Consider the following 47,686-nt stretch of genomic DNA (forward strand, 5'->3'; position numbering starts at 1 on the left):
CAGGGGCTGCGCAGCGGCCCCAAGATGTTGGGAGCGCTGCGCACTCCAGCGGGAGCAAGCTCCCTCGCCACACAGGTTGCTCGGCAGCCTGAGCCTTACATGCGTTCGCGCGGGATCAGGCTCTGCAACTGCGACGCCAGGAAGTTCGCATCAAAGCCAAAGGTGTCGGGGTCCTTGAGGCCATTGGTCTTCTTCCACAGCCAGTCGTTCTTGTCCGCCGGCAGCACCAGCGACACGCTGCCGTGGCGGGCGGCCGTCAGGCCCATCACCGACACCGAGATCAGCCCGCCTGCGCCCATCACGTCCGGCACAAACTCGACGCTCTTGCCGGTGATCTGCACCGTGAGCTTCTCGGTCTTGAAGGTCGAGGTCTCCAGCGGCACGCTGGGGCCGCTGGCGACGTAGGCTTCACGGTACACCTCCAGCAAGCCCACCTGCTTGACCGGCTCCAGCCACAGCTCGATCTGGCCGAACAACTCGCCGAGCTTTTGCGTCCAACGGGCGGATTGCACGTCGAATTGCTGCTTCTTGTGCGCTTCGCTGTCGGCGTAATGACGAAGCATCTCGCCCAGTTGTTGTACGTCGTCCATTGCGGATCTCCTCCGGTGAGCCAGGTTGCGAAGGCCGATCATGGCAGATGCAACACCGGCGCGTATGACTAACGCCTCACGCGTCCACCAACCGCCCCGCGTAGACCCGCTCCTTGAACGGTTCCAGGCCGATGCGCTGCACGGTGTCGACAAAGCGCTCTTCACTCTCGCGGTAGCGCACAAAGGTGTGGATCACCCGTGCGATCACATCGGGAATCTCGGCGGCGCTGAACGAGGGGCCGATCACCTTGCCCAGGGCGCTGTGATTGCCCTGGGCGCCGCCCAGGGTGACCTGGAACCACTCGCTGCCATTTTTATCCACGCCGAGGATGCCGATATTGCCGATGTGGTGATGGCCGCAGGCATTGATACAGCCGGAGATGTTCAGGCTGATCTCGCCGAGGTCATGCAGGTAGTCGAGGTTGTCGAAGCGTTGCTGGATCGCCTGGGCGATGGGGATTGATCTGGCGTTGGCCAAGGCGCAGAAGTCGCCGCCCGGGCAGGCGATGATATCGGTCAGCAGGCCGACGTTCGCCGCCCCCAGGCCGTGGACGCAGGCCTGTGTCCACAAGGCATGCAGGTGTTCCTTGGGCACATCTGGCAGGACGATGTTCTGTTCATGGGCGATGCGGATTTCGCCAAAGCCGAAGCGTTCCGACCATTGCGCCACCGCGTCCATTTGCTCGGCCGTGACGTCGCCGGGCGGTGCGCTGATCCCCGGTTTGGTGGACAGCACCACGCTGGTGTAGCCCGGGACTTTGTGCGGCATGACATTGCGGCTGACCCAACGGGCAAACGCGGGGCTTTCCGTCAACGCGGTGCCGTAGGCCAGGCTGGTGCCCGGCAGGTTTGCATAGGTGGGCGGGACAAAAGCCGCGGCCACGCGCGCGTATTCGGCGTCGGTCAATTGCGCCGGGCCGTCGCGCAGGTACTGCCACTCCTCCTCCACCTCGCGGGCAAACGCCTCGATGCCCAGGGCCTTGACCAGGATCTTGATGCGCGCCTTGTATTTGTTGTCCCGTCGGCCATGGCGGTTGTACACCCGCAGTACCGCCTCGACGTAGGACAACAGGTGCTGCCACGGCAACCCTTCGCGGATCTGTACACCCAGGATCGGCGTGCGTCCCAGGCCGCCGCCCACCATCATGCGCAACAGCTTGTTGCCCTGGCGGTCGTGGTAAAGGTACAGGCCGATGTCATGCATCATGATCGCGGCACGGTCGTCACGGGCCGAACAAATGGCGATCTTGAACTTGCGCGGCAGGAACAGGAATTCCGGGTTGATGGTCGACCATTGGCGCAGGATCTCCGCCAGTGGGCGCGGGTCCAGCAACTCGTCGGCCGCTACCCCGGCAAAAGCTTCGGTGGTGATATTGCGCACGCAGTTGCCGGAGGTCTGGATGGCATGCATGTTCACATGGGCCAGGCGTTCGAGGATGTCGGGCACCTGGTGCAATTCGATCCAGTTGAATTGCAGGTTCTGCCGCGTGGTGAAGTGGCCGTAACCCCGGTCGTAATCCCGCGCGATGCTGGCCAGGGTGCGCAGTTGTTCGGCGCTCAGGGTGCCGTAGGGAATCGCCACCCGCAGCATGTAGGCATGCTTTTGCAGGTACAGGCCGTTTTGCAGGCGCAATGGCAGAAACTCCGCGTCGCTCAAGTCCCCCGCGATATAGCGCCGGACCTGGTCACGAAACTGCGCCACGCGCTCGAACACCAGCGCCCGGTCGTATGCGTCGTATTGGTACATAGCACGGCCTCATCAAATGATGGGGGCGACTATGCACCTACGGCGCAGCGCGTTGAAGATTCAGGTGCAGTGTTAAAAAGCGGATCAGATCGCCTGAAAGCCGCGTTTTCAGGCTGAAACAACTGATCCGCAGTAATGAGCTTTTTCTGAGCCTGTTTTGTTTTACCCACCCTTCCTACAGTGCCCGCCACTTGGAACCGTGGGAGGACTGAGCATGAGCACAGCAACAATCGGGCAGGCCTATAACTATAAAGTCGTCCGTCAATTCGTCATTGCCACCATCGTGTGGGGCGTGGTCGGCATGGCCATGGGCGTGTGGATCGCCTCGCAACTGGTTTGGCCCGAGATGAACCTGGACCTGCCCTGGACCACCTTTGGCCGCTTGCGCCCTTTGCACACCAGCCTGGTGATCTTTGGTTTCGCCGGCAGCGCCCAGTTTGCCGCCAGCTATTACGCGGTACAGCGCACCTGCCAGGTGCGGCTGTATTCCGATCGCCTGGCCGCGTTCACGTTTTGGGGTTGGCAGTCGGTGATCGTAATCATGCTGGTCAGCCTGCCGCTGGGCTACACCACCACCAAGGAATATGCGGAAATCGAGTTCTCCGGCGCGGTGTGGATGGCCGTGGTGTGGGTGGCTTACGCGGTGGTGTTCTTCACCACTGTGGTGCAGCGCAAGGCCAGGCATATCTACGTGGGCAACTGGTTTTTTGGCGCGTTCATCCTAGTGATCGCCATGCTGCACGTGGTCAACCACTTGGCGATTCCGGTGGATTGGTTCAAGTCCTACCCGGTGTATGCCGGGGCGACCGATGCAATGGTGCAGTGGTGGTATGGGCATAACGCCGTGGGGTTTTTCCTGACGACGGGCTTTTTGGGGATGATGTACTACTTCGTGCCGAAACAAGTCGGGCGGCCGGTGTATTCCTATCGCTTGTCCATCGTGCACTTCTGGGCGCTGATTACCCTGTATATCTGGGCCGGCCCCCACCATTTGCACTACACCGCGCTGCCGGATTGGGCGCAGTCATTGGGCATGGCGATGTCGCTGATCCTGCTGGCGCCGAGCTGGGGTGGGATGATTAACGGCATGATGACCCTGTCCGGTGGCTGGCATCAGTTGCGTACCGACCCGATCCTGCGCTTTCTGGTGCTGTCTTTGGCGTTCTACGGCATGTCCACCTTTGAAGGGCCGATGATGGCGATCAAGACCGTCAACGCCCTCTCCCACTACACCGACTGGACCATCGGCCACGTCCACGCCGGGGCACTTGGCTGGGTGGCGATGATCACGTTCGGCGCGCTGTACCACATGATCCCCAAGGTGTTCGGTCGCGAGCAGATGCACAGCGTGCCGCTAATCAACCTGCACTTCTGGCTGGCCACCATCGGTACCGTGCTGTACATCGCGTCGATGTGGGTCAACGGCATTACCCAGGGTTTGATGTGGCGGGCGGTGAACGATGACGGCACCCTCACCTACTCGTTCGTCGAGGCGTTGCAGGCCAGCCATCCAGGGTTTGTGGTGCGTTTCGCCGGGGGCGTGTTTTTCCTTACGGGCATGTTGCTGATGGCGTACAACACCTGGCGCACGGTGCGTGCGGCGGATGTGCGCATGGCGCAGCTCGACGCGCGGATTGCCTGATGTGGGGCTGGCTGATGCTGCTGTGCCTGTATGGCGCCGTGGAATATTGCTTGCGCGGGCAATCCGAGAAAAGCCTGGATGAAGCCAGCCTGATCCCTTTCGCCGACGACCCGGACGTGGCGCGGCGGGTGGAACAGGCCACCGGCAAACAGGTCAACGCCGTCGCGCCGGAGCAGGCCAAACCGGGCTGGATCAACCTGGACATGTAAAACTGCTCCGGTGATTTGCTGGGCAACTGCGTATGACTATTCGGCGGCCGATGGGTAAGGTGAAGCGACTTTCCACGTAAGGAGCATCGCATGCGCACCATCGGCCTGATCGGCGGCATGAGCTGGGAATCCAGCGCCGAGTATTACCGCATCATCAACCAGCGCGTACGCGACCAACTCGGCCCGCTGCGCTCGGCGCAACTGTTGATGTACAGCGTGGACTTCGGCCCGGTGGAGCAAGCCCAGCACGCCGGGCGCTGGGACGACACCGCGCTGATCCTCGAAGACGCCGCTCGTCGCCTGCAAGCCGGCGGTGCCGATTGCGTGGTGCTGTGTACCAACACCATGCACTTGGTGGCGCCGCGTATCGAGGCGGCGGTGTCGATTCCGTTCCTGCACATTGCCGATGCCGCAGGGTTGGCGGCGGTTGCCGCAGGTACGTTGACCGTCGGCCTGCTGGGCACGGCGTTCACCATGGAGCAGGACTTTCTCAAATCGCGCCTGGCTGGGCATGGTTTGACCGTGTTGGTGCCTGAGGCTGACGAGCGCCAGGCCGTGCACCGGATCATTTATGAGGAGTTGTGTGTCGGCGTAATCAGCGACGCGTCGCGCCAGGTCTACCAGGGGGTGATCGAGTCCCTGGCCGCACGCGGCGCCCAGGCGATCATCCTGGGTTGTACGGAAATCGGCCTGCTGATTAAACCGGAGCACAGCGACCTGCCGCTGTTGGACACCACCGAGCTGCATGCGCAGGCTGCGGTGGCGTTTGCGTTGCAGGACTAAGCCGATTGGCGCAGGCGCGCCATGCTCACGGTATCGACGAACACGCCGTCGCGCAGGGCAAAATCGCGCATGCGGCCTTCAACCTCGAAGCCGAACTTGCGATACAGCTGCACTGCGGCTTCGTTGTCGGCGTACACCGTCAGTTCGACGCGGCGCAGGTTCATCCAGTTGTCGGCCACGTCCAGCGCGGCCGCCAACAGGCGCGAGCCCACACCCTTGCCCTGCCAGGCCGGCGCCACGCCCATGCCGAACGAGCCGACATGGCTGCGGCGCACACGCAGCAGTTGTTCCAGGCCCAGTTGGCCGATCACCTCGCCGCCATGCACCGCCACCAGTTGCAGGCGCCGCTCGTTGTCCAGCTCCAGTTTATTGCGCCACGCCTGCACCGACTGGAAAGGCATTTGCAGCACCTGTCGGCACACCGCCGGTTCGTTATAGAGCGCGGCGACGCCCTCAAGGTGGGCCTCGGTAAAGCGCTGGATGACGATATGGGGTTCAGGCGTGTGCATGCTGTTTCATCCTTTGAAAGACATGTGGCCGACCAGTGTAGAGGCCACGCGGGCCCGCTGGCTAGGGTGCTGGAACGGTTGACCACAACGACGGCCAATCACCGTAGCCCAAGCCCGTGCAGCGCGGCATCATGTGGAATTCACTGAGCCGGAACGACCTGCCGTCGAATACCCAGACGCCGCCAGCGCCACAATCACCAATCCCACGCTGTTTGTAGAAATAACTGAGGGTGCCGGTGGCTTCGTCATAGCCGACCGAGCCTTGTAGCGCCGCGCCGTCCAGGGGCAGCGGTTCAAGGTCAAGCCGGGTTTCCGTGTAGGGCGCTTGCCGCTGCCGGCTGCTGACGGCGTACTCGCAGTTGTAGGCCGCGCAGTCATAACGCACCACTGTCATTGCCTGCCCAGCGGTGAGGGCGCCAGCGTTGGCCTCCGGTTCACCCTCTTCCGGTGTGACTGCCTTCAAGGCGGCGGCTACCAGCCCGGCTTGTTCTTGCGCGGTCAGCGGCGGCGCGTGAGTGAATTGGCGCAACACCGGTGCCGGCAAACGCGGCGGCACTTCACTGGCCGCGCCCTTGCCCGGTCGGGCGAGCGCGGTGACGTTATCCACCCGCCCCTGCACGGCATCCATCAACAGCAATGACGCACTTAGCCCGCTCAGTGAAACGTGCGCCTGTTCATCGCCTGGCAACTGCAAGCGCTGGCCATTGCGCAGCCGCTGTAACCAGCGCCGTGCCGCCGCCTCGTCGATCACCCCGAAGGACTGCGCTTCGGGGTCATTGCCTTGGTCGTCCAACTCAAGCTGCAAATCGCGCGTCAGCTCCAGCCCTAGAGGCTGACCGTCCAGCTGCAAAGTAGAAAGGTCTACGCCTTCGCCACGGTGATCGAAGCGCAAGCGCAGAAAACCCTCGGGACCCGCTTGGTGCCAGATATGCAGGGTCAGCGAGCTGTAGTCCTCTTCATCCACGCCACTGGGGGCGCTGAGGGCATGGCAATTGCGCAGGTTGTCGCAACCGACAACCCACTGCTTGATTTCACGCAGCAGTGGCACGGTTTCAGCGGGTGGTTGAGCGAGGGCTTGGGTGGCGACGCTGGACAGCAACAGGGCCAGGAATGCGGGGCGCAGCATGGGGACTCTCCGTGTCGAAAAATGGCGCGGATTGTCCCATGTCTGTGGTTCGCGAGGGTAGCCGTTACGGCCGGGCTTGACCGCGTACGCGCGCAGCACGCTTTTCCAGCTGCAGTGCATGACGTTCTGCCTGTTGCTTGAGTGCCTGGCAGTATTCGGGGAGGCAGTGCTGGGCGTCGGGCGTGTCGACTTCATTAGCCAGGCGTCGGGCGGAAGCGGCGGAGACGGGCGTGCCGCGGGGTTTGAGCCGGCCTTTGATGACGGCCGCACGATCATTGACCAGTGTTGGGTGATTGAGTTTGAGAACTTCGACAGTCGCAATGGCCTCGGGGGTCAACCCTTCCACATAGCCGTCGCTAGAGTATCGAAAAAAGCGTTCGACATTGGCTGCCAGCGGAGAAACAAACGGCTGCCGGGCGCAATCGTAGTCATCTTTTTCCACGGCGCCATAACCGCACGCGACCTTGGTTTGGCTGGAGGGGTAGCACGCGACCAGGTTGGTGTAGACGGTGCTTTCAGGCTTGTAGTGTTTTTGTGGAAGGACATGCTCAATGTGGCAACTGAATTGCGTGCCCTGATCCTTTGCCTGGCATTCAGCCGTTGTCGGTAATCGGCGCAGGGTATAGGCACACAAATGAAACTGCTCTTTCAAGAGCGCCTGGCGTACGGGCTCACTTGGGAAACTGCTGCCTTTGCCATAAAAGAGATTTTGCGGTTTGTCGCGATTTTCCCTTCGCCATTCAATCAAGGCCCGTGGCTCGGCCCCCTTTTTGATCGACCTCACGCCTCGCCCTCTTCCAGTGACCTCAAAGAATCGATATTGGCTTGGGCCTCCAAGACATCAGGAATTTTCCCGACCCGCTCGCGCAATTGCACAAGGTTGGCTTGGGCGGATTCAAGATTGTCGTCATCCAGGTCGCGATAGATTTTTCTGAGCTGCTGGCTGACGGCTTGATTTTGGGCATACCCGCCCATCAGCTCCTCAATCACTTCGCCGCTGCGCAGACCCAGTGAGCGTTCTGGATGGCCCAGATACTGACCGTCTTTCAAAAGAATGATGGACTCGGCTGGAAGTTCACCCAGGATCTGTGGGGAATGGGTGGTAATGATGAATTGACAGTTTGGGAAGGTTTTTTCCAGGTTGGCGACGACGGTGCGTTGCCAGCCTGGATGGAGGTGGAGGTCGAGTTCGTCGATCAAAACAACTGATTCCCCCTCAAGCGGATCTGACAAATAACGATTCAGAAGTGTAAGTCGTCGTGCCAAATCCCCAACCATAGCTAACAGACACTTCTCACCATCCGAAAGCTGTAAAACATTCAGCTCGATGTTGCCTTTGAGCACCGTCATTCTTAAAGAGGGCGTGCGGCGTACCCTGACATCCGTAAACCCGGTAAACGCTTCAATTGCCCTGCGTACCGCACTGAGTTCCGGCGCACGATAACCGGGTTGATCTCGGCTGGTCTCATTTTCGAGGTCTTCTTGGTTTCTGAACCAACTGAAAAACTTCTTGAAGTCTGCCCCACCTCTACCCAAGACGCCCTCAAAGCCAGCAGTGACATCACTGTACGCGTGCTCGCGCGCTCGTAAAGGGACTTCCAGCACGGCGCGGTGAACATCGTAATAAACAGCCAAAGGGAAAAAAATTCGGGGCTCAATATCGCCAATTTCATAGCGATCTATGAATACCCCGGCGTTCTCAGTTGCACTATTCAAACGTTTGAGGTCACTGCTGCGGTCTTTGGCGTAGCTACCTGCCTTGCGGTTAAGTGCGATTGTCCAGTCAACCTTGTAGTTGTTGGTTGAGGCAAGATCTACATGCAGACTTGTATATTCGGCTCCGACCCGAATGTCATCTTTAGAAATCGTTCTTGATTTCGAGGGCTGCCCGACCATTCGTGCAGTCAGATATGAGAGCGTAATCGCCAACGCATCCAGAATCGAAGACTTGCCCACCCCATTGACGCCCACCAAAGCGACAGTCTGCTTACCCTCGAAATCGAGCTCCATCTTCTCGATGCCGCGGAAATTGACGAGGGTAAAACGCTTGATCTGCATGATCGGCTTCCAACGTGCCCGGCCAGGTCGGCCAGTCTTCAAAGTAAGCACGGATCATAGTAATTATCGACAGATCTGTCACGGCACTGGCGGTTGCCTCTATCAGCCCCGCGCAGCCACCCGCCACACCCGCGCAATATCCGCCGCTCGCTCGCGCAACAACCCCGGCGCCTCGCTGCACGCCTGCTCCAGGCTCATCGGGCCGGAAGGCAAGGCAAACGCTGCATCCACGCCGTGGGCGTACATCTGTTCGTAGCCATCGCCCAGGGTGCCGGCGATGACGATCACGGGCACGCCGTGTTGCTGGGCGATGCGTGCTACGCCGAATGGCGTCTTGCCGCGCAGGGTCTGGGCATCGAAACGACCTTCGCCGGTGATTACCAGATCGGCGCCTTGTACGGCGGCATCCAGGCCGACCAGTTCGGCGACCACTTCGACGCCGGCGCGAAACTGCGCGCCAAGGAAGGCTTTGGCCGCAAACCCTAGGCCACCAGCCGCGCCGCTGCCGGGTTCGTCGCGTACGTCTTTGCCCAGGGCGCGCGCGCAGTGGTCGGCGAAGTGGCCGAGGGCGGCGTCCAGCTGTTGGACTTGTTCGGGATTCGCGCCTTTTTGCGGACCGAAGATGGCTGAGGCGCCGTGGGGGCCGCAGAGTGGGTTGTTGACGTCGGCGGCGATTTCAAAACGTACGTCGGCCAGGCGTGGGTCCAACCGCTCAAGATTGATCCGGGCCAGGCGCGACAAGGCCAGTCCACCCGGTGGCAACGGCTGGTCCTCAGCATCGAACAACTGCACGCCAAGCGCTTGCATCGCACCGGCGCCGCCGTCGTTGGTGGCACTGCCGCCAATCGCCAGGATGATGCGCTGGGCGCCCAGGTCGAGGGCGGCGCGGATCAGTTGCCCGGTGCCAAACGTGGTGCTGGAACAGGCGTCGCGCTGCCCTGGCGCAACGAGTTGCAGGCCGCTGGCTTCGGCCATCTCGATGATTGCCGTGTGGCTCTCGGCCAACCAGCCCCAATGGGCTTCAACCGTGCCGCCCAACGGACCTTGCACCGTTTGGCTGCGCAACTCGCCGTTGCACGCCGCGAGTACCGACTCAACCGTGCCTTCACCACCGTCCGCCATGGGGCATTGCACCAGCTGCGCAGCAGGCCAGACCTCGGCCAACCCGGCCGCGATGGCTTGGGCGACGCCTTCTGCACTCAGGCTGTCCTTGAACGAGTCGGGGGCGATGATGATTTTCATGGGCTTTCTCCGGTTTTTATAACGCCCATGCTGCCAGTTGGCAGCAGCAATGACGCCGGTCAGATGCACAAGTACGCTTTGGCTTTGTTGTTCATTCCGACAAAGCCTGGGGCAAGAGTTGCACGCCGAGATAGAGAGCGAGCATGCCATCCAGGGTCAGCGGGTCGACGCCGCTGAGTTCGGCGATACGCTCCATGCGATAGCGCAGGCTGTTGCGGTGGATGCCCAGGGCGTCGGCGCAGGCCTGGCTTTGCCCGTCGTGTTCGCACCAGCTGCGCAGGGTCGCCTGCAACTGGCCGTTGCTGTCCTTGGCCAGCACTTTGCGCAGCGGGTTGAGCAACTCGTCCAGGGCATCATCGTTGCGATGGCGCCAGAGCATCACCGGCAGGCGAAAGCGGTTGAGGGTGAGCAGTCGTGAGTGCGGCAGGACATCGCGGCCGTAGGCCAGCAAGTCACCAACCCGTCGGTAGCAACGGCGCAGGCCGGCCAGGCCATCGGCCTGCCCGCCGACGGCGACGCGCAGGATGTTCCAGCCTGCGCCTTCGAGCTTTTCCAGCAACCGCAGGTTGTCCACCTGCGCCGCCGCGGGCCGGCACCAGAGCAGGGAAAACTGCGCCGAGCTGACGCACCAGCTGTCCGGGTAACGCGATGCGAGCCAGGCACTCAAGGCTTCGGCCGATTGGCCCGGGCCCAGCTCAAACAGGTACGGCGTGCGTGCCAGCTGTGGCTTGAGCCCCAGCTGTTGGGCTTCGTCCACCAGGCGCGGGGAGTCGCCGGTTTCGGCCAGGAGCAACGCCAGCAGGTCATCGCAACGTTGGCGCCGCCATTGTTGTTCGGCTTGCTGGTGGCGGTGGCTGACGAGCATTTCCGCCGTCATGCGCACCAGTTCGGCGTAGGTGCGCAGCCCGTCCGGTTCGCCAGTGATGCCCAGCACGCCGATCAGGCGTTGGTCGTGCAGCAGCGGCAGGTTGATGCCCGGTTGCACGCCCTTGAGGTGCTTGGCGGTCTGGCCGTCGATCTCCACCACGCGTCCATTGGCCAGCACCAGTTGCGCGCCTTCGTGGCGGGTGTTGATGCGCTCCGGCTCGCCGCTGCCGAGAATCAGCCCCTGACTGTCCATGACATTGACGTTATAGGGCAGGATCGCCATGGTGCGATCGACAATATCCTGCGCCAAGTCATGATCGAGCTCGAACATGGGGCTAACTTCCTGAAAGGTGGTTGTTCACTGGCACAGCGCAAAGGGTGCTTCGCTGTGCGTGGGCACAAAGACAGTACCCCGTCACGTCGCCGAGACTGTTTGGGCGATCAACGTTACCCTCGCATCGCGAAAAATCATAATAAAGAGAGACTGCCATGTCACAGAGCGCCACTGCCGTACTGGCCACCGATGACGATAAAAACGCCATCTACAAGCGCATCACCCTGCGCCTGATCCCCTTCATCTTTATCTGCTATCTGTTCAACTACCTCGACCGGGTAAACGTTGGCTTTGCCAAGTTGCAGATGCTTGATGCGTTGAAGTTCAGCGAAACCGTGTACGGCCTGGGGGCCGGGATCTTCTTTATCGGCTACGTGCTGTGTGGCGTGCCGAGCAACCTGGCGCTGACCCGGTTTGGCCCGCGGCGCTGGATTGCGCTGATGATGATCGTGTGGGGGACGTTGTCCACGTGCCTGCTGTTCGTCACCACGCCGACGCACTTCTACACCCTGCGCCTGTTTACCGGGGCCGCCGAAGCGGGCTTCTTCCCCGGTGTGGTGCTGTACCTCTCGCAGTGGTTCCCGACGTTCCGCCGTGGGCGGATCATGGCGCTGTTCATGTCGGCGATCCCGGTGTCCGGCTTGCTGGGCAGCCCGTTCTCTGGTTGGATTCTCAACCACTTCGCCGCCGGCCAAGGTGGCCTCGCGGGCTGGCAGTGGATGTTCCTGCTGCAAGGTGTGCCCACCGTCATTCTCGGCGCCCTCGCCTACTTCCTGCTCAGCGACAGCTTCGCCAACGCCAAATGGCTCAAGCCCCACGAGCGTGCCGTGCTGGAAGCCGACCAGGCGACCGACCTGGCCAACAAACCGAAAACCACCACCGACTCCCTCGCCGAAGTGTTCAAGAACCCCGCGATCTGGGCCTTCGGCCTGATCTACTTCTGCATCCAGAGCGGTGTGTACGCGATCAACTTCTGGCTGCCGTCGATCATCAAGAACCTGGGTTTCAGCGATAACCTGGTGATCGGCTGGCTGAGTGCGATCCCGTATCTGCTGGCGGCGGTGTTTATGTTGCTGGTGGGCCGCTCGGCCGACTTGCGCAAGGAGCGGCGCTGGCACTTGGTGGTGCCGATGCTGATGGGCGCCGTGGGCTTGTTGATCGCGGTGAATTTCGCCACCACACCGGCCATTGCCATTCTGGGCCTGACCATCGCGACGATGGGCGCCCTCACCGGCCTGCCGATGTTCTGGCCGGTGCCCACCGCGATGCTCAGCGCAGGCGCGGCGGCCGGTGGGCTGGCGTTAATCAACTCGATGGGGCAGATGGCTGGGTTCCTCAGCCCGTATATCGTCGGGTTTGTGAAAGATGCCACGGGGTCTACGGATTTGGCGTTGTACCTGCTGGCAGCGGTGATTGTGGCGGGCAGTGTGCTCGCCTTGCGGATGACCCGTACCTTGAAGGTATAACGCCGTCCATGTGGGAGCGGGCTTGCTCGCGAAAGCGGTCAATCAGTCAATACATTCGGTGACTGGCACACCGTCTTCGCGAGCAAGCCCGCTCCCACATAAGCCTCCATTCACATGTTGGATCAGTGTTTAGAGCAGGCCGCCGCCGTCGATGTCGATGACCGCGCCGGTCATAAAATCGTTCTCCATGGCCAGCACATACCCCGCCGCCACTTCTTCTGCCCGCCCGACCCGCCCAACCGGCAACGCGCCGCCCGCCTTGGCGAACATCGCCAGACGCTGTTCCTCCGCCAACCCCGCATACGCCGGCGTATCGATCACCCCCGGGCTGATCACATTGACCCGACGCGGCGCCAACTCCTTGGCCAATTGCTTGCCCAGTGCTTCGGTGGCGGCGTTGATACCGACCTTGATGAACTGTCCTGGTACGAGCTTGCGGCCCAGTTGCCCGGAGGTCAGGCTGATACTGCCCTGCGCATCGAGGTAAGGCAGCGCCAGTTGGATCGCCCGCAACGCGCCCCAGAGTTTCACGTTGAAGTTGTCCTGGGCTTCGTCCAGGTCGGTCTCGATCAGGGTTTTTGCGCGCACACTCGGGCCCGAGGTGTAGACCAGATGATCGAAGCGCCCGACGCTGGCGAACAGGCGTTGCAGCGAGGCGGTGTCGGTGACGTCTACCGGCTCGCTGCGCAGGCCGTTTTCCACGCCTGAGACCAAGCGCCGCCCGGCCAATACCACCTGCGCACCACGGGCTGCGGCGGCCTTGGCCACGGCGGCACCAATGCCGCTGCTGCCGCCGATGACGATGACGGTTTTGCCGTTGAGGGAAGAAGTCATGGAGAAATATCCTGGTTGAAAAAGTGAGCGTTCATCTTCCCTGCTTGGCAATCGGCGAAAAATCCCGGTAAAACGACAAGATCTTTAAAGGATATTTACAAGTGAGCTCGATTCTCGACCTTGAAGTCTTCGTACGCACCGCTGATTCGGGCAGCCTGTCGGCCGCCGCCCGTGGGCTTGGCCTCACCCCGGCGGCGGCCAGCATTGCCTTGAAACGCCTGGAAACCCGCTTGGGCATGCGCCTGTTGGCCCGCTCCACGCGCAGCATGCGCCTGACCGAAGAAGGCCGGCGCTACCTCGACAGCGTGCGCGTGGCGTTGGCGGCCTTGGCCGAAGGTGAATTGGCGCTCAAGCAACAAAGCCAGGGCTTGAGCGGCTTGCTGCAACTGGCGGCGCCGTCGGATTTCGGGCGCAATGTGCTGCTGGGCTGGCTGGATGCGTTCAAGGCCGAGCACCCGAATATCCGCCTGCAATTGCTGCTCAACGACAGCAACGCCGACCTGTTCCGCGAAACCGTCGACATCGCCCTGCGCTTTGGCGTGCCCCAGGACTCTAGCCTGGTGGCGCTGCCCATCGCCACCGCGCACTGCCGCGTCGCCTGCGCCAGCCCGGCTTACCTGGCGCGCCACGGTACGCCGCTTGAGCCGATGGACCTGGCCCGGCACAGCGCGCTGCGCTACATGCGCCAGGGCCAGGTGAGCAAGACCTGGCGCTTTCAGCGGGGCACGCAGGTGCAGGAGGTCGAGGTGAGTGGGGATTTCCTCAGCGACGACGGTGAGGTCGTGCGCAGCTGGGCCCTGGCCGGGCACGGCATTGCCTACAAGGCCCGGCTCGATGTGGTCGGCGATATCAGCGCTGGCCGGCTGGTGCCGTTGTTCGAGGACTGGCAGGGGGAACCGGCGCCCTTCAACCTGATGTGCCCCCACCGGCTGCAGGTGTCGGAGCGGGTGAAAGTGCTGCAGCGGTTTTTACAGGAACGCTGCCAGGCTTTGCTGAGTGCATGAAGAAACGCGTGCAGGGCTTGTTCCAGAGCGTTCGAGTCTGGTATTGCATGGCTCACGTTTCACGACCAGGAGGAGTTATCCATGATTTATCGCACGTTGGGCCAGTCCGGGTTGAAAGTCAGCGCCTTGACCCTGGGCACCATGATGTTTGGCGAACAGACCAGCACCGAGGACTCGCTGCGCATCATCGACAAGGCCTGGGACCAGGGCATCAATTTTATCGACACGGCGGACGTCTACACCGGTGGCCGCTCCGAGGAACTGGTGGGCGAAGCCATTGCCCGCCATCGCCAGGATTGGGTGGTGGCGTCCAAAGTCGGCTTTGGCCCGGCGGACGGCCTGCCCAACCGCAGCGGGTTGAGCCGCAAGCGTATTTTCAACGCGTTGGAAGCCAGCCTCAGCCGTCTCGACACCGACTACCTGGACATCTACTACCTGCACCGCGAAGACCACGACACGCCGCTGGACGTCACGGTGTCGGCGATTGGCGACCTGATCCGCCAGGGCAAGATCCGCTATTGGGGGCTGTCCAACTACCGTGGCTGGCGCATCGCCGAGGTGATTCGCGTGGCCGAGCGCCTGGGCGTGGATAAGCCGGTAATCAGCCAGCCGCTGTACAACATCGTCAACCGTCAGGCGGAGGTCGAGCAGATCACGGCGGCGGCGGCCTACGGTTTGGGCGTGGTGCCTTACAGCCCGTTGGCCAGGGGTGTGCTCAGTGGCAAATATGCGCCGGATGTCACGCCTGAGGCCGGCAGCCGCGCGGCACGCCAGGACAAGCGCATCCTCGAAACCGAATGGCGCGTGGAATCACTGCGCATCGCCCAGCAGATCCAGGAATACACCCAAGGGCGCGGCGTGGGGATTGTCGAGTTTGCGATTGCCTGGGTGCTCAACAACGCGGCGGTGAGTTCGGCGATCGTCGGGCCGCGCACCGAGGCGCAGTGGGATGCCTACACCGGTGCGCTGGGCGTGCAGATCACGGCTGAGGATGAAGCCTTCATTGATACGTTGGTCACGCCGGGGCATTCGTCTACACCGGGGTTCAATGATGTCAGCCATTTCGTCTCGGGCCGCACTGCCCGCCCATAACCCAACCCACTGTGGCTAGGGAACTTGTTGTGGCGAGGGAGCTTGCTCCCGCTGGAGTGCGCAGCGCTCCCAAAATCTTGGGGGCCGCTACGCAGCCCAGCGGGAGCAAGCTCCCTCGCCACGACAACCTTGTGCCCGACAGCACGGCGCGAGAAATTTTCCTGAAAAGCGCCCCAAAACAGCGCAACCCTCTCACGCCAAAAGCTCCATAATCCCCACCTCTCTTGTATCAATCGGCTTTCGCGAGGACTGCGTGTCTAAAGGTGTGGTGTTATCGGTTTTGGCCTCGGTGTTGTTTGCCGTGATGTATTACTTCACGTCACTGCTCACGCCCTTGAGCGGCCTGGAGATTTTCGGCTGGCGCATGCTGCTGACCGTGCCGTGCATGACGGTGTTCATGGTTGTCAGCGGCGAATGGCGACGGGTGTGGGAACTGCTGCGGGTGCTGGCGGCCAAGCCGAAGTTGATCGCGGGCGTGTTGGTTTCTTCGGCCCTGCTGGGGGTGCAGTTGTGGTTGTTCATGTGGGCACCGCTCAATGGTCGCAGCCTGGATGTGTCGGTGGGTTACTTCCTGTTGCCGCTGACCATGGTGCTGACCGGGCGCCTGGTCTGGGGTGAGCGACTGTCGCGGCTGCAACAGCTGGCGGTGTTTTTTGCCGGCCTTGGGGTGCTGAACGAGTTGTATCAGGCCGGTGGTTTTTCCTGGGCAACGCTGGTGGTCATCATCGGTTACCCGGTGTATTTCGTGGTGCGCAAATACCTCAAGACCGACCACCTGGGCGGGCTCTGGCTGGACATGGCGCTGATGTTGCCGGTGGCGTGGTGGTTTGTGCAAAGCGGCGAGCAGGGGTTTGCCGTGCTGGATGCGCAGCCCAAGCTGTACGCGTTGATTCCGACGCTGGGGGTTATCAGTGCGTCGGCGCTGGTGAGCTACATCATTGCCAGTCGGTTGCTGGCGTTCAGCTTGTTCGGCTTGCTCAGTTATGTCGAACCGGTGCTGTTGCTGGGGGTGGCACTGTTGTTGGGTGAAGGGATCAAAGCTGGCGAGTGGCTGACCTATATCCCGATCTGGCTGGCGGTGATGGTGTTGGTGTATGAGGGTTTCAAGCATCTGGTGCGTCAGCGCAGGACTTGATGGGCGTTGAAACGGGGTGTCCGTACCCCTTTTAAAGGTTTACGCAGTCACTTTGGTATCGGTGTCAGGGGCAGGTGGGCCATATTTTTCCAGGACGTCTGCGAATGTGTCCAGATTGTCCCTGACAGTACCGTACCGGGGGATCCGGCTTTGGATTTCACCGCCGACCTCTTCAAGCCACTTGTCCATCGCGTCCTTGCTTACGCCAAAAAGCTTGCCCAGTCGGTTGTCATGGTTCAATTGCAGTAACGTGCCTTTGACCGGATTCTTGACGATTTCTTCAATGGAGTGGGCAATGTCTGAAGGCACGCCGAACACTTTCAATGCGGTTGCCAGCCCTTCCCCGGGGTTTCGTAGCTGCCTGATGAACTCGTGAAACATCCCCGCCAGATTATTGGCCCCAACATTGTCCATAGATTGTCCGTGGATCCGGCGGGCCCACTGTTTCAGGGTCATCGGCACGAGTGGAGCATCACTGTTGTTCAGCCCGTTTCGTACAAAATAAAACCTGTTTTTGCCGCTGCTTCCCTGCAGGTTTCCGTACGGGTCGTACTTGTAGGCCACTTCCGTCCCATCCTTCAAATACCCTTTGTAGGTTGGTTGCCCCCTATCGTCGAACGCCTTGAAAGAGGTGTTGCGCAACCCCCTGACGGGCACAGGCGGCTCGGTAATGTCTTTATTCAAGCGGGTGAAAATGTCGCCTTTTTCATAACCGTAGCTTCCGACCACAGCGTTGATATCGTTATCTGCAAACCGAGTCAGCGTTTCCTTGAGCCTGGGTCTGCTCTGCGGCGCGAAATGGGCTGCAAACTTCTCCTGCTTCTCGGGATCATCGGCTTGTTTCTTGACCCAGGCGGTCATCTCTTCACGCGTGTTGAATTCGTGAAAGGATGGCCCTGGTTCCTCGGGTACATACAATAAGAAGTTCGTTTCTTCGGCGCTGGGTGGTACGCGCTTGATTACCGCGATGTCTTTGGCCTGCAAACCGTCCACCGCAAAAGTCGAAACCTGCATGCCAGGCGTGCCTTGAGCGCTGCGCGTCAATGACGCATCGGCCAGTTCTCGCCCTTTGGCACTCAATGTGCCATCCCGAAATTCCGATTGAATAGTGTTCATGAATGTTTTGCGCGCGTTGTTGGCGGCCTGCCAACCCTCGGAAAACACGATATTGCTCTTTGGGCGGATCGGCGCACTGTGTACTTGCGGGCCAAACGAAGAGGTGGGTACAGCGGTGATTGTGTTCATAGCGAAGATCTCTTGTCAGCGGGGCAGGTTGATTCCTGCTGCCCTGCCATCTTTGTGATCCGCAATCTCGCCACCGTTCCATCCCAGAAAGTAGAAAGCCCGGTAGAGGGTGTCCTCTACCGGGCTTATTCATCGTTGAAACGCGTCAGTCAGCCGTCAACACACCACGACGCACCTGGTCACGCTCGATGGACTCGAACAGCGCCTTGAAATTACCCTCGCCAAACCCATCGTCGCCCTTGCGCTGGATGAATTCGAAGAACACCGGGCCCATCAGGGTTTCCGAGAAGATCTGCAACAGCAGGCGCTTGTCACCTTCGATGGACGAACCGTCCAGCAAAATGCCGCGTGCCTGCAGCTGGTCAACCGGCTCGCCATGGTTTGGCAGGCGGCCTTCGAGCATTTCGTAGTAGGTGTCTGGCGGCGCGGTCATGAAGCGCATGCCGATTTTCTTCAGCGCGTCCCAGGTCTTGACCAGGTCTTCGGTGAGGAACGCAACGTGCTGGATGCCCTCGCCGTTGAACTGCATCAGGAACTCTTCGATCTGCCCGGCGCCCTTGGAGGACTCTTCGTTGAGCGGGATGCGGATCATGCCGTCCGGCGCGCTCATGGCCTTGGAGGTCAGGCCGGTGTATTCGCCCTTGATGTCGAAGTAGCGCGCTTCGCGGAAGTTGAACAGTTTTTCGTAGAAGTTGGCCCAGTAGGCCATGCGCCCGCGATAGACGTTGTGGGTCAGGTGATCGATGACCTTGAGGCCGGCGCCTTGCGGGTTGCGGTCCACGCCTTCGATGAACACGAAGTCGATGTCGTAGATCGAGCTGCCTTCGCCGAAACGGTCGATCAGGTACAGCGGCGCGCCGCCGATGCCCTTGATGGCGGGCAGGTTCAGCTCCATCGGCCCGGTTTCGATGTGGATCGGCTGGGCGCCCAGTTCAAGCGCACGGTTGTAGGCTTGCTGCGAGTCCTTGACGCGGAACGCCATGCCGCACACCGACGGGCCGTGTTCAGCGGCAAAGTAGGAGGCGATGCTGTTGGGCTCGTTGTTGAGGATCAGGTTGATCTCGCCCTGGCGGTACAGGTGGACATTCTTGGAGCGGTGGGTCGCGACCTTGGTGAAACCCATGATCTCGAAGATCGGCTCAAGCGTGCCCGGCGTTGGCGACGCGAACTCGATGAATTCAAAGCCCATCAGGCCCATTGGGTTTTCGTATAGATCTGCCATGGTGGCACCTCATCATTCTTGTAATAAACACAGGGTTAATTGCGAGCAAGGATGAGGTCGGAAGGTGGCGCACAGGAAAGGCCTCGCACGCTGCGGGCGAGGAAGTCACCAAAGATGAGGGGGGAGCCCAGTAGCTTCATGGTTGCATCAGTCTCTGACGGCCGAGGCTTGCGTGAGCGCAAGTCCATATTCTTGTATGCGTAAATCGATTCTACACAGCGTAACCGTATTTGTCCGTACTCTTATCAAATCCCCATCGCCCTGGCCTGCGCAAGGGGTTTATTGCACAGGTAGATGCCGAGCAGGATCACCGCACCGCCGCCGAGCATCGGCCAGGTCAACGGCTCACCCAGCAGCAATGCACCGCAGACCACTGCGGTCAGCGGGTTCAGGGCGATAAACACGCCGGCGCGGGTGGCACCGATGCGACGCAGCCCATCGTAATAACCGATATACGCCAGGGCCGAGCCCAGCACCCCGAGGTACAGCAGGCTGAACACCTGGGGCGAATGAATCGCACTGAGCCCCTCCACAGTCAGGCGCCCCGTCGCCAGCGTGGTGACCACCAGCATCGCCGTGCCCAGCAGAATTGACCAGGTCACGGTCTGCAACGGCCCCAGGCTGTGGTTCAGCCCCCGCGAAAACAGCGAGTACACGCCCCACCCCACCACGCAGCCAAAAATCAACAGGTCACCCTGCCAGGCCTGCGCGCCACCTTGCAGCAGCAGCGGGTTGCGGCTGACGATCACAGTCGCGGCGCCCCCCAGGCACAGGGTAATGCCGAGCCACTTGGCCCTGCTGAAACGCTCTTTGAACAACAGCCAGGATGCCAGCCCGATCACGGCGGGGTTCAACGCGACAATCAGCGACGCCCGCGACGCATTGATGGACTGCAAGCCATAGAAAAAACACAGGTTGTAGACATAGATCCCGCAGAAGCCCAGCAACGCCAACCGCAACAGTTGCGCCGGGCTCGGGCACACCAGTGGGATGCGCGCAAACGCCATGAACAACAACAGCGCCAGGCTCGCCGCGACAAAGCGCAGGCTCGCCGCCAGCAGCGGATCGACACTCGCCGCCAGGTAACGACCGGCGACAAAAGTGCCGCCCCAGATCATCGTCACGGCCGCGAGCTTGCAGTAGGTGCGGTGGTCTGCGGACAACTTCATCAATAAATGCTCGGGTGGTGAAAGGACTGGCGTATTCTTCGGCTAATACCCGATCATCGTAAAATGAGTAATTGCTCATGACCCTGACCCAACTTGAAATCTTCTCCCTGGTGGCCGAGCTGCAAGGTTTTACCAGTGCGGCCCACCGCCTGGGTATCGGCCAATCGGCGGTATCCCACGCCATCAAGGCGCTGGAACAGGAATGGGGGGTGGAATTGTTCCGGCGTCACCAGTCCCAGGTCGAACTCAGTGACATCGGCCAGCAACTGTTGCTGCGCGCCCGGGCGATACTCGGCCTGGCCAACACCCTGCAACAGGAGGCCGCCGATGCCCGCGGGATGAAACGCGGCACGTTGCGCATCGGCTCGTTCGGGCCCACCTCGTCCAATCGGTTGCTGCCGCCTGTCCTGGAGCGCTTTCGCCTGGCCTATCCAGGGATCGAGGTGCATATCGATGAGGGCCCGGATCGCCAGGTGATGCAATGGCTGGACGAACGGCGCATCGACGTCGGGTTTGTGGTGCTGGAGCAGGAACGTTTCGACACGTTTGCGTTGTTCGAGGATCAGTTGGTGGCGCTGCTGCCTGCCGATCATGCGCTGGCCGCTCGCCCGGCCATCGCCCTGGAGGCGTTGTGCGACGACCCTTTTATCCTGACCGAGGCCGGCTCGGCGGAACTGGTGGCTCGGGTGTTCAACAACGCACGGCAGGTACCGAAAGTGCGCTTTCGCTGCGCTCAGTTGTTAAGCACCCTTGAAGCGGTGAGCCGGGGCGACGGTGTGAGTCTGGTGGCTGAAGGTTCGTTGCCTGCAGTGGCGGACCCACGCTACGTGTCCCGCCCTCTCGCCCCGGCAATCGCCCGCCCCATCGGGCTAGCGGTATTGGACCGACGCCAGTCATCACCCGCGACCCTGGCGTTTATCCAACTGGCGCAGCGTGTGCATGGCCGCTGCTTGTAATGAAACACTCAGCTCGATGTTTGGTAACTATTCTGACGGCGCCCACTGACCGAACGGCTAGGTAGGGCAAGCTAATTCCGGCCCGGCCAACTATCATCGAATAGAACTGAATTGCCCTCTGGCGTTTTTTCATACTGCAACAGGCCGTACCCCCATGCCCCTGACTCTCAACGGCCCGCGAAACCGCGCCAGTCGCTACCTGATTACATCCCTCAGCGCCGTGTTGCCGATCGCACTGGGCGTGGTGATCCTGTACTGGCAAGCCGAACGCAGCCTCGAACAAAGCACCACGCGAACCGCCCAGGAAGCCGTGCGCCAATTCGACCTGATGCTCGACAACACTGCCCTCGCCGCCCAGGCCCTGCTGCCACTGGCGGGCCAGCCGTGTGACAGTGCCGCACAACTGGCGCTGCGCGAGCAGGTCACACGCCGGCCATTTGTGCGCGCAACGACCTTGTCCTGGCAGAAGAACATCTATTGCAGCTCACTGTTTGGTGATACTTACGCGTCGAAGGTCAACCCGGACGACTACGTGGATGGCCGCCTGTGGCTGATGAATGGCAACCCGGTGACGCCCGATACCGCCTTGCTGGTTTATCGGCTGGTCGAGGGCGATCAAGCGGCGTTTGCCTCGATTGACGGCTACCACTTGACCAACGCCCTGCGCCTGATAAGCCGCTACGCGCAGTTGGTCTTGCAAGTCGGCCCGCACTGGCTGGGGGCCGACGGCAAGGTGCGCGACACCGCCGTGCCGCAGTTTGCCGTGGCCCATCAGCACTTGGCGTCGACGCGCTATGACTACAGCGTGGAAGCCGGTATGCCGGCAGGCGAAGTGTGGCGATATATGGAAGCCCGATACCCGGGTTTTTTCAGCCTGTTGGTGTTCTTCGGCATACTGGCCGGCCTCCTCGCGCATTGGCTGCAAAAGCGTTCTTCGGCACCTACCCACGAACTACAACGGGCATTGGCCGCGAACGAGTTCATTCCCTATTTCCAACCGGTCGTGCGTGGCGACACCCGCGAATGGGCCGGCTGTGAAGTCTTGATGCGCTGGCAACACCCGAAGGAAGGCCTGGTACGCCCGGACCTGTTTATTCCTTTGGCCGAGCATTCCGGCCTGATCGTGCCCATGACCCGCTCGTTGCTGCGCCAGACCGCTGCGCAACTCGCGCCCCATGCCGGGCGCTTCTGCCCGGGGTTCCACATCGGCGTGAACATCACCGCGCGCCATTGCCAGGACTTGGACCTGGTGCAAGATTGCCGTGAGTTTCTTGCCGCCTTCGCGCCTGGCCAGGTCACGTTGGTGCTGGAGTTGACCGAGCGCGAATTGATTACGCCGACCGATACCACCCGCCGCTTGTTCGATGCCCTGCACCAGTTGGGGGTGATGATCGCCATTGATGACTTCGGCACCGGCCATTCAAGCTTGGGTTACTTGCGCAACTTCAATGTCGATTACTTGAAAATCGATCAAAGCTTTGTCGCCATGATCGGTGTTGATGCACTCTCGCGGCATATTCTGGACAGCATCATAGAATTGTCCGGCAAGCTCGACCTGGGCATAGTCGCAGAAGGCGTGGAAACAGTGGAGCAATGCGAGTACCTGGCAGCACAAGGCGTGGATTTCCTACAGGGCTATCTGTTCGGCCGGCCGTTACCCTGCAATGAGTTCACTGCATCCCTGGCGAGCCATTGAATAGCCACGGACTAACATCATGAAATAGTCTTATTTAGACAAAGACGTTATTTACTCCCAGCGGATTAACTACTACAATTTTTTCTGCCGGTGCAAAACACGCAGAAAGGTCTCTTTTTTTGAGCCCCCTTAAAGCTTTTGGCTTATAGCTTTGCCTGCAGTTGATATCAGCCAACTACATAATTGGAGTACAGATTTTGTCCAGACTCGCCGAATTTCGTGCAGCAGAAAAAGCCCTTCAAGAGCAGCTGGCCCAGCTGGAAACCTTGAAGAATGATGCCGGCCTGAAGAAAGAAATCGAATTTGAAGAAAAGCTTCAAGCGCTGATGAAGACCTACGGCAAAAGCCTGCGTGACATCATCTCCATCCTTGATCCCAACCCAGGCAAGGCCGGTGCAGCTGTTGCCGCCGCCCCCAAACAGCGCCGCGCCCGTGTGGTCAAGGTTTACCACAACCCGCACACCGGTGAACTGATCGAGACCAAGGGTGGCAACCACCGCGGCCTTAAAGCCTGGAAAGAACAGTATGGCGCCGCCACTGTAGATTCCTGGCTGCGCGGCTAATCAGACCGCAGTAACAAAGAGCCCCGCACACGCGGGGCTTTTTTTTGCAGGTTCGATAACGAACTTAACTAACATTTCACTTTGTTCAAAATCGACCAATGCAACGCCTTCAAAGTTTCAGGCTGTCGCGCACCGAAGTGACTTCCTCCTTGCTGGTCTCATAGGCTTGCGCCTGCCCGGCATAAGAAAAAACATACGCCTTATCGATATCAACTGCGCCAACCAATGTTTGCGAGAGCACATGCCGCCCGTTCTCGGTAATCACGCAAGTAGTTTCCAGCGCATCAAGACGGCTCAATGTGGTTGCATGCATTTTGCTACACACACTTTGATAGCCCCCCTGGGCAAATTCTTTCTGGATGGATTTGCGCATCTCCAGCAACACACCCTGAAGATTAACTTTGTGCCCGGCCTCGATCGGTGTAGCGGTCAACTCCATGACCATCAAGGTCGTGCCATTTTCATCGTTCTTGATCGCGCGCTGGCGTGATACCACGGCGGGCTTTGGCGGTGACTCGCCGTCAGGCACCACTTCCTCAACCTGCCAGCCACTGGGCCAATGAATTTCCGGATCGGCCGCCAGCACCCACGGACTTGCCAGCAGCACACACACAGCGCTCAACAACGGTTTACGAAATTCGATCATTGCGAAAAACACCCAAGGCTCAAGCGCCAAAGTTTGAGCCCCGCCCCCCATGGGCCGCAAGGCCGGCGTGACCTTTTTCATTTGGCGCGCTGGCCAGGCCTTGCGTATCATGGGCCGGCTGCACGGATGCTTGCCGCAAGCCAAGGGACCGCTTTGCCCCATTTTTTCTGGAGGGCCCATGAGCCTGCACGAACTGAACACTTTCCCGGGCGTCACCGCCCAACCGGACACCGCCACCTCGAACTTCGTGTTCAACCACACCATGTTGCGGGTCAAGGACATCACCAAGTCGCTGGATTTCTACACCCGCGTCCTGGGTTTTTCCCTGGTTGAGAAACGCGATTTCCCGGACGCGCAATTCAGCCTGTACTTCCTGGCGCTGGTGGACAAGTCCCAGATCCCGGTCGATGCCGCCGAACGCACGCAGTGGATGAAGTCGATCCCCGGCATCCTGGAGTTGACCCACAACCACGGCACCGAAAACGACGCCGACTTTGCCTATCACAACGGCAACACTGACCCGCGTGGTTTTGGCCATATCTGCATTTCCGTGCCAGACATCGTGGCCGCCTGCGAGCGTTTCGAAGCCCTGGGCTGTGATTTCCAGAAACGCCTGAGCGATGGCCGCATGAAGAGCCTGGCCTTCATCAAGGACCCGGATGCGTACTGGGTCGAGATTATCCAGCCAGCGCCCATGTAAGTAGGTGGCGTGACGCGGAGCGTCACTGGATGCGTTCCCACGCAGCGCGTGGGAACGAGAAGGAACGAAAAAACCCCATGATCGCTCATGGGGTTTTTCATTTCAGCCGGGCAACTTACGACGTGCGGATCAAGTGGTCGAAAGCACTCAGGGAAGCCTTGGCGCCCTCGCCTACCGCGATCACGATCTGCTTGTACGGCACCGTGGTGACGTCACCGGCGGCGAACACGCCGGGCAGTGATGTCTCGCCACGGGCATCGACAATGATCTCGCCGCGAGGCGACAGTTCGACCGTGCCTTTGAGCCAGTCAGTGTTTGGCAACAGGCCGATCTGCACGAAGATGCCTTCCAGATCGACAGTCTTGAACTCGCCGCTGTCACGGTCCTTGTACGCCAGGCCAGTGACTTTTTGACCATCACCTTTGACTTCGCTGGTCAGCGCACTGGTAATCACATCTACGTTCGGCAGGCTGAACAGCTTGCGCTGCAACACCGCATCGGCGCGCAGCTTGCTGTCAAACTCCAGCAAGGTGACATGGCTGACAATCCCGGCCAGGTCGATGGCTGCTTCAACGCCGGAGTTACCGCCGCCGATCACCGCCACGCGCTTGCCTTTGAACAATGGGCCGTCGCAGTGCGGGCAGAAGCACACGCCCTTGGCCTTGTATTCCTGCTCGCCCGGCACGCCCATTTCACGCCAGCGCGCACCGGTGGCCAGGATCACGGTCTTGGACTTGAGGGTCGCACCGCTTTCGAAGCGAATTTCATGCAGCTCGCCTGGGTTCTTGGCCGGCACCAGGGCACTGGCGCGCTGCAGGTTCATGATGTCCACGTCGTATTGACGCACATGGGCCTCAAGGGCGCTGGCCAGTTTCGGCCCTTCGGTTTCCTGCACCGAGATGAAGTTCTCGATGGACATGGTGTCCAGCACCTGCCCGCCAAAACGCTCGGCGGCGACGCCGGTACGGATACCTTTACGTGCGGCGTAGATAGCGGCTGCCGAGCCGGCCGGGCCACCACCGACGACAAGCACATCAAACGCGTCTTTGGCGCTGATTTTTTCAGCGGCTTTTTCGAGGCCGCTGGTGTCGAGCTTGGCGAGGATTTCTTCCAGGCCCATGCGGCCCTGGCCGAAGTTCACACCGTTGAGGTAGACACTGGGCACGGCCATGACCTGGCGCTCATCCACTTCCGCCTGGAACAGCGCGCCGTCGATGGCGACGTGGCGGATATTCGGGTTGAGCACCGCCATCAGGTTCAGCGCCTGGACCACGTCCGGGCAGTTCTGGCAAGACAGCGAGAAGTACGTCTCGAAGCTGAACTCGCCTTTCAGGGCGCGGATCTGTTCAATCACTTCGACACTGGCCTTCGACGGGTGGCCACCGACTTGCAGCAGGGCCAACACCAGCGAAGTGAATTCATGGCCCATCGGGATGCCGGCAAAACGCAGGCTGATCTCGGCACCCGGGCGGTTGATGGAGAACGATGGCTTACGCGCATCATTGCCATCGGTTTTCAGGGTAATCAGCGTGGTGAGGCTGATAACGTCCTGCAATAGGGCAAGCATTTCCTGGGATTTCGCACCGTCGTCGAGGGAGGCGACGATCTCGATCGGCTGGGTGACCCGTTCCAGGTATGACTTCAACTGAGCTTTAAGATTGGCGTCCAACATACGGGCGATTCCTTTTAATTCGGTATAAAAAAACGCCCGAGCGAATCTCGCCCGGGCGTTTTTGAGGGCGGTTGCAGCTTACTTAAGGTGCGGTGTATTCCGCCCTGAGGTGCTTCACAGACTTAGATCTTGCCAACCAGGTCCAGGGATGGAGCCAGGGTAGCCTCGCCTTCTTTCCACTTGGCTGGGCACACTTCGCCTGGGTGGGCAGCAACGTACTGGGCAGCCTTGATCTTGCGCAGCAGCTCGGAAGCGTCACGGCCAACACCACCGTCGTTCAGCTCAACGATCTTGATCTGACCTTCTGGGTTAATCACGAAAGTACCGCGGTCTGCCAGGCCAGCTTCTTCGATCAGTACGTCGAAGTTGCGGGAGATGGTCAGGGTTGGGTCGCCGATCATGGTGTACTGGATTTTGCCGATGGCTGGCGAAGTGTTGTGCCAGGCCGCGTGGGCAAAGTGGGTGTCGGTGGAAACGCTGTAGATCTCGACGCCCAGTTTCTGGAATTCGGCGTAGTTGTCAGCCAGGTCTTCCAGCTCGGTTGGGCAAACGAAGGTGAAGTCGGCTGGGTAGAAGAACACCACGGACCACTTGCCTTTCAGGTCGGCGTCAGACACATCTACGAAGTTGCCGTTTTTGTATGCGGTAGCTTTGAACGGTTTTACTTGGCTGTTGATGATAGGCATCGTTGACTCTCCGTCAGGGTTAAGAAGTTGATGAAGTGAATCCTACGCACTCTCTGCACCGATGGCTCATTGGCAAACCTGATGCTCGCGATTGGCTTTCTCTATCAGCAGACCGTATTAATAGAAGAAATCTTAAAGCAGCGGTTGCGTCGCCAATGTCATGCCGAGAAAAGGCGTCGCTTCAACATAGCGCATGGCGGATTTCATGTCGCTCCAGCCGACGTAACTCATCAGCGACTTGATATCCCAGCCGCTGCGGTGGGCCCAGGTCGCGAAGCCCCGGCGCAACGAGTGGCTGGTGTAGAGCTCGGCGGCAATACCGGCGCGCTCCAGCGCCTGGCGCAACAGCGGGATCACGCTGTTGGGGTGCAACCCCTCCTCCCCCAGGTTGCCCCAGCGATCAATCCCCCGAAACACCGGGCCGCGCACCAGCGCCGAGGCGCTGAGCCATTCGCTATAGGCCTGTACCGGACACAGGCGCAGCAGCGCCGGGGTTTGGTAGGTCTTGCCGAGATTGTCACGGTCGCTTTTGCTGCGCGGCAGATACAGGCTGATGCCGGCGCCGGGCGTGGCCTGCACATGTTCGATCTGCAGGCGGCACAACTCGTCGCTACGAAAACCGCGCCAGAAGCCCAGCAAGATCAACGCCGTGTCGCGCTTTGCCCGCAGCAAGCGTGGCTGGTCGTGAGCCTGGGCAGCCTCCTGCGCCTCTGTCGCCAGCGAAGCCACTACCTGCTCCAAGTGCTTGAGCTGCAATGGCTCGGCCTGTTTCTCCTGCGCCGGGTGCACGGCACGTATCCCTTTGAGCACCTTGCGCACCACCGGCGCCTTCGTCGGGTCGGGAAAGCCTTGGCTGGTGTGCCATTGCGCCAACGCCGAGAGCCGCAGCTTCAAGGTATTGACGGCCAGCACGCCCGCATGGGCCACCAGGTAACGCGCCACGCTGTCGCTGGTAGCCGGCAGGAACCCGCCCCAGTTCACTTCGAAGTGTTCGATGGCCGCGCGGTAGCTGCGCCGCGTGTTATCGCGGGTGGCGGCATTGAGATAACGGTCCAGATCGCTCATGGGAGGCCTATTCGTACTGCTAGCGGGTGTTCACACGGTTAAAACGTCTATCACACGGGATAATACGCCAATATCCCATCTGTTAAATCATGAATTTAAACGAGTTTTTATTCGTGATAGAGTATGTATCTACATACTATGTACCACAGTACTAAATCGACGGAGACCCCATGGCGCGCGGCGGCATAAACAAAGCAGTAGTTCAAACGGCACGCCTGGCGATCCTCGCTCGCGGCGAGAACCCGAGCATTGATGCTGTACGCATCGAAATGGGCAACACCGGCTCAAAGACTACGATTCACCGCTATTTGAAGGAGTTGGACGACAGTGAGTCGCGCCTCACCATCACCCAGGCGCCGCTCGACGATGAGCTGGGTGAATTGGTAGCGCGGCTGGCACAACGCCTGAAAGAGAAAGCCCAGGAGCCCATCGACCAAGCCCTCGCGCAATTCGAGCAACAGAAAACCGCCCTGCTCGCCCAGGTGGAGACCCTGGAAGCCGCCCACGGCCAGCTCAAGCAACAATTTGATATCCAGGCCGCCGCCCTGGCCGAAGAAAGCGCCGCCTTGCAAACCGCCAGCACTAGCCTGCAGACCGAGCAAACCCGTAACGCCGGCCTCAGCCAGGCCTGCGGTGATTACGAGCTGCGCCTCAATGACAAGGACGAACAGATCCGCTCGCTGGAAGAAAAGCACCTGCACGCCCGCGACGCTCTGGAGCACTACCGCAATGCCATCAAGGAACAGCGTGAGCAGGAGCAACGTCGCCATGAAGGCCAGTTGCAACAGGTCCAGGCCGAGCTACGCCAGGCGCAGCAGAGCGCCATGGTGCGCCAGGATGAAATCACTCAGCTGCACCGTGATAACGAGCGGCTGTTGATCGAGCACCGGGTCACCACCAAGGAGTTGGCGACCGCGCAGGAGCAGGCCCGCAAGGACCAGGCCCAGCAGCTCACGTTGAACGAACAGATGAACCGGATAGACGGCGAACGCAGCCTGCTTCAGGAGCGCTTGCGCGTGGCCGTGCTGGAGTGCCAGTCCCGCCAGGAGGCGCTGACCGAACACCTGCAGGTGAACAAGACGCTGGAACTGGACCTGATTAAGGCCCAGGCCAGCATCGAGGCACTGCGCCTGGCCGCCGTCGTTGCAACGGCACCAGAGGCAACGCCAGACGCCTGATTAGTCCGCCACAGGCGTGCGCATGGTGACGAATTCTTCCGCCGCCGTAGGATGCACGCCGATGGTTTCATCGAAATGCCGCTTGGTCGCGCCCGCCTTGAGCGCGATCGCCAGGCCCTGGACGATTTCTCCGGCATCCGGGCCGACCATGTGGCAACCCAACACCTTGTCGGTGTCGGCATCCACCACCAGCTTCATCAGGGTTTTTTCCTGGCACTCGGTCAGGGTCAACTTCATCGGCCGGAAACGGCTTTCGAAGATCTGCACGGTGTGCCCCTTCTCCTTCGCCTCTTCTTCCGTCAGCCCTACAGTGCCGATATTCGGCAGGCTGAACACCGCCGTCGGAATCATCGCGTAATCCACCGGGCGATATTGCTCAGGCTTGAACAGGCGGCGCGCCACCGCCATGCCTTCGGCCAGGGCCACAGGCGTCAGCTGTACGCGACCGATCACATCACCAATGGCGAGGATCGACGACTCGGCTGTCTGGTACAGGTCGTCCACTTCGACAAAACCACGTTTGTCGAGTTTGACCCCGGTGTTTTCCAGGCCCAGGTTGTCTAGCATCGGGCGCCGGCCAGTGGCGTAGAACACACAATCTGCCTCCAGCACGCGACCGTCCTTCAAGGTCGCTTTCAGGCTGCCATCCGCCTGCTTGTCGATGCGTTCGATATCGGCATTGAACTGCAAGTCCAGACCGCGCTTGGTCAGTTCTTCCTTGAGATGGGTGCGCACGGCACCATCGAAGCCGCGCAGGAACAGGTCGCCGCGATATAGCAGTGAAGTCTTCGCACCCAGCCCATGGAAAATTCCTGCGAACTCAACGGCAATGTAGCCACCGCCTACTACCAGCACGCGCTTGGGCAGCTCCTTGAGGAAAAACGCCTCATTGGAGCCAATCGCATACTCGCGCCCCGGAATTTCCGGGATCTGCGGCCAGCCGCCCGTGGCGATGAGGATGTGTTTGGCGCTAAAGCGCTCGCCATTGATTTCCACCTGGTGCGCATCAACCAGGCGTGCGTGCCCTTCGTGCAGGGTCACGCCGCTGTTGACCAACAGGTTGCGATAAATGCCGTTGAGGCGATTGATCTCACGGTCCTTGTTGGCGATCAGGGTCGCCCAATCAAAGTTTGCCTCGCCCAGCGACCAGCCAAAACCACTGGCCTGTTCGAAGTCTTCGGCAAAGTGCGCGCCGTACACCAAGAGCTTTTTCGGCACGCAGCCCACGTTGACGCAGGTGCCGCCCAGGTAGCGGCTTTCGGCCACGGCCACCTTGGCACCAAACCCTGCAGCAAAACGTGCTGCGCGAACACCGCCAGAACCGGCGCCAATTACATACAAGTCAAAATCGTAGGCCATTTCACTCTCCTCGGCAGGACATCAGCATACCGACTTACAGGGTACTGAAAAACGAAAAAGCCACCCGAAGGTGGCTTTCGCTTAAAACCGGTCTGGCTACCGTGAATCAGTAAGCCTTGCCAGTCTTGTAGAAGTGCTCGTAGCAGAAGTTGGTTGCTTCGATGTAGCCTTCAGCGCCACCGCAGTCGAAACGACGGCCTTTGAACTTGTAGGCAATCACGCAACCGTCTTTGGCTTGCTTGAGCAAGGCGTCGGTGATCTGGATTTCGCCGCCCTTGCCTGGCTCGGTTTCTTCGATCAACTTGAAGATATCCGGGGTCAGGATGTAACGACCGATGATCGCCAGGTTCGACGGAGCATCTTCCGGCGCTGGTTTTTCCACCATGTCGCGCACGCGGATCAAGCCATCACCAATGTCGTCGCCGGCGATGACGCCGTACTTGTTGGTTTCTTGAGGATCAACCTCTTGCACCGCAACGATGGTGCAACGGTATTTCTGGTACAGCTTGACCATCTGGGTCAGCACGCCGTCACCTTCCAGGTTGACGCACAGGTCGTCCGCCAGGACCACGGCGAACGGTTCGTCACCGATCAACGGGCGGCCGGTCAGGATCGCGTGGCCAAGGCCTTTCATCTGGGTTTGACGGGTGTAGGAGAACGAGCACTCGTCCAGCAGCTTGCGGATACCAACCAGGTATTTTTCCTTGTCGGTGCCCTTGATCTGGTTTTCCAGCTCGTAGCTGATGTCGAAGTGGTCTTCCAGCGCGCGTTTGCCGCGGCCGGTCACGATGGAGATTTCGTTCAGGCCGGCATCCAGTGCCTCTTCGACGCCGTACTGAATCAGTGGCTTGTTCACCACCGGCAGCATCTCTTTAGGCATGGCTTTGGTCGCTGGCAGGAAGCGAGTGCCGTAACCGGCTGCTGGGAACAAGCATTTCTTGATCATATAAGTCCTTACAAAGGGCTGTGCGTACGGAATTCGGCGCAGTCTAATCAGGCCGCAGTCACCTTACAATGGGTCCTGCTGGCGTTGCGATGTCAACATAGAGAAAAAATGTCGGTGTAAGTTCCACTTATCTTACAGAGAGCGTCGCCACCGACAGGGCAAAAAATGCCCGCCCCTCGCTGTTTTAAAGGGCTGCAACCTTTTTAGCACGCTTTTCGCGGTTGTACATTGGATTGGAATAACTTGCGCGGGGCCGCGACATTTGGCGCTATCATTGCACCCTTGAACCCGACCACGAGATGCTCAATAGATGTCAGAACCAAAAGGCGTAAACGGCTACCTCATCACCAAGCGTGCGGACGGTTGGCACCTGATCAACTTCCACGGCGACAGCGTTGCCGGGGCTTTTGCGACCGAAAGCCAAGCGGCGGCGGTCGCTGAAGTGTTTGTGGATGAAGCCGGCCACGCATCGAGCAAGCGCCCCAAAGGCAAGTAAACCTCGGCGCCTTGCGCAAAAGCCCCGGTCAACGGGGCTTTTTTGTGTTTGCCTGTACCTTGGTGGCAGTTCGCTATAGTCTTGCGCAGACGCTCAATTGGCGTATCGGCGCGCCCTTCAACACCCTCGACGACGACCTACCCATGAACAAAATTCTCGCACTGACTGCGGTACTGGCGCTTGCCGGGTGCACCACCACTTCTGACGTTTATCTGAAAAACGGCGAGCAAGGCCTGACCGTCGATTGCTCGGGCGAGGCCAACTCGTGGGCCAGCTGCTACGAAAAAGCCGATGCATCCTGTGCGGGTACCGGTTATCGCATCGTCGGCACCGAGGGCACACCGGCCCTGAGCGAGGGCGACAAGACCCTGGGCAAGGACGTCGGCAATTACAAAAGCCGCAGTGTCGTGGTGGTGTGCAAGTAACCCCCGGGTTACAGGTGGACCTCAGCGAACTTGATTCCCAGCCCGCGCAGGGTCTCGGTCAGCGCATCAAGGCTGGCGAAGGATTCGACCTCATCCTGGTCGTCCACTAGAAAAAAACTGCGACCGCCGCTTTTCTTGAAAAACACGATCCATTCGCCGAGGTCGGCGGGATTCTGGATCACATGGGTAGCCGAAATCTGGCCCTCGGCGTGGCGCATTTTGACGTGTTCACGTTTCATATCTGATATTCCGCAACGGCATCAGCCGGAAATGCAATCTTCCCCAGCCTTTTTCACATCACCCGGACGGATCGGCACATTGGACATGCTCTCATAGAGCTTGATGCTGCTGCCGCTGGAGCGGTCTTCAATCTCGAAAATGGCCGAGGGGTCCGCGGAAAACTTCTGCGGGACAATAACCTGCACACCGTCTTTATGTGGCTCGATTTGCGGCGGGCGGCGCGTAGACGACAGCTTACGCACGACACAGGCAGCATATTCCTGCGGCTTCTTGCCGGAAATGACGGCCAACGTGGGAGGGGTCTGCTTGATATCGGCAACCGAGGCACACCCACCTAGCGCCACGGCCAGAACCAACACACTCCACTTCATACAAAACCTCCGATAAAGATCCTACGACAGCCGGGATGGCAAATTTCTCCCGTCAACGTAGGATTTATCCCTGATAACTCGGTAAATAACTGTTTTAAATTGTCGATGTCATCGACAACGGCACGATAATAAAAGCGCTGGGGCTGATAAACTCCATCTTAACCTACGTATCGTTCTGATTTTTCAGAAAAAGCCCTTCTGGAGACACCCCATGAAATTCATCCACCAGCGCGAGCACCTCAACGAGGGGGACATTGTCGTCATCGAATGCTCGCAGACTTGTAATATTCGTCTGATGAGCGATGCGAACTTTCGCAGCTTCAAAAATGGCGGCCGCCACACCTACCACGGTGGCGCATTCGACAAGTTTCCCGCCAAGATCACCGCGCCAAGCACCGGCTTCTGGAACATTACCCTGGATGTGGTCACCCGCCGCGCGATCAGCGTGACGCGTAAACCCGCGCTGTCCCACAAGATTCGTATCGTTCGTCGCACCAGCACCAAGCTGAGCTGATTCGGACTCGCCACAGGAAATAAGCAGTGACTACCACCAAATACGTGATCAAGTACAAACTCAACGGCGAACGCCGCTTCGAGTTCGCCCAACTGCACAGCAACAGCGTGGAAGAAGCCAAGCAAGCCCTGGCCAAAATCCATGATGCCAGTGATGAAATCACCGACATCACTGTGAGCAAGGCCCTGTAAACCGATGCCCACCGCCGACCTGTTCGCCGATGACGCCCTGCAACAACCCGCAGGGCGTGAACAAATCGGCGATGAGTCCTACGTGCTAAGGGGGTATGCCCTGCCTTGGATCGAACGCCTTCTACCATCGCTGCGCCAAGTGCTGGCGCAATCACCGTTTCGGCAGATGGTCACCCCAGGCGGTTTTACCATGTCGGCGGCGTTGAGCAGCTGCGGCGAGCTAGGCTGGACCACCGACGCCCACGGCTACCGCTACTCCCCGCTGGACCCGCGCAGCCAACTGCCTTGGCCGACCATGCCCGACGCATTGCGCCAATTGGCCGTGCAGGCGGCGGCAGACGCCGGTTTCATCGGGTTCGCCCCCGACGCCTGCCTGATAAACCGCTACGTGCCCGGCGCAAAAATGTCCCTGCATCAGGACAAGAACGAGCGCCACTACCACGCACCGGTGGTGTCGGTGTCCCTCGGCTTGCCGGCGATTTTTCTGTTTGGTGGCCACGCGCGTGGTGATCGCGCGCAAAAGATTTCACTGTTCCATGGCGACGTCGTGGTCTGGGGCGGCGTCGACCGCCTGCGCTTTCACGGCGTGATGCCGGTCAAGGAAGGCCGGCACCCGGTCATGGGCCCGCAACGCATCAACCTGACGTTTCGCACCGCCGGCTGATTTGACCGCAAGCTTCGGAGTGCCAGGCCGATGCCACAGGGTTAATCTGCGCAACACCCGTCAAGAGTGCCGCCCATGAAAACCGAGCAAGATCCGCGCTGGGCCGCCATCGTCGCCCGCGACCCCAAGGCCGATGAGTTATTCGTCTATGGCGTAAAAACCACCGGCGTGTATTGTCGCCCCAGCAGCGCCTCACGGTTGCCACGCCCGGAAAATATCCAGTTCTTCGACACGCCGGCACAAGCCGAGGCTGCCGGTTACCGTGCGAGCAAACGTGCGAGCGGCGACCAGAGCCAATTGGCCGCCCATCATGGGCACCTGGTCGCCGAGGCGTGCCGCCACATCGAACAGGCCGACACCCCACCCAGCCTCAACACGCTCGCCCTGCGTGCGGGGCTCAGCCCTTTCCACTTTCACCGGGTGTTCAAAGCCGTCACCGGACTGACCCCCAAGGGCTACGCCAGCGCCCAGCGCACGCGCAAAGTGCGTGAGGGGCTCAAGGGCCGGCAGTCGGTGACCGACGCGCTGTATGACGCAGGCTTCAACTCCAACAGCCGCTTTTATGAGGCGGCCGATCAGTTGCTTGGCATGAAACCCAGTGACTACAAGGCGGGCGGCACCAACAGCGAGATCCTGTTTGCGGTTGGCCAATGCTCGCTGGGGGCGATTCTGGTGGCGCAAAGCCGCCGTGGCGTGTGCGCCATTCTGCTGGGGGACGACCCGGACGCCTTGGTGCGCGACCTACAGGATCAGTTTCCCAAGGCTGACCTGGTGGGCGCAGACCGTCACTTCGAACAAACGGTTGCGCAAGTCGTGGGTTTTATCGAGGCGCCCGCCCTCGGCCTGGACCTGCCACTGGACCTGCGTGGCACCGCCTTTCAACAACGGGTATGGCAAGCCCTGCGCGATATCCCATTGGGCAGCACCGCCAGTTATGCGCAGATCGCCGAGCGTATCGGCGCACCCAAGTCATTCCGCGCAGTGGCCCAGGCGTGTGGGGCCAACTGCCTGGCAGTGGCGATCCCTTGCCACCGCGTGGTGCGCAGCAATGGCGAGCTGTCGGGCTACCGTTGGGGGGTGGAGCGCAAGCGGCGCTTGCTGGCACGCGAAAGTGACAGCTGACCGGCACGAAAAAGCGCCCGCGTCCAGTGAATAAAACAGAGTGGCCGGCGGCCAGGGGCCCTGCTAAAACAGCGAAAAATCTTACTAACGCTGGAGACGCATCCCATGAGCACCTGGCCAGACACCCGCCTGATTGACCTGTTGGGCATCGATACGCCCATCATCCAGGCCCCCATGGCGGTCGGTACCACCACGGCCATGGTCATCGCCGCCAACAACGCGGGCGCGCTGGGTTCGCTGCCAGCGGCGGCGCTCAGCCTCCCACAACTGCGTGAAGCGCTCAGCACGATTCGTCAGGCCAGCACACGGCCCATCAACGTGAATTTCTTCTGCCACCAGCCGCCTGAGCCCGACGCAGCACGCGATCAACACTGGAAAGAATTGTTGAAGCCCTACTACCTCGAATTGGGCGCCGACTTTGACGCGCCGACGCCCGTCTCCAACCGCGAACCGTTTAACGACGCCGCCTGCCAGGTGGTTGAAGAATTCCGTCCCGAAGTGGTGAGTTTTCACTTTGGCCTGCCGGAAAAAGCCCTGCTGGATCGAGTGAAAGCCACCGGGGCCAAAGTGCTGTCGTCGGCAACCACCGTGGAAGAAGCGATCTGGCTGGAACAACACGGCTGCGACGCAATCATCGCCATGGGCATTGAGGCCGGTGGGCACCGTGGCTTGTTTCTGAGCAGTGACCTCAACACCCAGATCGGCTTGTTCGCCCTGCTGCCGCAAATCGTCGATGCCGTCAGCGTGCCGGTGATCGCCGCCGGTGGCATTGGCGATGCACGGGGGATTGTCGCGGCCTTCGCCCTGGGCGCCTCGGCGGTGCAGATCGGCACCGCCTACCTGTTCACTCCCGAAGCCAATGTCACACCGTCCCATCACCACGCCTTGCGCCATGCCCAGGCCAGTGAAACCGCGTTGACCAACCTGTTCACCGGCCGCCCGGCACGGGGCATTGTCAATCGGGTCATGCGTGAGTTGGGTGCGATCAACCCGGCAGCACCGGCGTTTCCTACCTCCGGGGGCGCGCTGATACCGCTCAAGGCCAAGGACGAAGCGGGTTTCAGCAACCTGTGGTCGGGCCAGGCGCTGCGCCTGGGCAAAGACATCTCCACCTATGACCTGACACGGGAACTGGCCGAACAGGCGCTGGCCAAACTCACGAAAAACTGACACCTGGGGCAACTTGGCACTGTACCGGCAATGGCTAACCGCTATATATTCCCGTAAATAGCGGTAACACCTTCTACCTATAACAAGCCGTACATCCACTAGGAGCTGCTCCATGAAGATTCGTGTTTCACGCCTGGCCGCGCTGGTCGCTGCCCTCGCCTTCGGTTCGGCCCACGCCGATGAAGTGCAAGTCGCCGTCGCTGCCAACTTCACCGCCCCGATCCAGGCGATTGCCGCCGACTTCGAAAAAGACACCGGTCACAAACTGGTCGCCGCCTACGGTGCCACCGGCCAGTTCTATACGCAGATCAAGAACGGCGCGCCGTTCGAAGTCTTCCTTGCCGCCGATGACACCACCCCGCAAAAACTGGAAAGCGAAGGTGACACCGTCAAAGGCTCGCGCTTCACCTACGCGGTGGGCACCCTGGCGCTGTGGTCGGCGAAAGAAGGCTATGTCGACGCCAAGGGCGAAGTGCTGAAGAAGAACGACTTCAAACACCTGTCCATCGCCAACCCGAAAGCCGCGCCCTACGGCCTGGCCGCCACCCAGGTGCTGGCACGGGAAGGCTTGACCGACAAGGTCAAGGACAAGCTGGTTGAAGGCCAGAACATCACCCAGGCCTATCAGTTCGTGTCCACCGGCAACGCCGAGTTGGGCTTCGTGGCCTTGTCGCAGATCTATAAAGACGGCAAAGTCACCAGCGGTTCGGCGTGGATCGTCCCATCGTCCATGCATGACCCGATCAAACAGGACGCGGTGATCCTCAACAAGGGCAAGGACAGCGCCGCTGCCAAGGCCCTGGTTGAATACCTGAAAGGGCCAAAAGCCGCGGCCGTTATCAAGTCCTACGGTTACGAGCTCTAAATGCCGCTATCGAGTGCCGATTTTTCCGCTATCTGGTTGACCATCAAGCTGGCGTCACTGACCACCGTGATCCTACTGGTCATCGGCACTCCGATTGCCCTGTGGCTGTCGCGCACCCGTTCGTGGTGGCGCGGCCCCATCGGCGCCGTCGTCGCCTTGCCGTTGGTGTTGCCACCGACGGTGATCGGTTTCTACCTGCTGTTGACCATGGGCCCCAATGGCTATTTCGGCCAGTTCACCCAATGGCTGGGCCTGGGTACCCTCACCTTCAGCTTCGCCGGGCTGGTGATTGGCTCGGTGATCTATTCCATGCCGTTTGTGGTGCAGCCGTTGCAGAACGCCTTCTCCGCCATCGGCACGCGCCCCCTGGAAGTGGCGGCGACGTTGCGCGCCAATCCCTGGGACACGTTTTTCACGGTGATCCTGCCCCTCGCCCGCCCGGGGTTTATCACCGCATCGATCCTGGGTTTCGCCCACACCGTCGGTGAGTTCGGCGTGGTGCTGATGATCGGCGGCAATATCCCGGACAAGACCCGCGTGGTCTCGGTGCAGATCTATGACCACGTCGAAGCCATGGAATATGCCCAGGCCCACTGGCTGGCGGGTTCCATGGTGGTGTTCGCGTTCCTCGTGTTGCTGGCGCTTTACTCCAGCCGTAAGACCAAGATGGGTTGGAGCTGACGATGATCGATGTACGCCTGCAACTGAGCTACTCGGGATTTGCCCTCGATGTGGACCTGCAATTACCCGGTCGCGGGGTGACCGCTTTGTACGGCAACTCCGGCTCCGGCAAAACCACCTGCTTGCGCTGCATCGCCGGGCTGGAGCGCGCGGAGCACGGCTTTGTGCAGATCAACGATGAAGTGTGGCAAGACAGCGCCAACGGCCTGTTCGTGCCGCCGCACAAGCGCGCGCTGGGTTATGTGTTTCAAGAGGCGAGCCTGTTCCCCCATCTGTCGGTGCGCGCCAATCTGGAGTTCGGCCTAAAGCGCATTGCCCGCCAACAGCGCCGCGTGGACATGGCTCAAGCCACCGAACTGCTGGGGATCGGCCACTTGCTCGATCGCCACCCGCAACACTTGTCGGGCGGTGAGCGGCAACGCGTCGGCATCGCCCGCGCCCTGCTCACCAGCCCGCAGTTGCTGTTGATGGATGAACCGCTGGCGGCCCTCGACAGCAAGCGCAAGGGCGAGATCCTGCCGTACCTCGAACGCCTGCACGATGAACTGGACATCCCCGTGCTGTACGTCAGCCATGCCCAGGACGAAGTGGCGCGCCTGGCCGATCACATCGTCCTGCTCCATGACGGCAAGGCCCTGGCCAGCGGCCCCATCGGCGAAACCCTGGCGCGGCTGGACCTGCCGATGGCCTCCGGTGACGACGCCGGTGTGGTCATCAACGGCACCGTCAGCGCCTACGACGAACACTATCAACTGCTGACCCTGCAACTGCCCGCCAGCGCCTTGCACATGCGCGTGGCCCATGCGCCGCTGGCGCTGGGCAAGGCGCTGCGCATCAAGGTGCAGGCCCGCGACGTGAGCCTCAGCCTGCAGGCCGAGGAACACAGCAGCATCCTCAATCGCTTGCCGGTGACGGTTACCCAGGAATTGGGCGCCGACAACAATGCCCACGTCCTCGTACGCCTGGATGCCGCCGGGACGCCGCTGCTGGCGCGTATCACACGGTTCTCCCGCGATCAGTTGCAAGTGCATCCCGGCCAGGCACTGTGGGCACAGATCAAGGCGGTGGCGGTCCTCGCGTAAGCAAACTTTTGGCACGACGGCAGCGGGCTGCGGTCAATCAGGCATACCGGCCTGATTGTTGCCAAGGAGCCTTCGCCATGCCTGATGCCACGCTGCCCCGCGACCTGCACTACGTTGACGACACCCAGCCTGGCATTCGCCGCAAGACCCTGCGTGGCAAATTCCAGTACTTCGACACAAAGGGTGTACGGATCAAGGACGCCGCTGAAATCCAGCGCCTGAACGCCCTGGCCGTGCCGCCGGCCTACACCGACGTGTGGATCTGCGCCGACCCGCGCGGTCATCTGCAAGCCACCGGCCGCGATGCCCGTGGGCGCAAGCAATACCGCTATCACCCGCGCTGGCGTGAGGTACGCGACAGTGACAAGTACTCGCGTCTCCAGGCGTTTGGCGAAGCGCTGCCAAAACTGCGCAAGAGACTCGAAGCACAGATCGCCGAGCCGGGTTTTACCCGGGAAAAGGTATTGGCCACAGTGGTGATGCTGCTCGATGCCACCCTGATCCGCGTCGGCAACAGCCAATACGCCCGTGAGAACAAGTCCTATGGACTGACCACCCTGCGCAATCGGCATGTCGATATCAAGGGCAGCGAGATCCAGTTCCAGTTTCGCGGCAAGAGTGGCGTGGAGCACCAGGTCAGCGTCCGCGATCGGCGGCTGGCGACGGTGGTCAAGCGTTGCCTGGAGCTGCCGGGGCAAGACCTGTTTCAATACCTCGACGCAGACGGTGAACGGCATACGGTCAGCTCCCATGACGTCAACGCCTACCTGCACAGCCTCACCGGCGCCGACTTCACCGCCAAGGATTACCGCACCTGGGCCGGCACAGCCCTGGCGCTGGCCGTATTGCGCGAGCTGCAATGGCAGCCCGAATCCGACGCCAAGCGCCATGTGGTGGCAACGGTCAAGGACGTCGCCAAGCAACTGGGCAATACCCCGGCGGTGTGCCGCAAGTGCTACATCCACCCGGCCGTGTTGGAGCATTTCAGCCTGGGGGAACTGTCCAAATTGCCCAAGCCTCGGGTGCGCAAGGGGCTCAAGGCGGAAGAGGTGGCGCTGGCGATGTTTCTGGAAAAGTTGGCAACGGGCTTGCCGATAACCGCCAAGCAGGGTTAGCCTTTGCGTCCCTTCTGTGTATCAGGATGACCGCTGACGTGAACAACTAAGCCTTCCAAAATGTATCTGCAACAAGCCGCCCGGCGTGCTTGTTGGCCTGTTCGACATTTTTTTGGAGGTGCTGATGACTGACGTCAACCGGCTTCCCGCACTCGTTTCCCTGCAACACCTGGATTTTCAGTTCGCCAATGGCGAAACGTTACTGCAAGACCTGAACCTGACCATCGATCACACGCCTACCGGTATCGTCGGGCGCAACGGCCGAGGCAAAAGCATCCTCGCCAAATTGATCGCCGGGCACCTGCAGCCCTCCTCCGGCACCCTGAGGCGTTCCGCCAGCGCGGTTTACGTGCCGCAAAGCGTGGACGTTGCCTCCGGTGAAACCATCGCCCATCTCACAGGCACAGCCCCGGCCCTCGCCGCCCTTGAACGGATGACCCGCGGCACGGCGCAACTGCAAGATCTAGAACTGATCGACGACCGCTGGGACCTCGGCGAGCGTCTGCGCCACGCGCTGGATAACGCTGGGTTGGAACACCTGGCCCCTGACAGCCTGGCCGATCAACTCAGTGGCGGCCAATTGGCGAGGGTGGCGCTGATCGGCGCGCTGCTGGCCGCGCCACAGTTGTTGGTGCTCGATGAACCGACCAACCACCTCGACCGCAGCGGCCGCGAGTGGCTGTTACAGCGATTAGCGGATTGGCGCGGTGGCCTGGTGGTGGTCAGCCATGACCGGCAACTGCTCAATACCCTAGGGCGTATCGTCGAACTCTCGCCCCTTGGTGCCAAGGTCTATGGCGGCAATTACGAGACCTACCGCCAGCAGCGTGACGCCGAACAGCACGCTGCGGTCGCGGCCCTGGAACACGCGCGGCTGAACCGCAGCCGCGAACGACAGCGCCTGCAAACAAACCATGACAATGTGCAACGGCATGCCGCGCGTTCGCGCAAGCAGGCAGACACCGCGAACGTGGACCGTTTCACCAAGGCTCGCTGGAAAAGCGCCGCCAGCGAAATTGTCAGCAACGTGGGCAGTGCACACCGTGCCCACAAGCACGAACTCGACGCCCAGGTGAGTCATGCCTACCAGCGAGTGCAGGATGAAACGCCGACGTTGCTGGCGTTGCCCGCCTCGACCGTGCCCAACGGCCGACAGGTGCTGAACCTGGTGGATGTTGACCTGCCTTGGCTCCCACGCACAGGCCTCGACCTTCATCTATCGGGCCCCGTTCGCGTTGCGGTGCTTGGGCCGAACGGCTGCGGCAAGTCCACGTTGCTCAAGGTGCTGGCGGGGCATTGGCAGGCCGTTAGTGGGTCTTGCAGCGTGCATGTGCCCTGCGCCTATATCGATCAACACCTCGTGCTGCTCGACGACCAGCGCTCCATCGTCGAACAGCTCAACCGGCTCGACACGCCGCTGACAGAAGCCGAACTGCGTACGCGCCTGGCCCTTTTGCAACTGGACGCGTTGCGCGTGACTCAACCGGCAAGGCAGCTCAGCGGCGGTGAACGCCTGAAGGCCGCGATGGCAATTGCCTTGTGGCGCCAAACGCCTGCGCAGTTGCTGTTGTTGGACGAGCCCACTAACCACTTGGACCTGGAATCGGTGCTGGCTTTTGAGCAAGCTCTGCAAGGGTTTACCGGGGCGATTGTTGCGGTGTCCCATGATGAGGCGTTCATGCGGGCAATCCGTCCGACGCACTACCTGAGCTGGGAAAGCGCAGGCTGGCGCCTGGAGTGTGCTTGAGGTCATTGCGCGGGCTGGCAAAGCGTCCTACGGTAGTGGCCGAATAATCTCACACGGAGCCCCGCCCTATGCTGCCGTCGTCCCCCAAGCCTTACGCCAATGCCCTACACGCCCACCGCCAACGTTGGCGCGGGCGGGTGGGGCTGATGTTGGTCGCCAGCCTTTCGGTGCTGGCGGGCATGACCGATGCCATTGGCTTTATGGCCAGTGGCGATTTTGTCTCGTTCATGAGTGGCAACACCACGCGGCTGGCGGTGGCGATCAGTGCCGGCGATCTTGGCCTGACCGGGCGATTGCTGTTGCTGGTGGCCACCTTTGTCGTCGGCAATGCGTTGGGTGTGATGGTCAGCCGCCTCAGCCGCCGGCATGCCCTGCCCTTGCTGCTGTGCATCGCCGCCCTGCTCTGCGCTGGCGCGCTGTTGCCCATGGACGATGCCTTGCCCGCCTTGCTGGCGGCGATCATTGCGATGGGCATGCTCAATGCGGCAGTGGAAGAGGTCAACGGTTTGCCGGTGGGCCTGACGTACGTGACGGGCGCGCTCTCGCGTTTTGGCCGTGGCCTGGGGCGTTGGATGCTGGGGGAGCGCCGCAATGGCTGGCGTGTGCAGCTGATTCCGTGGGGCGGAATGTTTGTCGGGGCGGTGCTCGGCGCGCTGCTGGAGCAGCAGATGGGCCTGAAGGCGTTGCTGGTCAGCGGTGGGTTGGCGGCGTTGCTGGGCGTGGTGTCGCTGAAGATTCCACGGCGCTGGCACTTGGGTTATATGCCGCGCTAGGGGGAAAAGGATGCTCGTCCGACGTGTCGGCCTCGACGTCCGTGTACTGGTAAAGAGCCATCACGCCGAACGAGCGGGACGAATGATAAGCGAATGTCCGGCGGCTGTCCCGCCGGGCATTTCCTAAAACCACTAAGGCAACGGATTACAGGCAAGTCGCGAGTGCCGCCAGGCGACGCTTGGCGGGCATGTTGTCTTCCATGGCGTAGTACTTGACCGTGGCGCCAGCGCCCGCACTTTGCACATCGACAAAGTAGTCGCCGCCGGTGGTGTACACGGTGAAACCGCCGGGTCCGTTGGGTTCCTTGAAGCCGCCCGCATCCACACCGAATACGCTTTCGTCCTGCCAGCCGAACTGGATGCATTCGGCGACCACCAGGGTGGCTTTATCCGAAGCCAGGGTCTTGTAGGGCGTGCCCGTGCGCGCGTCTTTCATCTTCGAACCTGCGCAACCGGCCAGCGCCGCCAGTACCAATGCGCCCATTACCACCTTGTGCATGCCATTGCTCCGTCGCAAAAAAACGCGACTCTACCACTTGCCGGCGACCGAGGGGCCAAAGGTAGCGCCTGCTGACACATGGCAGATGCAACACGGCAGGATGAATTTAGTTTCACTGTGAAGGGAGAATGGGCCGCCTATAGTGGCCACGCTCATTTTTAGAAGTCTCCCTTCAGCCCGCCCTCCCGCGGGCTTTTTTTCGCCTGGACGTCAGAGCAGCCAGCGCAGCAGATAGAACAACGCCATGCTCAACAGCACCGTGAGCAGCACATTGCGCGTCCAGTACATCAACGCCACCGCGCTGATACCGGCGAGCAGGTAGGGGTTGGTCGGGCTCAGGTTGAGGTGCTGGTGATCGGCCAAGAAAATGATCGGCCCGCAAATCGCCGTGAGCATTCCCGGCACCGCAAACCCGAGAAACTCCCTTGCGCCACGGTTGAGGCGCACCGGCAAACGCGGCTCGATAAACAGGTAGCGGTTAAGAAAGACCACCAGGCCCATCGTCACAATCATGAAGTAGATCATCGCTGCCCTACTCCCAGCCGTTTGCAGGCATACCCGGCGCTCATCCCCAGCACGCCGGAGACTACCACCGCCGATTCCCAATGCAGGAAGCTCAGCCACACCGAGAACAGCAGCGACACGGCCACACAGACCACGGTCGGCACATCCCGTACCACCGGGGTAATCAGCGCAATAAAGGTCGCGGCGATGGAGAACTCCAGGCCCAACTGGTCCAGGCCGGGAATGCTCTTGCCCAGCACGATGCCGGCGAGGGTGAAGAGGTTCCAGGCGATATAGAACGTCAGGCCGACACCCAGGGCATACCAGCGATTGAACGTCTGGCGGTCATAGTGGCTGACCAGGGCGAAGAATTCGTCGGTGAGCAAAAAGCCCAGGCTCATCCGCCAGCGTGTGTTCAGCGCCGACAGTGTCGGGCGCATGTGCATGCCGTAGAGCAAATGCTGGGACGTGAGCAGCAAGGTGGTCAGCACAATGGAGATCAGGCTCGCGCCGCTCTTGACCATGCCGATCGCCACCAACTGTGCGGCACCGGCGAACACAATGGCGGATAAACCCTGGGCTTGCAGCGGCGTGAATTGCGCATCAATGGCCATGGAACCGGCCAGCAGCCCCCACGGTGCGCAGGCCAACGACAACGGAATGACGGCAATGGCGCCGCGTGCGAAGGCGTAATGAGGTAAGGCAGTAGGCATGGACACGGCTCAACGACGGACAGTCGCCAAGCATGCCAGCGCAACCAGGCGCTTGTCTTGAACGATCTTGCTCAGGCGAGCCTGACGGACACCTGCTCCACCGAGTCGCGCGCTTCGCGCAGTTCGTAGGCGTCCTGGTTCAGCCGGTGAATGGTGTTGAGCAAGCGCTGGCGCAGCACTTCATCGCCGAGTTTTTCCACGGCGCGCATCAGGTCGAACGCGGCGGTTTCGTTGTTTTCCGCGACGGAATCGAGGGTCTTGCGCAGGTTGCGAGTGGCACGGGTCACGCGGGTTCTTCCTTCATTAGCAATGGCAGGCACTTTAGGACATTCGTGTTTCATTTTAATTTCAATCACTTGCGATAGATTCCCAGGCGCTTGATCCAGATCAAGCGAAAACCGGTTTGACCGATACATATGGAAATACGTATATTCGATTTCCCATATGTATAGGGCCTTGCCCATGTCCGAGCTCATCTCCCCTCCCGAACTGTTCAAATGCCTGGCCGATACCACCCGGGCACGCCTGACGTTACTGGTTGCGCGCGAAGGCGAACTTTGCGTGTGCGAACTGATCCATGCCTTGGAGGACAGCCAGCCGAAAATCTCCCGTCACCTGGCGCAACTGCGCAGTTGCGGGCTGATGCTGGATCGTCGCCAGGGTCAATGGATCTACTACCGCATCAATCCAGCGTTGCCCGCATGGGTCACCCAAGTGCTGGACATCACCTTGCAAGCCAACCTGCCGTGGTTGCATGCCGACACCCAACGTCTGGATGCAATGGGCAACCGACCACAACGGGCCAGCGCCTGCTGCTGAGCCCTCGGAGTTTTTATTGATGCTTGTCGCCATTGGCATTTTCCTGTTCACCATCATTCTGGTCATCTGGCAGCCCAAGGGCCTCGGCGTCGGCTGGAGTGCGACGATGGGCGCGATTCTCGCCCTGGCCTGTGGCGTCATCAGCCTGGCGGACATTCCGGTGGTGTGGCACATCATCTGGAATGCCACCGGCACCTTTGTCGCGCTGATTATCATCAGCCTGCTGCTCGACGAAGCCGGCTTCTTCGCCTGGACCGCACTGCATGTAGCACGCTGGGGCCGTGGGCGCGGGCGACGTTTGTTTGCCTATATGGTGCTGCTGGGCGCGCTGGTCTCGGCGCTGTTTGCCAACGACGGCGCCGCGCTCATCCTCACGCCCATCGTGATATCGATGCTCCTGGCGTTGCGCTTTTCCCCGGCGGCGACCCTGGCCTTTGTCATGGGCGCAGGCTTTATCGCCGACACCGCGAGCCTGCCGCTGGTGGTGTCGAACCTGGTGAACATCGTTTCGGCGGACTACTTCGAGATTGGCTTCAACGAGTACGCAGCCGTCATGGTGCCGGTCAACCTCGTCAGCGTCGCGGCCACGCTGGCGGTGCTGCTGTGGTTTTTCCGCCGTGATATCCCACAGGTCTACGACCCCGCCGACCTGGCTGATCCGGCCAGCGCGATCCACGACCGCGCCACCTTCCGCGCCGGCTGGTGGGTGCTGGGCATCCTGCTGGTCGGCTGTTTTGCCCTGGAGCCGTTGGGCATTCCCATCAGTGCGATTTCCGCCGTGTGTGCCCTGCTCCTGCTGGTCATCGCCGCCAAGGGCCACAAGATTTCCACGCGCAAGGTGCTGAAGGAAGCGCCGTGGCAGATCGTGATTTTCTCCCTGGGCATGTACTTGGTGGTGTACGGCTTGCGCAACGCCGGTCTCACCACGTACCTGGCGACTTGGCTGGATACCTTCGCCACCTACGGCGTGTGGGGGGCGGCGCTGGGCACCGGGTTGCTGACTGCGTTGTTGTCTTCGGCGATGAACAACCTGCCGACGGTGTTGATCGGCGCGTTGTCCATCGAGTCCAGCCATGCCGTGGGTGTGGTCAAGGACGCGATGATCTACGCAAACGTGATCGGCAGCGACCTCGGCCCGAAAATTACCCCGATTGGCAGCCTGGCCACCTTGCTGTGGTTGCATATCCTGGCGCGCAAGGGCATCACTATCACCTGGGGCTACTACTTCAAGGTCGGGATTGTCCTGACCTTGCCCGTGCTGCTTGTCACCCTCGCCGCCCTCGCTTTGCGCTTGAGTATTTGAAATGAAAGTCCTGTTCATGTGTACCGCCAACAGTTGCCGCAGCATTTTGTCTGAAGCCGTGTTCAACCACTTGGCGCCGGCGGGTTTCGTCGCCATCAGTTCCGGCAGCTTTCCCAAGGGCCAGGTCTTGCCGCGCAGCCTGACGACGCTGGCGGCCGCCGGTATCCCCACCGAGGGCTTGTACAGCAAAGGCAATGACGCGTTTGCAGGCAGCCCGCCGGATCTGGTGATAACCGTGTGTGACAACGCTGCCGGTGAAGCCTGCCCGGTGTATTTCGGGCCGGCGATGAAGGCGCATTGGGGGTTGGAAGACCCTTCAGATGTGGACGGGGATGAGGCGATGCTCGATGCCGCCTTTCACGCCACGTTGGAAACCATCGAAAGCCGCTGCCGGGCATTTTTTGCACTACCGTTCACGCGTCTCGGCGCTGCTGAGTTGCAGGCTGAACTTGAACGGATCGCGCTGTTGTAGAGCTTTAGCGAGGCTACGAAAGCGGCCGCATGGTCGATAGAGATGTTGCCTGTGCCGCCGTCTTCGCAGGCAAGCCAGCTCCCACAGTTGAGCGGGTTCACAGGTAAAAATGTGGGAGTTGTCGAGCTTTAGCGAGGCTACGAAAGCGGCCGCATGGTCGATAGAGATGTTGCCTGTGC

General features: G+C 60.7%; 52 protein-coding genes. 28 read left to right on the forward strand and 24 right to left on the reverse strand.

Annotated features, from left to right (window positions below):
- Positions 1–95: 95 nt before the first annotated feature.
- Both NUV89_RS06595 and NUV89_RS06600 read right to left on the reverse strand, forming a co-directional pair.
- Entirely contained in the window at positions 96–590 is a 495-nt protein-coding gene (locus tag NUV89_RS06595; RefSeq protein ID WP_257780694.1) for a hypothetical protein, read from the reverse strand.
- A gap of 76 nt (positions 591–666) precedes the next feature.
- Entirely contained in the window at positions 667–2,337 is a 1,671-nt protein-coding gene (locus NUV89_RS06600) for a nitrite/sulfite reductase (protein WP_257780695.1), read from the reverse strand.
- 214 nt (positions 2,338–2,551) lie between these two features.
- Between NUV89_RS06600 and ccoN the strand changes: the two genes are divergently transcribed.
- The 3 genes from ccoN (at position 2,552) to NUV89_RS06615 (ending at position 4,971) form a co-directional block, all read left to right on the forward strand.
- Positions 2,552–3,979 carry a cytochrome-c oxidase, cbb3-type subunit I gene (gene ccoN, locus NUV89_RS06605; protein WP_257780696.1) on the forward strand — a complete coding sequence of 476 codons (1,428 nt, stop codon included), beginning with the start codon at positions 2,552–2,554 and terminating at the stop codon, positions 3,977–3,979.
- Positions 3,979–4,188 (forward strand): cbb3-type cytochrome c oxidase subunit 3, encoded by a 210-nt coding sequence (locus NUV89_RS06610; protein WP_017735569.1) that lies wholly within the window; start codon positions 3,979–3,981, stop codon positions 4,186–4,188. Before ccoN ends, NUV89_RS06610 begins: the two co-directional genes overlap by 1 nt.
- Before the next feature lie 90 nt (positions 4,189–4,278).
- A complete protein-coding gene (locus NUV89_RS06615; RefSeq protein WP_257780697.1) occupies positions 4,279–4,971 on the forward strand; it encodes an aspartate/glutamate racemase family protein in 693 nt (230 codons plus the stop codon).
- On the opposite strand, the gene NUV89_RS06620 is transcribed toward NUV89_RS06615, so the two are convergent.
- The 6 genes from NUV89_RS06620 to NUV89_RS06645 all read right to left on the reverse strand — a co-directional run bounded on the left by NUV89_RS06620 (position 4,968) and on the right by NUV89_RS06645 (position 11,104).
- Positions 4,968–5,480: a GNAT family N-acetyltransferase gene (locus tag NUV89_RS06620; protein ID WP_257780698.1), complete on the reverse strand. Its 513-nt coding sequence runs from the start codon at positions 5,478–5,480 to the stop codon at positions 4,968–4,970. The two genes, NUV89_RS06615 and NUV89_RS06620, sit on opposite strands and share 4 nt — an antisense overlap.
- 61 nt (positions 5,481–5,541) lie before the next feature.
- Positions 5,542–6,606 (reverse strand): DUF1176 domain-containing protein, encoded by a 1,065-nt coding sequence (locus tag NUV89_RS06625; RefSeq protein WP_257780699.1) that lies wholly within the window; start codon positions 6,604–6,606, stop codon positions 5,542–5,544.
- 64 nt (positions 6,607–6,670) lie between these two features.
- On the reverse strand, positions 6,671–7,390 hold the full coding sequence (locus NUV89_RS06630) for a hypothetical protein (protein WP_257780700.1): 720 nt from the start codon (positions 7,388–7,390) through the stop codon (positions 6,671–6,673).
- Complete coding sequence (locus NUV89_RS06635; protein WP_257780701.1) at positions 7,387–8,664, reverse strand: AAA family ATPase; 1,278 nt, start codon at positions 8,662–8,664, stop codon at positions 7,387–7,389. Before NUV89_RS06635 ends, NUV89_RS06630 begins: the two co-directional genes overlap by 4 nt.
- A 102-nt stretch (positions 8,665–8,766) precedes the next feature.
- Positions 8,767–9,906 (reverse strand): glycerate kinase, encoded by a 1,140-nt coding sequence (locus NUV89_RS06640; protein WP_257780702.1) that lies wholly within the window; start codon positions 9,904–9,906, stop codon positions 8,767–8,769.
- A 91-nt stretch (positions 9,907–9,997) separates the two neighbouring features.
- The gene (locus NUV89_RS06645) at positions 9,998–11,104 is read right to left on the reverse strand and encodes a sugar diacid recognition domain-containing protein (protein WP_257780703.1); all 1,107 of its coding nucleotides are present in this window, start codon (positions 11,102–11,104) and stop codon (positions 9,998–10,000) included.
- A 158-nt stretch (positions 11,105–11,262) separates the two neighbouring features.
- Between NUV89_RS06645 and NUV89_RS06650 the strand changes: the two genes are divergently transcribed.
- The gene (locus NUV89_RS06650; RefSeq protein ID WP_257780704.1) at positions 11,263–12,573 is read left to right on the forward strand and encodes an MFS transporter; all 1,311 of its coding nucleotides are present in this window, start codon (positions 11,263–11,265) and stop codon (positions 12,571–12,573) included.
- Positions 12,574–12,702: 129 nt separating this feature from the next.
- Here NUV89_RS06650 and NUV89_RS06655 read toward each other — a convergent pair whose 3' ends face one another.
- A complete protein-coding gene (locus tag NUV89_RS06655) occupies positions 12,703–13,407 on the reverse strand; it encodes an SDR family oxidoreductase (RefSeq protein WP_257780705.1) in 705 nt (234 codons plus the stop codon).
- A gap of 101 nt (positions 13,408–13,508) precedes the next feature.
- Between NUV89_RS06655 and NUV89_RS06660 the strand changes: the two genes are divergently transcribed.
- The 3 genes from NUV89_RS06660 to rarD all read left to right on the forward strand — a co-directional run bounded on the left by NUV89_RS06660 (position 13,509) and on the right by rarD (position 16,638).
- Positions 13,509–14,411 (forward strand): LysR family transcriptional regulator, encoded by a 903-nt coding sequence (locus NUV89_RS06660; RefSeq protein WP_257780706.1) that lies wholly within the window; start codon positions 13,509–13,511, stop codon positions 14,409–14,411.
- A gap of 81 nt (positions 14,412–14,492) precedes the next feature.
- Positions 14,493–15,503, forward strand: a complete 1,011-nt coding sequence (locus NUV89_RS06665) for an aldo/keto reductase (protein ID WP_257780707.1) — start codon at positions 14,493–14,495, stop codon at positions 15,501–15,503.
- A 253-nt stretch (positions 15,504–15,756) separates the two neighbouring features.
- Positions 15,757–16,638, forward strand: coding sequence for an EamA family transporter RarD (gene rarD, locus NUV89_RS06670; RefSeq protein WP_257780708.1), 882 nt, complete (start codon positions 15,757–15,759; stop codon positions 16,636–16,638).
- 39 nt (positions 16,639–16,677) lie between these two features.
- Here rarD and NUV89_RS06675 read toward each other — a convergent pair whose 3' ends face one another.
- The 3 genes from NUV89_RS06675 to NUV89_RS06685 form a co-directional block, all read right to left on the reverse strand.
- Positions 16,678–17,883 (reverse strand): dermonecrotic toxin domain-containing protein, encoded by a 1,206-nt coding sequence (locus tag NUV89_RS06675; RefSeq protein ID WP_257780709.1) that lies wholly within the window; start codon positions 17,881–17,883, stop codon positions 16,678–16,680.
- Between the two features lie 145 nt (positions 17,884–18,028).
- Positions 18,029–19,105: a 4-hydroxyphenylpyruvate dioxygenase gene (gene hppD, locus NUV89_RS06680; RefSeq protein ID WP_257780710.1), complete on the reverse strand. Its 1,077-nt coding sequence runs from the start codon at positions 19,103–19,105 to the stop codon at positions 18,029–18,031.
- 245 nt (positions 19,106–19,350) lie between these two features.
- On the reverse strand, positions 19,351–20,274 hold the full coding sequence (locus tag NUV89_RS06685; protein WP_257780711.1) for a DMT family transporter: 924 nt from the start codon (positions 20,272–20,274) through the stop codon (positions 19,351–19,353).
- Positions 20,275–20,351: 77 nt separating this feature from the next.
- Here NUV89_RS06685 and NUV89_RS06690 point away from each other — a divergent pair, with 77 nt between their 5' ends.
- The 3 genes from NUV89_RS06690 (at position 20,352) to NUV89_RS06700 (ending at position 23,489) form a co-directional block, all read left to right on the forward strand.
- A complete protein-coding gene (locus NUV89_RS06690; RefSeq protein ID WP_257780712.1) occupies positions 20,352–21,230 on the forward strand; it encodes a LysR family transcriptional regulator in 879 nt (292 codons plus the stop codon).
- Positions 21,231–21,384: 154 nt separating this feature from the next.
- Positions 21,385–22,926, forward strand: a complete 1,542-nt coding sequence (locus NUV89_RS06695; protein WP_257780713.1) for an EAL domain-containing protein — start codon at positions 21,385–21,387, stop codon at positions 22,924–22,926.
- A gap of 197 nt (positions 22,927–23,123) precedes the next feature.
- Positions 23,124–23,489: a histone-like nucleoid-structuring protein, MvaT/MvaU family gene (locus NUV89_RS06700; protein WP_257780714.1), complete on the forward strand. Its 366-nt coding sequence runs from the start codon at positions 23,124–23,126 to the stop codon at positions 23,487–23,489.
- Between the two features lie 109 nt (positions 23,490–23,598).
- Here the strand turns inward: NUV89_RS06700 and NUV89_RS06705 are convergent, their stop codons facing one another.
- Positions 23,599–24,135: a DUF4946 domain-containing protein gene (locus NUV89_RS06705; RefSeq protein ID WP_257780733.1), complete on the reverse strand. Its 537-nt coding sequence runs from the start codon at positions 24,133–24,135 to the stop codon at positions 23,599–23,601.
- A 178-nt stretch (positions 24,136–24,313) separates the two neighbouring features.
- On the opposite strand from NUV89_RS06705, the gene gloA reads away from it, so the two are divergent.
- On the forward strand, positions 24,314–24,835 hold the full coding sequence (gloA, locus tag NUV89_RS06710; RefSeq protein WP_257780715.1) for a lactoylglutathione lyase: 522 nt from the start codon (positions 24,314–24,316) through the stop codon (positions 24,833–24,835).
- Positions 24,836–24,950: 115 nt separating this feature from the next.
- Here gloA and ahpF read toward each other — a convergent pair whose 3' ends face one another.
- The 3 genes from ahpF to NUV89_RS06725 form a co-directional block, all read right to left on the reverse strand.
- Positions 24,951–26,507, reverse strand: coding sequence for an alkyl hydroperoxide reductase subunit F (ahpF, locus tag NUV89_RS06715; protein WP_257780716.1), 1,557 nt, complete (start codon positions 26,505–26,507; stop codon positions 24,951–24,953).
- Positions 26,508–26,629: 122 nt separating this feature from the next.
- Entirely contained in the window at positions 26,630–27,193 is a 564-nt protein-coding gene (ahpC, locus tag NUV89_RS06720; RefSeq protein WP_010210361.1) for an alkyl hydroperoxide reductase subunit C, read from the reverse strand.
- A gap of 132 nt (positions 27,194–27,325) precedes the next feature.
- Positions 27,326–28,258, reverse strand: a complete 933-nt coding sequence (locus NUV89_RS06725; protein ID WP_257780717.1) for a site-specific integrase — start codon at positions 28,256–28,258, stop codon at positions 27,326–27,328.
- Positions 28,259–28,428: 170 nt separating this feature from the next.
- Between NUV89_RS06725 and NUV89_RS06730 the strand changes: the two genes are divergently transcribed.
- The gene (locus tag NUV89_RS06730) at positions 28,429–29,436 is read left to right on the forward strand and encodes a DNA-binding protein (protein WP_257780718.1); all 1,008 of its coding nucleotides are present in this window, start codon (positions 28,429–28,431) and stop codon (positions 29,434–29,436) included.
- Here the strand turns inward: NUV89_RS06730 and gorA are convergent, their stop codons facing one another.
- Together gorA and galU are read right to left on the reverse strand one after the other, a co-directional pair.
- Positions 29,437–30,795: a glutathione-disulfide reductase gene (gene gorA / locus NUV89_RS06735; RefSeq protein ID WP_257780719.1), complete on the reverse strand. Its 1,359-nt coding sequence runs from the start codon at positions 30,793–30,795 to the stop codon at positions 29,437–29,439.
- Between the two features lie 106 nt (positions 30,796–30,901).
- The gene (gene galU, locus NUV89_RS06740; protein WP_003212579.1) at positions 30,902–31,741 is read right to left on the reverse strand and encodes a UTP--glucose-1-phosphate uridylyltransferase GalU; all 840 of its coding nucleotides are present in this window, start codon (positions 31,739–31,741) and stop codon (positions 30,902–30,904) included.
- 310 nt (positions 31,742–32,051) lie between these two features.
- On the opposite strand from galU, the gene NUV89_RS06745 reads away from it, so the two are divergent.
- The gene (locus NUV89_RS06745; RefSeq protein WP_017734216.1) at positions 32,052–32,237 is read left to right on the forward strand and encodes a hypothetical protein; all 186 of its coding nucleotides are present in this window, start codon (positions 32,052–32,054) and stop codon (positions 32,235–32,237) included.
- Positions 32,238–32,380: 143 nt separating this feature from the next.
- A complete protein-coding gene (locus tag NUV89_RS06750; protein WP_026136449.1) occupies positions 32,381–32,662 on the forward strand; it encodes a hypothetical protein in 282 nt (93 codons plus the stop codon).
- Positions 32,663–32,670: 8 nt separating this feature from the next.
- Here the strand turns inward: NUV89_RS06750 and NUV89_RS06755 are convergent, their stop codons facing one another.
- The gene (locus NUV89_RS06755; RefSeq protein ID WP_257780720.1) at positions 32,671–32,901 is read right to left on the reverse strand and encodes a hypothetical protein; all 231 of its coding nucleotides are present in this window, start codon (positions 32,899–32,901) and stop codon (positions 32,671–32,673) included.
- A 21-nt stretch (positions 32,902–32,922) separates the two neighbouring features.
- Entirely contained in the window at positions 32,923–33,273 is a 351-nt protein-coding gene (locus NUV89_RS06760) for a hypothetical protein (RefSeq protein ID WP_124524694.1), read from the reverse strand.
- A gap of 211 nt (positions 33,274–33,484) precedes the next feature.
- Between NUV89_RS06760 and NUV89_RS06765 the strand changes: the two genes are divergently transcribed.
- The 11 genes from NUV89_RS06765 (at position 33,485) to NUV89_RS06815 (ending at position 43,197) form a co-directional block, all read left to right on the forward strand.
- Complete coding sequence (locus NUV89_RS06765; RefSeq protein WP_003173824.1) at positions 33,485–33,787, forward strand: DUF1883 domain-containing protein; 303 nt, start codon at positions 33,485–33,487, stop codon at positions 33,785–33,787.
- A 26-nt stretch (positions 33,788–33,813) separates the two neighbouring features.
- Positions 33,814–33,978 (forward strand): hypothetical protein, encoded by a 165-nt coding sequence (locus NUV89_RS06770; RefSeq protein WP_017734220.1) that lies wholly within the window; start codon positions 33,814–33,816, stop codon positions 33,976–33,978.
- A gap of 4 nt (positions 33,979–33,982) precedes the next feature.
- Entirely contained in the window at positions 33,983–34,642 is a 660-nt protein-coding gene (gene alkB / locus NUV89_RS06775) for a DNA oxidative demethylase AlkB (protein ID WP_257780721.1), read from the forward strand.
- A 75-nt stretch (positions 34,643–34,717) separates the two neighbouring features.
- Positions 34,718–35,764, forward strand: a complete 1,047-nt coding sequence (gene ada / locus NUV89_RS06780) for a bifunctional DNA-binding transcriptional regulator/O6-methylguanine-DNA methyltransferase Ada (protein ID WP_257780722.1) — start codon at positions 34,718–34,720, stop codon at positions 35,762–35,764.
- A 105-nt stretch (positions 35,765–35,869) separates the two neighbouring features.
- Positions 35,870–36,934, forward strand: coding sequence for a nitronate monooxygenase family protein (locus NUV89_RS06785; protein WP_257780723.1), 1,065 nt, complete (start codon positions 35,870–35,872; stop codon positions 36,932–36,934).
- A 112-nt stretch (positions 36,935–37,046) separates the two neighbouring features.
- The gene (gene modA / locus NUV89_RS06790; RefSeq protein ID WP_017734224.1) at positions 37,047–37,799 is read left to right on the forward strand and encodes a molybdate ABC transporter substrate-binding protein; all 753 of its coding nucleotides are present in this window, start codon (positions 37,047–37,049) and stop codon (positions 37,797–37,799) included.
- A complete protein-coding gene (modB, locus tag NUV89_RS06795) occupies positions 37,800–38,480 on the forward strand; it encodes a molybdate ABC transporter permease subunit (RefSeq protein WP_017734225.1) in 681 nt (226 codons plus the stop codon).
- Between the two features lie 2 nt (positions 38,481–38,482).
- Positions 38,483–39,562 (forward strand): molybdenum ABC transporter ATP-binding protein, encoded by a 1,080-nt coding sequence (gene modC, locus NUV89_RS06800; RefSeq protein WP_257780724.1) that lies wholly within the window; start codon positions 38,483–38,485, stop codon positions 39,560–39,562.
- Between the two features lie 77 nt (positions 39,563–39,639).
- Positions 39,640–40,677: a DNA topoisomerase IB gene (locus tag NUV89_RS06805; RefSeq protein ID WP_257780725.1), complete on the forward strand. Its 1,038-nt coding sequence runs from the start codon at positions 39,640–39,642 to the stop codon at positions 40,675–40,677.
- 124 nt (positions 40,678–40,801) lie between these two features.
- Entirely contained in the window at positions 40,802–42,424 is a 1,623-nt protein-coding gene (locus NUV89_RS06810) for an ABC-F family ATP-binding cassette domain-containing protein (protein ID WP_257780726.1), read from the forward strand.
- Positions 42,425–42,492: 68 nt separating this feature from the next.
- Entirely contained in the window at positions 42,493–43,197 is a 705-nt protein-coding gene (locus NUV89_RS06815) for a YoaK family protein (protein ID WP_257780727.1), read from the forward strand.
- Positions 43,198–43,342: 145 nt separating this feature from the next.
- Here NUV89_RS06815 and NUV89_RS06820 read toward each other — a convergent pair whose 3' ends face one another.
- The 4 genes from NUV89_RS06820 to NUV89_RS06835 form a co-directional block, all read right to left on the reverse strand.
- Positions 43,343–43,696, reverse strand: coding sequence for a hypothetical protein (locus NUV89_RS06820; RefSeq protein ID WP_257780728.1), 354 nt, complete (start codon positions 43,694–43,696; stop codon positions 43,343–43,345).
- A 210-nt stretch (positions 43,697–43,906) separates the two neighbouring features.
- Positions 43,907–44,221 (reverse strand): AzlD domain-containing protein, encoded by a 315-nt coding sequence (locus NUV89_RS06825; protein ID WP_257780729.1) that lies wholly within the window; start codon positions 44,219–44,221, stop codon positions 43,907–43,909.
- Positions 44,218–44,913, reverse strand: coding sequence for an AzlC family ABC transporter permease (locus tag NUV89_RS06830; protein WP_017734232.1), 696 nt, complete (start codon positions 44,911–44,913; stop codon positions 44,218–44,220). The genes NUV89_RS06825 and NUV89_RS06830 overlap by 4 nt, the downstream gene beginning before the upstream one ends.
- A gap of 71 nt (positions 44,914–44,984) precedes the next feature.
- Positions 44,985–45,200, reverse strand: coding sequence for a hypothetical protein (locus tag NUV89_RS06835; protein WP_005788169.1), 216 nt, complete (start codon positions 45,198–45,200; stop codon positions 44,985–44,987).
- A 175-nt stretch (positions 45,201–45,375) separates the two neighbouring features.
- Here NUV89_RS06835 and NUV89_RS06840 point away from each other — a divergent pair, with 175 nt between their 5' ends.
- Genes NUV89_RS06840 through NUV89_RS06850 form a run of 3 tightly spaced genes read left to right on the forward strand, consistent with a single transcriptional unit; the run spans position 45,376 to position 47,507 of the window.
- Positions 45,376–45,732, forward strand: a complete 357-nt coding sequence (locus NUV89_RS06840) for a metalloregulator ArsR/SmtB family transcription factor (RefSeq protein WP_257780730.1) — start codon at positions 45,376–45,378, stop codon at positions 45,730–45,732.
- A 19-nt stretch (positions 45,733–45,751) separates the two neighbouring features.
- Complete coding sequence (locus tag NUV89_RS06845; protein ID WP_257780731.1) at positions 45,752–47,035, forward strand: arsenic transporter; 1,284 nt, start codon at positions 45,752–45,754, stop codon at positions 47,033–47,035.
- Between the two features lies 1 nt (position 47,036).
- Positions 47,037–47,507 (forward strand): arsenate reductase ArsC, encoded by a 471-nt coding sequence (locus tag NUV89_RS06850; protein WP_257780732.1) that lies wholly within the window; start codon positions 47,037–47,039, stop codon positions 47,505–47,507.
- The last annotated feature ends 179 nt before the right edge of the window (positions 47,508–47,686 follow it).

The organism is Pseudomonas sp. 18.1.10, from assembly GCF_024655625.1.
In the GTDB taxonomy this organism is placed as follows: domain Bacteria; phylum Pseudomonadota; class Gammaproteobacteria; order Pseudomonadales; family Pseudomonadaceae; genus Aquipseudomonas.

Excerpts from the sequence above, each read along its gene's own strand:
- NUV89_RS06595 (WP_257780694.1), bottom strand. The coding sequence starts at position 590 with ATGGACGACGTACAACAACTGGGCGAGATGCTTCGTCATTACGCCGAC.
- NUV89_RS06600 (WP_257780695.1), bottom strand. The coding sequence starts at position 2,337 with ATGTACCAATACGACGCATACGACCGGGCGCTGGTGTTCGAGCGCGTG.
- ccoN (WP_257780696.1), top strand. The coding sequence starts at position 2,552 with ATGAGCACAGCAACAATCGGGCAGGCCTATAACTATAAAGTCGTCCGT.
- NUV89_RS06610 (WP_017735569.1), top strand. The coding sequence starts at position 3,979 with ATGTGGGGCTGGCTGATGCTGCTGTGCCTGTATGGCGCCGTGGAATAT.
- NUV89_RS06615 (WP_257780697.1), top strand. The coding sequence starts at position 4,279 with ATGCGCACCATCGGCCTGATCGGCGGCATGAGCTGGGAATCCAGCGCC.
- NUV89_RS06620 (WP_257780698.1), bottom strand. The coding sequence starts at position 5,480 with ATGCACACGCCTGAACCCCATATCGTCATCCAGCGCTTTACCGAGGCC.
- NUV89_RS06625 (WP_257780699.1), bottom strand. The coding sequence starts at position 6,606 with ATGCTGCGCCCCGCATTCCTGGCCCTGTTGCTGTCCAGCGTCGCCACC.
- NUV89_RS06635 (WP_257780701.1), bottom strand. The coding sequence starts at position 8,664 with ATGCAGATCAAGCGTTTTACCCTCGTCAATTTCCGCGGCATCGAGAAG.
- NUV89_RS06640 (WP_257780702.1), bottom strand. The coding sequence starts at position 9,906 with ATGAAAATCATCATCGCCCCCGACTCGTTCAAGGACAGCCTGAGTGCA.
- NUV89_RS06645 (WP_257780703.1), bottom strand. The coding sequence starts at position 11,104 with ATGTTCGAGCTCGATCATGACTTGGCGCAGGATATTGTCGATCGCACC.
- NUV89_RS06650 (WP_257780704.1), top strand. The coding sequence starts at position 11,263 with ATGTCACAGAGCGCCACTGCCGTACTGGCCACCGATGACGATAAAAAC.
- NUV89_RS06655 (WP_257780705.1), bottom strand. The coding sequence starts at position 13,407 with ATGACTTCTTCCCTCAACGGCAAAACCGTCATCGTCATCGGCGGCAGC.
- NUV89_RS06665 (WP_257780707.1), top strand. The coding sequence starts at position 14,493 with ATGATTTATCGCACGTTGGGCCAGTCCGGGTTGAAAGTCAGCGCCTTG.
- NUV89_RS06675 (WP_257780709.1), bottom strand. The coding sequence starts at position 17,883 with ATGAACACAATCACCGCTGTACCCACCTCTTCGTTTGGCCCGCAAGTA.
- hppD (WP_257780710.1), bottom strand. The coding sequence starts at position 19,105 with ATGGCAGATCTATACGAAAACCCAATGGGCCTGATGGGCTTTGAATTC.
- NUV89_RS06685 (WP_257780711.1), bottom strand. The coding sequence starts at position 20,274 with ATGAAGTTGTCCGCAGACCACCGCACCTACTGCAAGCTCGCGGCCGTG.
- NUV89_RS06690 (WP_257780712.1), top strand. The coding sequence starts at position 20,352 with ATGACCCTGACCCAACTTGAAATCTTCTCCCTGGTGGCCGAGCTGCAA.
- NUV89_RS06695 (WP_257780713.1), top strand. The coding sequence starts at position 21,385 with ATGCCCCTGACTCTCAACGGCCCGCGAAACCGCGCCAGTCGCTACCTG.
- NUV89_RS06705 (WP_257780733.1), bottom strand. The coding sequence starts at position 24,135 with ATGATCGAATTTCGTAAACCGTTGTTGAGCGCTGTGTGTGTGCTGCTG.
- gloA (WP_257780715.1), top strand. The coding sequence starts at position 24,314 with ATGAGCCTGCACGAACTGAACACTTTCCCGGGCGTCACCGCCCAACCG.
- ahpF (WP_257780716.1), bottom strand. The coding sequence starts at position 26,507 with ATGTTGGACGCCAATCTTAAAGCTCAGTTGAAGTCATACCTGGAACGG.
- ahpC (WP_010210361.1), bottom strand. The coding sequence starts at position 27,193 with ATGCCTATCATCAACAGCCAAGTAAAACCGTTCAAAGCTACCGCATAC.
- NUV89_RS06725 (WP_257780717.1), bottom strand. The coding sequence starts at position 28,258 with ATGAGCGATCTGGACCGTTATCTCAATGCCGCCACCCGCGATAACACG.
- NUV89_RS06730 (WP_257780718.1), top strand. The coding sequence starts at position 28,429 with ATGGCGCGCGGCGGCATAAACAAAGCAGTAGTTCAAACGGCACGCCTG.
- gorA (WP_257780719.1), bottom strand. The coding sequence starts at position 30,795 with ATGGCCTACGATTTTGACTTGTATGTAATTGGCGCCGGTTCTGGCGGT.
- galU (WP_003212579.1), bottom strand. The coding sequence starts at position 31,741 with ATGATCAAGAAATGCTTGTTCCCAGCAGCCGGTTACGGCACTCGCTTC.
- NUV89_RS06745 (WP_017734216.1), top strand. The coding sequence starts at position 32,052 with ATGTCAGAACCAAAAGGCGTAAACGGCTACCTCATCACCAAGCGTGCG.
- NUV89_RS06750 (WP_026136449.1), top strand. The coding sequence starts at position 32,381 with ATGAACAAAATTCTCGCACTGACTGCGGTACTGGCGCTTGCCGGGTGC.
- NUV89_RS06755 (WP_257780720.1), bottom strand. The coding sequence starts at position 32,901 with ATGAAACGTGAACACGTCAAAATGCGCCACGCCGAGGGCCAGATTTCG.
- NUV89_RS06760 (WP_124524694.1), bottom strand. The coding sequence starts at position 33,273 with ATGAAGTGGAGTGTGTTGGTTCTGGCCGTGGCGCTAGGTGGGTGTGCC.
- NUV89_RS06765 (WP_003173824.1), top strand. The coding sequence starts at position 33,485 with ATGAAATTCATCCACCAGCGCGAGCACCTCAACGAGGGGGACATTGTC.
- alkB (WP_257780721.1), top strand. The coding sequence starts at position 33,983 with ATGCCCACCGCCGACCTGTTCGCCGATGACGCCCTGCAACAACCCGCA.
- ada (WP_257780722.1), top strand. The coding sequence starts at position 34,718 with ATGAAAACCGAGCAAGATCCGCGCTGGGCCGCCATCGTCGCCCGCGAC.
- NUV89_RS06785 (WP_257780723.1), top strand. The coding sequence starts at position 35,870 with ATGAGCACCTGGCCAGACACCCGCCTGATTGACCTGTTGGGCATCGAT.
- modA (WP_017734224.1), top strand. The coding sequence starts at position 37,047 with ATGAAGATTCGTGTTTCACGCCTGGCCGCGCTGGTCGCTGCCCTCGCC.
- modB (WP_017734225.1), top strand. The coding sequence starts at position 37,800 with ATGCCGCTATCGAGTGCCGATTTTTCCGCTATCTGGTTGACCATCAAG.
- modC (WP_257780724.1), top strand. The coding sequence starts at position 38,483 with ATGATCGATGTACGCCTGCAACTGAGCTACTCGGGATTTGCCCTCGAT.
- NUV89_RS06805 (WP_257780725.1), top strand. The coding sequence starts at position 39,640 with ATGCCTGATGCCACGCTGCCCCGCGACCTGCACTACGTTGACGACACC.
- NUV89_RS06810 (WP_257780726.1), top strand. The coding sequence starts at position 40,802 with ATGACTGACGTCAACCGGCTTCCCGCACTCGTTTCCCTGCAACACCTG.
- NUV89_RS06815 (WP_257780727.1), top strand. The coding sequence starts at position 42,493 with ATGCTGCCGTCGTCCCCCAAGCCTTACGCCAATGCCCTACACGCCCAC.
- NUV89_RS06820 (WP_257780728.1), bottom strand. The coding sequence starts at position 43,696 with ATGCACAAGGTGGTAATGGGCGCATTGGTACTGGCGGCGCTGGCCGGT.
- NUV89_RS06825 (WP_257780729.1), bottom strand. The coding sequence starts at position 44,221 with ATGATCTACTTCATGATTGTGACGATGGGCCTGGTGGTCTTTCTTAAC.
- NUV89_RS06830 (WP_017734232.1), bottom strand. The coding sequence starts at position 44,913 with ATGCCTACTGCCTTACCTCATTACGCCTTCGCACGCGGCGCCATTGCC.
- NUV89_RS06840 (WP_257780730.1), top strand. The coding sequence starts at position 45,376 with ATGTCCGAGCTCATCTCCCCTCCCGAACTGTTCAAATGCCTGGCCGAT.
- NUV89_RS06845 (WP_257780731.1), top strand. The coding sequence starts at position 45,752 with ATGCTTGTCGCCATTGGCATTTTCCTGTTCACCATCATTCTGGTCATC.
- NUV89_RS06850 (WP_257780732.1), top strand. The coding sequence starts at position 47,037 with ATGAAAGTCCTGTTCATGTGTACCGCCAACAGTTGCCGCAGCATTTTG.